Annotated in this window: 71 protein-coding genes, 1 rRNA gene, 1 pseudogene and 1 other annotated feature (1 of these 74 only partly in view); of the genes and pseudogenes, 1 reads left to right on the top strand and 72 read right to left on the bottom strand. The window is 43.7% G+C overall.

Features of this window, described 5'->3' with window-relative positions; all coding sequences use genetic code 11:
• Positions 1-294 carry the beginning of a KinB-signaling pathway activation protein gene (locus BM210_RS30835; protein ID WP_091176479.1) on the bottom strand. Its footprint begins 303 nt before the window's first position, so 294 of the gene's 597 nt are visible here — the first part of the coding sequence; its start codon is at positions 292-294; its stop codon lies beyond the left edge, outside the window.
• Positions 295-433: 139 nt separating this feature from the next.
• Here BM210_RS30835 and gerD point away from each other — a divergent pair, with 139 nt between their 5' ends.
• Complete coding sequence (gene gerD, locus BM210_RS30830) at positions 434-1,105, top strand: spore germination lipoprotein GerD (RefSeq protein WP_091176467.1); 672 nt, start codon at positions 434-436, stop codon at positions 1,103-1,105.
• A 72-nt stretch (positions 1,106-1,177) separates the two neighbouring features.
• Here the strand turns inward: gerD and BM210_RS30825 are convergent, their stop codons facing one another.
• The 71 genes and pseudogenes from BM210_RS30825 to rrf form a co-directional block, all read right to left on the bottom strand.
• On the bottom strand, positions 1,178-2,284 hold the full coding sequence (locus tag BM210_RS30825; RefSeq protein ID WP_091176465.1) for an Mrp/NBP35 family ATP-binding protein: 1,107 nt from the start codon (positions 2,282-2,284) through the stop codon (positions 1,178-1,180).
• A 55-nt stretch (positions 2,285-2,339) separates the two neighbouring features.
• Positions 2,340-3,092 (bottom strand): N-acetylmuramoyl-L-alanine amidase CwlD, encoded by a 753-nt coding sequence (gene cwlD / locus BM210_RS30820; RefSeq protein ID WP_091176464.1) that lies wholly within the window; start codon positions 3,090-3,092, stop codon positions 2,340-2,342.
• Between the two features lie 95 nt (positions 3,093-3,187).
• A pseudogene (locus tag BM210_RS30815) lies at positions 3,188-3,856 on the bottom strand (hypothetical protein).
• Between the two features lie 22 nt (positions 3,857-3,878).
• A complete protein-coding gene (locus BM210_RS30810; protein ID WP_091176462.1) occupies positions 3,879-4,571 on the bottom strand; it encodes a phosphoadenylyl-sulfate reductase in 693 nt (230 codons plus the stop codon).
• Positions 4,572-4,771: 200 nt separating this feature from the next.
• Positions 4,772-5,164: a 30S ribosomal protein S9 gene (gene rpsI, locus BM210_RS30805; RefSeq protein WP_076237405.1), complete on the bottom strand. Its 393-nt coding sequence runs from the start codon at positions 5,162-5,164 to the stop codon at positions 4,772-4,774.
• Between the two features lie 18 nt (positions 5,165-5,182).
• Positions 5,183-5,620: a 50S ribosomal protein L13 gene (gene rplM, locus BM210_RS30800; RefSeq protein WP_091176460.1), complete on the bottom strand. Its 438-nt coding sequence runs from the start codon at positions 5,618-5,620 to the stop codon at positions 5,183-5,185.
• A gap of 208 nt (positions 5,621-5,828) precedes the next feature.
• Positions 5,829-6,605: a tRNA pseudouridine(38-40) synthase TruA gene (truA, locus tag BM210_RS30795; RefSeq protein WP_091176458.1), complete on the bottom strand. Its 777-nt coding sequence runs from the start codon at positions 6,603-6,605 to the stop codon at positions 5,829-5,831.
• Positions 6,606-6,696: 91 nt separating this feature from the next.
• Positions 6,697-7,065 (bottom strand): 50S ribosomal protein L17, encoded by a 369-nt coding sequence (gene rplQ / locus BM210_RS30790; RefSeq protein WP_076237411.1) that lies wholly within the window; start codon positions 7,063-7,065, stop codon positions 6,697-6,699.
• 39 nt (positions 7,066-7,104) lie between these two features.
• Complete coding sequence (locus BM210_RS30785; protein WP_076237413.1) at positions 7,105-8,049, bottom strand: DNA-directed RNA polymerase subunit alpha; 945 nt, start codon at positions 8,047-8,049, stop codon at positions 7,105-7,107.
• A 123-nt stretch (positions 8,050-8,172) separates the two neighbouring features.
• Positions 8,173-8,568, bottom strand: coding sequence for a 30S ribosomal protein S11 (rpsK, locus tag BM210_RS30780; protein ID WP_076237415.1), 396 nt, complete (start codon positions 8,566-8,568; stop codon positions 8,173-8,175).
• Between the two features lie 21 nt (positions 8,569-8,589).
• Positions 8,590-8,958 (bottom strand): 30S ribosomal protein S13, encoded by a 369-nt coding sequence (gene rpsM, locus BM210_RS30775; RefSeq protein ID WP_091176457.1) that lies wholly within the window; start codon positions 8,956-8,958, stop codon positions 8,590-8,592.
• Between the two features lie 16 nt (positions 8,959-8,974).
• On the bottom strand, positions 8,975-9,088 hold the full coding sequence (gene rpmJ, locus BM210_RS30770) for a 50S ribosomal protein L36 (protein WP_003333770.1): 114 nt from the start codon (positions 9,086-9,088) through the stop codon (positions 8,975-8,977).
• A gap of 107 nt (positions 9,089-9,195) precedes the next feature.
• A complete protein-coding gene (gene infA / locus BM210_RS30765) occupies positions 9,196-9,414 on the bottom strand; it encodes a translation initiation factor IF-1 (protein WP_009676800.1) in 219 nt (72 codons plus the stop codon).
• Positions 9,415-9,416: 2 nt separating this feature from the next.
• Positions 9,417-9,725 (bottom strand): KOW domain-containing RNA-binding protein, encoded by a 309-nt coding sequence (locus BM210_RS30760; RefSeq protein ID WP_091176455.1) that lies wholly within the window; start codon positions 9,723-9,725, stop codon positions 9,417-9,419.
• Positions 9,726-9,741: 16 nt separating this feature from the next.
• Entirely contained in the window at positions 9,742-10,488 is a 747-nt protein-coding gene (gene map, locus BM210_RS30755; RefSeq protein ID WP_091176454.1) for a type I methionyl aminopeptidase, read from the bottom strand.
• The gene (locus BM210_RS30750; RefSeq protein ID WP_091176452.1) at positions 10,485-11,138 is read right to left on the bottom strand and encodes an adenylate kinase; all 654 of its coding nucleotides are present in this window, start codon (positions 11,136-11,138) and stop codon (positions 10,485-10,487) included. The genes map and BM210_RS30750 overlap by 4 nt, the downstream gene beginning before the upstream one ends.
• Positions 11,139-11,220: 82 nt before the next feature.
• Positions 11,221-12,522 carry a preprotein translocase subunit SecY gene (gene secY, locus BM210_RS30745; protein WP_091176450.1) on the bottom strand — a complete coding sequence of 434 codons (1,302 nt, stop codon included), beginning with the start codon at positions 12,520-12,522 and terminating at the stop codon, positions 11,221-11,223.
• Positions 12,522-12,962 carry a 50S ribosomal protein L15 gene (gene rplO / locus BM210_RS30740; RefSeq protein ID WP_076237431.1) on the bottom strand — a complete coding sequence of 147 codons (441 nt, stop codon included), beginning with the start codon at positions 12,960-12,962 and terminating at the stop codon, positions 12,522-12,524. The genes secY and rplO overlap by 1 nt, the downstream gene beginning before the upstream one ends.
• 38 nt (positions 12,963-13,000) lie before the next feature.
• On the bottom strand, positions 13,001-13,189 hold the full coding sequence (gene rpmD, locus BM210_RS30735) for a 50S ribosomal protein L30 (RefSeq protein WP_091176449.1): 189 nt from the start codon (positions 13,187-13,189) through the stop codon (positions 13,001-13,003).
• 10 nt (positions 13,190-13,199) lie between these two features.
• Positions 13,200-13,697: a 30S ribosomal protein S5 gene (gene rpsE, locus BM210_RS30730; protein ID WP_076237436.1), complete on the bottom strand. Its 498-nt coding sequence runs from the start codon at positions 13,695-13,697 to the stop codon at positions 13,200-13,202.
• A gap of 26 nt (positions 13,698-13,723) precedes the next feature.
• Positions 13,724-14,092, bottom strand: coding sequence for a 50S ribosomal protein L18 (rplR, locus tag BM210_RS30725; RefSeq protein ID WP_091176447.1), 369 nt, complete (start codon positions 14,090-14,092; stop codon positions 13,724-13,726).
• A gap of 54 nt (positions 14,093-14,146) precedes the next feature.
• The gene (rplF, locus tag BM210_RS30720; protein WP_091176446.1) at positions 14,147-14,689 is read right to left on the bottom strand and encodes a 50S ribosomal protein L6; all 543 of its coding nucleotides are present in this window, start codon (positions 14,687-14,689) and stop codon (positions 14,147-14,149) included.
• A 31-nt stretch (positions 14,690-14,720) separates the two neighbouring features.
• Entirely contained in the window at positions 14,721-15,119 is a 399-nt protein-coding gene (gene rpsH / locus BM210_RS30715) for a 30S ribosomal protein S8 (protein ID WP_076237442.1), read from the bottom strand.
• A gap of 32 nt (positions 15,120-15,151) precedes the next feature.
• Complete coding sequence (locus BM210_RS30710; protein WP_091176444.1) at positions 15,152-15,337, bottom strand: type Z 30S ribosomal protein S14; 186 nt, start codon at positions 15,335-15,337, stop codon at positions 15,152-15,154.
• A 29-nt stretch (positions 15,338-15,366) separates the two neighbouring features.
• Entirely contained in the window at positions 15,367-15,909 is a 543-nt protein-coding gene (gene rplE / locus BM210_RS30705; protein WP_076237448.1) for a 50S ribosomal protein L5, read from the bottom strand.
• 32 nt (positions 15,910-15,941) lie between these two features.
• Entirely contained in the window at positions 15,942-16,295 is a 354-nt protein-coding gene (rplX, locus tag BM210_RS30700; RefSeq protein WP_091176442.1) for a 50S ribosomal protein L24, read from the bottom strand.
• An 88-nt stretch (positions 16,296-16,383) separates the two neighbouring features.
• Entirely contained in the window at positions 16,384-16,752 is a 369-nt protein-coding gene (gene rplN, locus BM210_RS30695) for a 50S ribosomal protein L14 (protein WP_076237453.1), read from the bottom strand.
• A gap of 43 nt (positions 16,753-16,795) precedes the next feature.
• Positions 16,796-17,059, bottom strand: a complete 264-nt coding sequence (gene rpsQ / locus BM210_RS30690) for a 30S ribosomal protein S17 (RefSeq protein ID WP_091176440.1) — start codon at positions 17,057-17,059, stop codon at positions 16,796-16,798.
• 23 nt (positions 17,060-17,082) lie between these two features.
• Entirely contained in the window at positions 17,083-17,283 is a 201-nt protein-coding gene (gene rpmC, locus BM210_RS30685) for a 50S ribosomal protein L29 (RefSeq protein WP_076237459.1), read from the bottom strand.
• Positions 17,273-17,707, bottom strand: coding sequence for a 50S ribosomal protein L16 (gene rplP / locus BM210_RS30680; protein WP_091176438.1), 435 nt, complete (start codon positions 17,705-17,707; stop codon positions 17,273-17,275). Before rplP ends, rpmC begins: the two co-directional genes overlap by 11 nt.
• 2 nt (positions 17,708-17,709) lie before the next feature.
• Positions 17,710-18,375 (bottom strand): 30S ribosomal protein S3, encoded by a 666-nt coding sequence (rpsC, locus tag BM210_RS30675; RefSeq protein WP_091176436.1) that lies wholly within the window; start codon positions 18,373-18,375, stop codon positions 17,710-17,712.
• Between the two features lie 14 nt (positions 18,376-18,389).
• A complete protein-coding gene (rplV, locus tag BM210_RS30670; RefSeq protein ID WP_076237468.1) occupies positions 18,390-18,725 on the bottom strand; it encodes a 50S ribosomal protein L22 in 336 nt (111 codons plus the stop codon).
• A 45-nt stretch (positions 18,726-18,770) separates the two neighbouring features.
• Complete coding sequence (rpsS, locus tag BM210_RS30665; RefSeq protein ID WP_076237471.1) at positions 18,771-19,049, bottom strand: 30S ribosomal protein S19; 279 nt, start codon at positions 19,047-19,049, stop codon at positions 18,771-18,773.
• A 39-nt stretch (positions 19,050-19,088) separates the two neighbouring features.
• Positions 19,089-19,919 (bottom strand): 50S ribosomal protein L2, encoded by an 831-nt coding sequence (gene rplB, locus BM210_RS30660; RefSeq protein ID WP_076237473.1) that lies wholly within the window; start codon positions 19,917-19,919, stop codon positions 19,089-19,091.
• Positions 19,920-19,948: 29 nt separating this feature from the next.
• Complete coding sequence (rplW, locus tag BM210_RS30655) at positions 19,949-20,239, bottom strand: 50S ribosomal protein L23 (protein WP_091176435.1); 291 nt, start codon at positions 20,237-20,239, stop codon at positions 19,949-19,951.
• Entirely contained in the window at positions 20,239-20,862 is a 624-nt protein-coding gene (gene rplD / locus BM210_RS30650; RefSeq protein WP_091176433.1) for a 50S ribosomal protein L4, read from the bottom strand. The genes rplW and rplD overlap by 1 nt, the downstream gene beginning before the upstream one ends.
• A 22-nt stretch (positions 20,863-20,884) precedes the next feature.
• A complete protein-coding gene (gene rplC / locus BM210_RS30645; RefSeq protein ID WP_091176432.1) occupies positions 20,885-21,508 on the bottom strand; it encodes a 50S ribosomal protein L3 in 624 nt (207 codons plus the stop codon).
• Positions 21,509-21,559: 51 nt separating this feature from the next.
• The gene (rpsJ, locus tag BM210_RS30640) at positions 21,560-21,868 is read right to left on the bottom strand and encodes a 30S ribosomal protein S10 (RefSeq protein ID WP_076237484.1); all 309 of its coding nucleotides are present in this window, start codon (positions 21,866-21,868) and stop codon (positions 21,560-21,562) included.
• A 281-nt stretch (positions 21,869-22,149) separates the two neighbouring features.
• Positions 22,150-23,340 (bottom strand): elongation factor Tu, encoded by a 1,191-nt coding sequence (gene tuf, locus BM210_RS30635; protein ID WP_091176430.1) that lies wholly within the window; start codon positions 23,338-23,340, stop codon positions 22,150-22,152.
• Positions 23,341-23,376: 36 nt separating this feature from the next.
• Positions 23,377-25,452: an elongation factor G gene (gene fusA, locus BM210_RS30630; RefSeq protein WP_091176428.1), complete on the bottom strand. Its 2,076-nt coding sequence runs from the start codon at positions 25,450-25,452 to the stop codon at positions 23,377-23,379.
• Positions 25,453-25,489: 37 nt separating this feature from the next.
• The gene (gene rpsG / locus BM210_RS30625; protein WP_076237493.1) at positions 25,490-25,960 is read right to left on the bottom strand and encodes a 30S ribosomal protein S7; all 471 of its coding nucleotides are present in this window, start codon (positions 25,958-25,960) and stop codon (positions 25,490-25,492) included.
• 45 nt (positions 25,961-26,005) lie between these two features.
• Positions 26,006-26,428 (bottom strand): 30S ribosomal protein S12, encoded by a 423-nt coding sequence (rpsL, locus tag BM210_RS30620; protein ID WP_091176426.1) that lies wholly within the window; start codon positions 26,426-26,428, stop codon positions 26,006-26,008.
• A gap of 124 nt (positions 26,429-26,552) precedes the next feature.
• The gene (locus BM210_RS30615) at positions 26,553-26,804 is read right to left on the bottom strand and encodes a 50S ribosomal protein L7ae-like protein (RefSeq protein ID WP_091176425.1); all 252 of its coding nucleotides are present in this window, start codon (positions 26,802-26,804) and stop codon (positions 26,553-26,555) included.
• A 158-nt stretch (positions 26,805-26,962) separates the two neighbouring features.
• Positions 26,963-30,586: a DNA-directed RNA polymerase subunit beta' gene (rpoC, locus tag BM210_RS30610; RefSeq protein WP_091176423.1), complete on the bottom strand. Its 3,624-nt coding sequence runs from the start codon at positions 30,584-30,586 to the stop codon at positions 26,963-26,965.
• 77 nt (positions 30,587-30,663) lie between these two features.
• A complete protein-coding gene (gene rpoB / locus BM210_RS30605; protein WP_091176422.1) occupies positions 30,664-34,200 on the bottom strand; it encodes a DNA-directed RNA polymerase subunit beta in 3,537 nt (1,178 codons plus the stop codon).
• A gap of 326 nt (positions 34,201-34,526) precedes the next feature.
• Positions 34,527-35,123: a class I SAM-dependent methyltransferase gene (locus BM210_RS30600; protein WP_091176420.1), complete on the bottom strand. Its 597-nt coding sequence runs from the start codon at positions 35,121-35,123 to the stop codon at positions 34,527-34,529.
• Positions 35,124-35,437: 314 nt separating this feature from the next.
• A complete protein-coding gene (gene rplL, locus BM210_RS30595) occupies positions 35,438-35,800 on the bottom strand; it encodes a 50S ribosomal protein L7/L12 (RefSeq protein WP_091176418.1) in 363 nt (120 codons plus the stop codon).
• Between the two features lie 49 nt (positions 35,801-35,849).
• Complete coding sequence (rplJ, locus tag BM210_RS30590; RefSeq protein WP_091176477.1) at positions 35,850-36,347, bottom strand: 50S ribosomal protein L10; 498 nt, start codon at positions 36,345-36,347, stop codon at positions 35,850-35,852.
• Positions 36,348-36,464: 117 nt separating this feature from the next.
• Positions 36,465-36,623: a sequence feature (ribosomal protein L10 leader region), on the bottom strand.
• 45 nt (positions 36,624-36,668) lie between these two features.
• Positions 36,669-37,361, bottom strand: coding sequence for a 50S ribosomal protein L1 (rplA, locus tag BM210_RS30585; protein WP_091176416.1), 693 nt, complete (start codon positions 37,359-37,361; stop codon positions 36,669-36,671).
• A gap of 63 nt (positions 37,362-37,424) precedes the next feature.
• Positions 37,425-37,850 carry a 50S ribosomal protein L11 gene (rplK, locus tag BM210_RS30580; RefSeq protein WP_091176414.1) on the bottom strand — a complete coding sequence of 142 codons (426 nt, stop codon included), beginning with the start codon at positions 37,848-37,850 and terminating at the stop codon, positions 37,425-37,427.
• A 39-nt stretch (positions 37,851-37,889) separates the two neighbouring features.
• Complete coding sequence (gene nusG, locus BM210_RS30575) at positions 37,890-38,423, bottom strand: transcription termination/antitermination protein NusG (protein ID WP_091176476.1); 534 nt, start codon at positions 38,421-38,423, stop codon at positions 37,890-37,892.
• 29 nt (positions 38,424-38,452) lie between these two features.
• Positions 38,453-38,665, bottom strand: coding sequence for a preprotein translocase subunit SecE (secE, locus tag BM210_RS30570; protein WP_091176412.1), 213 nt, complete (start codon positions 38,663-38,665; stop codon positions 38,453-38,455).
• Positions 38,666-38,683: 18 nt separating this feature from the next.
• Positions 38,684-38,833, bottom strand: a complete 150-nt coding sequence (gene rpmG, locus BM210_RS30565) for a 50S ribosomal protein L33 (protein WP_028552031.1) — start codon at positions 38,831-38,833, stop codon at positions 38,684-38,686.
• A gap of 198 nt (positions 38,834-39,031) precedes the next feature.
• On the bottom strand, positions 39,032-39,679 hold the full coding sequence (sigH, locus tag BM210_RS30560) for an RNA polymerase sporulation sigma factor SigH (protein ID WP_076237524.1): 648 nt from the start codon (positions 39,677-39,679) through the stop codon (positions 39,032-39,034).
• Positions 39,680-39,805: 126 nt separating this feature from the next.
• Positions 39,806-40,333 (bottom strand): NYN domain-containing protein, encoded by a 528-nt coding sequence (locus tag BM210_RS30555; RefSeq protein ID WP_091176410.1) that lies wholly within the window; start codon positions 40,331-40,333, stop codon positions 39,806-39,808.
• Positions 40,334-41,080 carry a 23S rRNA (guanosine(2251)-2'-O)-methyltransferase RlmB gene (gene rlmB / locus BM210_RS30550; RefSeq protein ID WP_091176409.1) on the bottom strand — a complete coding sequence of 249 codons (747 nt, stop codon included), beginning with the start codon at positions 41,078-41,080 and terminating at the stop codon, positions 40,334-40,336.
• Between the two features lie 48 nt (positions 41,081-41,128).
• A complete protein-coding gene (locus BM210_RS30545; protein ID WP_091176407.1) occupies positions 41,129-41,569 on the bottom strand; it encodes a Mini-ribonuclease 3 in 441 nt (146 codons plus the stop codon).
• Positions 41,569-42,966, bottom strand: coding sequence for a cysteine--tRNA ligase (gene cysS / locus BM210_RS30540; protein ID WP_091176406.1), 1,398 nt, complete (start codon positions 42,964-42,966; stop codon positions 41,569-41,571). The genes BM210_RS30545 and cysS overlap by 1 nt, the downstream gene beginning before the upstream one ends.
• Complete coding sequence (gene cysE / locus BM210_RS30535) at positions 42,956-43,618, bottom strand: serine O-acetyltransferase (RefSeq protein ID WP_091176474.1); 663 nt, start codon at positions 43,616-43,618, stop codon at positions 42,956-42,958. Before cysE ends, cysS begins: the two co-directional genes overlap by 11 nt.
• Positions 43,619-44,008: 390 nt before the next feature.
• On the bottom strand, positions 44,009-45,466 hold the full coding sequence (gene gltX / locus BM210_RS30530) for a glutamate--tRNA ligase (protein WP_091176473.1): 1,458 nt from the start codon (positions 45,464-45,466) through the stop codon (positions 44,009-44,011).
• 51 nt (positions 45,467-45,517) lie between these two features.
• Complete coding sequence (ispF, locus tag BM210_RS30525) at positions 45,518-46,003, bottom strand: 2-C-methyl-D-erythritol 2,4-cyclodiphosphate synthase (protein WP_091176404.1); 486 nt, start codon at positions 46,001-46,003, stop codon at positions 45,518-45,520.
• The gene (gene ispD / locus BM210_RS30520) at positions 46,000-46,704 is read right to left on the bottom strand and encodes a 2-C-methyl-D-erythritol 4-phosphate cytidylyltransferase (protein ID WP_091176402.1); all 705 of its coding nucleotides are present in this window, start codon (positions 46,702-46,704) and stop codon (positions 46,000-46,002) included. The genes ispF and ispD overlap by 4 nt, the downstream gene beginning before the upstream one ends.
• Before the next feature lie 114 nt (positions 46,705-46,818).
• A complete protein-coding gene (locus BM210_RS30515) occupies positions 46,819-47,916 on the bottom strand; it encodes a PIN/TRAM domain-containing protein (protein ID WP_256224153.1) in 1,098 nt (365 codons plus the stop codon).
• Positions 47,917-48,068: 152 nt separating this feature from the next.
• Positions 48,069-48,803, bottom strand: a complete 735-nt coding sequence (pssA, locus tag BM210_RS30510) for a CDP-diacylglycerol--serine O-phosphatidyltransferase (RefSeq protein WP_091176399.1) — start codon at positions 48,801-48,803, stop codon at positions 48,069-48,071.
• Positions 48,804-48,877: 74 nt separating this feature from the next.
• Positions 48,878-49,957, bottom strand: coding sequence for a DNA integrity scanning diadenylate cyclase DisA (disA, locus tag BM210_RS30505; RefSeq protein WP_091176398.1), 1,080 nt, complete (start codon positions 49,955-49,957; stop codon positions 48,878-48,880).
• 32 nt (positions 49,958-49,989) lie between these two features.
• Positions 49,990-51,357 carry a DNA repair protein RadA gene (radA, locus tag BM210_RS30500; RefSeq protein WP_091176396.1) on the bottom strand — a complete coding sequence of 456 codons (1,368 nt, stop codon included), beginning with the start codon at positions 51,355-51,357 and terminating at the stop codon, positions 49,990-49,992.
• A gap of 177 nt (positions 51,358-51,534) precedes the next feature.
• A complete protein-coding gene (clpC, locus tag BM210_RS30495; protein WP_091176394.1) occupies positions 51,535-53,958 on the bottom strand; it encodes an ATP-dependent protease ATP-binding subunit ClpC in 2,424 nt (807 codons plus the stop codon).
• Between the two features lie 69 nt (positions 53,959-54,027).
• Entirely contained in the window at positions 54,028-55,089 is a 1,062-nt protein-coding gene (locus BM210_RS30490) for a protein-arginine kinase McsB (protein ID WP_091176392.1), read from the bottom strand.
• Between the two features lie 34 nt (positions 55,090-55,123).
• Positions 55,124-55,639 carry a protein-arginine kinase activator protein McsA gene (locus BM210_RS30485; protein WP_091176390.1) on the bottom strand — a complete coding sequence of 172 codons (516 nt, stop codon included), beginning with the start codon at positions 55,637-55,639 and terminating at the stop codon, positions 55,124-55,126.
• A gap of 12 nt (positions 55,640-55,651) precedes the next feature.
• Positions 55,652-56,113, bottom strand: a complete 462-nt coding sequence (locus BM210_RS30480; protein WP_091176389.1) for a CtsR family transcriptional regulator — start codon at positions 56,111-56,113, stop codon at positions 55,652-55,654.
• Positions 56,114-56,305: 192 nt separating this feature from the next.
• Positions 56,306-56,422, bottom strand: a 5S ribosomal RNA gene (rrf, locus tag BM210_RS30475).
• Between the last annotated feature and the right edge of the window lie 11 nt (positions 56,423-56,433).

The raw sequence follows: 56,433 nt of genomic DNA, 5'->3' as shown, positions 1-56,433 counted from the left end.
GACCAAAGCAATGAGGATGCAGATCAACTGCAGTGTATCTGTAATCCATTTAGCTCTTATCATACCCATAACTATGAAGCGAACAATCAAGTAAGAGAAAAAACCCATCTGGCTGAGCACGCTGATCATAGCCCCACCAAGCAGCATCGTAATCATGTTAAAGCCAATTTCATTGCCATTGAGCACACTTAACTTTTGATCGTTGGATTGAAGAATAAATCCGATAATTAAAGCTGCAACAGCTCCAATTACAAGTGTTGTCCAGAATAAATAAAACCATTTGCGTAATGTCACAGCTTTTACCCCCAGCATACATCTTTTCTGATGCTAATTGTACCAACCTTCTCAATAAAAAGCTAATGGGGAGGGGATTGCAAATAAGGCATTTTGGCGAATACTACACACAACAAACCATGAAAGGAGCCACGAAGTCATGAAATCTCAATGGTTGCGTAAGGCAGTTTTTCTCATTCTTATTGGGATGGTATTATCTTCTTGCGGCTCGGACAGCAGTTCCTCACAAGCGCAAAACGGTGGATATAAAGATACAAAAACGATGGTACTCGACATTTTAAAAACCGAAGATGGCCAAAAAGCAATACTTACCGCTTCACAAAAAGCAGCCGCACAGGATGGAGGCCAGTTAAAGCTGCTGTCTGCAGGCGATGCTCAGCACATACAGCTTGCCGTTAAAGATGTGCTAACCGATACGAGCAATAATAAATTTCTACAAACCGTCATAACGGATCCCAAATTTGCTGGTGAATTTGCTAAGGCGATCCAAAAGGAAATGAAGCAGCTGCAAAAGGATCTGATGAAAGACCCTGAATACCAGCAAGCACTGGTCGGTACCATGAAAAATCCTGATTTCGAAAAAATGCTATTGGATACGATGAAAAGCACACCTTATAGACAGCAAACCAAAACCGTCATTCAAGAATCCATGCAAAGCCCGCTGTTTCGTCTAGATTTAATGAACGTTATGAAAAAGGTGCTTGAAGAAGAATCACAACCTAAGCAGCAAAGTTCAGAATCTGGTTCAGGTTCAGGTGGTGAAGGTAAAAGCGGCGGTTCCCAGGAAACCAACGGTAATCAGAAGAAATAAAACGAGGATAGCGGCAATTCAAGCCAGCAAGCAGCAAAAAAGACCGTCCGATGGTTTGGACGGTCTGTTGTTTTATTTAGTCATAACCTTTTGTGCCAGTTCTGTATACAATTTACCGGTCTCGGATTCGGCTTTGTAAACCGATGGTGAATAATCAGGCTCTGCAGGATGATTATCAGGCGCACCCAAAGGGATTTGGGCCAGCAGCTCTGTGTGAAGCTCTTCAGCCAGCTTACCGCCACCGCCTCTACCAAATACATAAGCCTTTTCACCACTGGAATCATTGTAATGAGACATATTCTCCACAATTCCGATGATTTCGTGTTCCGTATGTATAGCCATAGCCCCAGCCCTAGCAGCTACAAACGCCGCAGTAGCATGCGGAGTCGTGACAATAATTTCTTTACTCTGCGGGATCATTTGGTGTACATCCAAGGCAACGTCACCTGTACCCGGCGGTAAATCCAACAGGACGTATTCGACATCTCCCCAATTTACTTCCTGGAAAAAGTTTCGCAGCATTTTGCCAAGCATCGGACCACGCCAAATGACTGGAGTATTATCTTCTACGAAAAAGCCCATTGAAATAACCTTAACGCCAAATCGCTCAATCGGTATGATTTTATTGTCAACAAGCTCAGGTTTATGGTAGATGCCCATCATATCCGGTACGCTGAAACCATAAATATCGGCGTCAATGAGACCTACTTTTTTGCCCAATCTTGCAAGCGCCGCAGCCAGGTTAACGGTAACCGTGGATTTCCCCACTCCCCCTTTACCACTTGCAACGGCAATGAACTGCACACCCTCTGCAGGATCTAGAATATTACGTGCAGGTGTGTTTGCCGCATCAGCAACAGGTTCTTTAGGCGTTTCTGCTTGCTTACTTGCCGAAGCAGCCCCCTGTACTTTACGTGAAGCTTCATTCCGATCAAATTCAGACAGCCCCCGAAACCGTAAATGCACCTCTTGAGCTCCTACCTTTTGAAAAGCAGCTGTAATTTGATTTTCTAAATTTATCCTGTAATCTTCATTTTCATTGGACAATAATACCGTAGCCGAAACACGTTCTTCTTTAATAACCATATCCCGAATAAAATGCAATTCTACCAAATCCAGCAAATATTCCTGATCATGAATCGAGCGGACCGCATCTAATAATTGTTCCTTCGTAACCATGGACTCACCCCAGCAATCTGTATTCAACCTCAAGTGTTATTATAACATAGTTTGTTTATAAACCCACTTTTTCACCTGAGTAATATCTAAGTACACCTTGATATATAGCCGCGGAGAGCTTTTTTTGATAATTGCGGCTTTTCAGCTTTTCAGCCTCTGCTGGATTCGACAGAAAGCCAACCTCAATCAAGGCGCTTGGCATTTGCAAAGTCTTTAACAAGAATACATTACCGACCGGCTTCGCGATACGATCTGTATTGTTCAGATTGGTTTTGAGTTCCTCCTGAATGAATGTCGCTAATACAATACTGTCTTTATGGTTAGGATAGTAGAACGTTTGTGCCCCTGACCATTTTACCGAAGGTATGCTGTTAACATGGACACTCAGGAATAGATCGGCTTTTTTTTGATTAATAAATTGCGCACGATTCATAAGGTCCTCTGTTTTTCTTTTACTATAGCCCTTGGTCGTAGAATCCGCTAAATCCTTATCGTCCTCACGTGTCATAACGACAATGGCTCCGGCCTCCTGCAAATAGTCACGGAGGTGCAGCGCAATATTCAGATTAATGTCCTTTTCTATGGTTCCATCCTTGCTTTCCGCTCCTCCATCAGGACCTCCATGACCTGGGTCAAGCGCAATGGTCTTTCCGGATAAGGGCATCGTCCAGTATGTCCAAGTTTTGGTTGCAGGCAATTCGTAAGTAAACATGATAAGCATCAGGGCGATGAGCAGGGCCGATAACGCAATCTTTAAACCGCTTTGCAGCGTCAGCCATATCACGATTCGTTTCCTTCTTCTCCACATCAAAAATCCACCTCAAGTCCCTATAGATTCTGTATCATCTATATGGGTTGATGTGGACAAATATACCTTAAGCCTGTATACGTTATTCTGTTTCATTACACTTGATATTTCGGCTCTTTCATACCCTCGATCAATACTTCTGCTACTTCTGGCCGTGTAAATTCAACCGGTGGACATTGTCCATCACGCAGCAATGCGCGAACTTTGGTTCCCGACAAATGCAGGTGCTCAGACGCGTCATGAGGACAAGTATTGCTTGATGCCTTAAATCTGTTTAATACCTGTACGGATCCACCTTGGTTAGTAGAAAGACGGGAAAACAATTTTTGGACGCCTGGATGGGCGGAATCACCTGTTTTAAACACTTTTACTGCTTCTTGCTTATGGTCCACGCTAAAGACACTTTGAACGTCCAGAATGCCATATACTACGTCATCCAATTCCCCAAACAGTGCGATTTGCTAACCGATTGAAAAACCTTCTCCAATATGAGCCTCAACCGGAAGAGTAAACGGAAATACTCCATACGGTACCATCAGCCAAGCGCATCCGATCAACATCAGAATGATAATCCTCTTCTCCCAAAAAGCCTGTCAGCAGCGAAAACGCCAAACACACCAATCAAATCCAGATCCGAGATAGCCCATGCACTGATTTTGAGTGGATACAAAGTTTTGGCAAGCTCCAGCAGACGCTCTCTTTCAGGTCCCTTCTACAATACGGTTGATCAGTGTGCCTCCATGAGACTGAATCGTTTCAGTCATTGGTTGTAAATCTCTTTTGTCTTTATTTATGGAGTCCACATTCGGTTTTTTCATTCCCAGCCCAACGTCCTGCACGAGGATCTTCGCCATCTGCTACCTGACGTGTGCAGTGCGTGCACCCAATGCTTGGATAATTTTTGTCATGTAATGGGTTATACAAAACATTATTTTTATGGATATAATTCCACACATCTTCACTTGTCCAACTAGCTAATGGGTTGAATTTCACCAAACCAAACTTCGTATCATATTCGACTTTTTTGGAATTAGCACGTGTAGGCGCTTGATCCCGACGAATCCCTGTAATCCACGCATCGTAATTTTTCAAAATATCCGTTAATGGATCAACTTTACGAATGTTGCAGCATTGATTTGGGCTGCTTTTCCAGAGCTCGTCACCGAACTGTGCAGCCTGTTCTTCTAGAGTTAGCTTGGGTAGCACTTGAACAAATTCCAACCCGTAGTGCTGCTGTAATTTATCACGTGTTTCGTAGGTTTCTTGAAAGTGAACATTTGTATCTAAATAAAATATGTCTGTTTTCGGACTCAGCTTCTGCAGCATATCAACTAACACTACATCCTCTGCGCCGAAACTACAGGCTAAAGTGATATTAGGAAACTTCTCAACAGCTAACTCGATCAATGTTTCAGCTGATTGATTCTCATAATGCTCTGCAGCTTCCTGGATCCATTGCTCTTTTTCAAATAAATTCATTTCAATTCCTCCCATAAAATTATTCCGAGTATATTAATGCGTTTTCTTAGTATAATTTCATTATAAAGAAACCATACTTTTTGTCAAATTAAATTTTTCTTTGGGTGAAATGTTTGAAAACATCTCCTACATCGATATGCAAAAGCATACAAAAAAAAGCCTTTCCACCATAACGGTAGAAAGACTTTTTTGATTGTATATTAACGCTTGGAGAACTGAGGAGCACGACGAGCGGCTTTCAATCCATATTTTTTACGCTCTTTCATACGTGGATCACGAGTTAGAAAACCCGCTTTTTTCAAAGATCCGCGCAATTCTGGATCTACCTTCAGCAATGCACGAGAAATACCATGACGGATTGCTCCTGCTTGTCCAGAGATACCTCCACCGTTAGCAATAACCAATACATCGTATTGACCCAAAGTTTCTGTAAGATTCAATGGTTGCTTAACGATAAGCTTCAATGTTTCTAAACCAAAATACTCATCCAATTCACGTTTGTTGATCACAATTCGGCCTTCGCCTGGTACTAGACGTACGCGAGCTACCGAATGCTTCCTACGACCTGTTCCATAGTATTGAACCTGTGCCACAAGATAGCCTCCTTTTAACTAACCGCGAAGTTCCCAGACTTCTGGTTGTTGTGCTTGGTGCGGGTGTTCGGATCCTGCATATACTTTAAGTTTTGTTTTCATTGCATCACCTAAACGGTTTTTCGGAAGCATTCCGAAAATAGCCAATTCAAGGACACGTTCTGGTTTGTTGGCAATCATGTCTTGAGCGGATGTTACTTTCAAACCGCCTGTGTACATGGAGTGACGGTAGTACATTTTGTTTTGCAATTTCTTACCTGTTAAATGGATCTTCTCTGCATTGATGACGATAACAAAATCTCCTGTATCCACATGAGGTGTGAATTGTGGTTTGTGTTTGCCGCGAATCAATGCTGCTACTTCGCTTGCAAGACGACCCAGAGTTTTATCTGTAGCGTCAACAATGTACCATTTGCGTTCTACTTCATTGGCCTTAGCCATGTATGTCGTGCGCATTCGTTGTTCCTCCTAAACATTTTGCATATCGGTGCTTGATTGATGACACAGTTTCGCTTTGATACCGAGACAACCTGTCATCTCATCATCCAATTTATCTGTATCATAACTAATTAATATGGTTTAAACGGCTCCTGCTTGATCCGGGGCCGTGGGTTAGCCGATCAAGAAACGCCAAGATGTATTATACTACGTACAATAGATTAAATCAAGATCTAATCTCATCATTTTCATATAAAACTTCCCAAAGCACCAAGCCATGAGGCATGGCGGTTGGCCCGGCCAAAGCACGGTCTCGCGAAGCCAATATCTCGCTCATCGCGTCAGCCGATCGTTTCCCTTCTCCGATCTGGATCAGCGTACCCACAATAATTCTAACCATATTGTATAAAAAACCATTTCCGGTCACATGAATATGAATACCATATGATTGCAAAATGGGATCCATCGGTTCACATTCCAATGTAAGGTTATAAATCGTCCGAATATTGGATTTCTTGGTAGAACGAATTGAGCAGAACGACGTAAAGTCATGCTCACCAATCAAACAGGCTAGACTTGATTGCATCGCTTCCGTATTCAAGCGTGTAGGATGGAAGTATTCCTGGTTACGACGAAATAAATCAGGGTGTTTGCCGCAACGGATCGTATATCGGTAGGTTTTGCGATCTGCACTACGTCTTGAATGGAAATTATCAGCGACCTGCTTTGCGTTACTGACAATAATGTCAGCAGGCAGAAGCGTATTTAAAGCCAAGCACCAACGAACGAGAGGAATCGGGGAAGAAGTGAAAAAGTTGATAACCTGACATCTGGCATGAACACCTGCATCAGTACGTCCAGAAGAGGTTATTTTGATCGTCTCACCCGTCAGAGAACGTATAGCACGCTCCAGAATGTCCTGAATCGTGTTGTTGCTTGGCTGTGTTTGAAAGCCGTGATAAGCCGTTCCGTCATAGCTTACGGTCATGCATATATTTCTCAAGGCTAACCTCCGTCTCATATCCATAAGCTGAGGCTACAAAAAAAAGGGCTTCAGCAGAATCATAAGATCCTGTCCACCCTTTCCAATCCCTTTATGCACGATCTACTAGCTCTAAGTATACCATTGGTGCTGCGTCGCCGCGGCGTGGTCCAAGCTTTAAGATACGTGTATAACCGCCTTGACGTTCCGCATAGCGAGGAGCCAGATCAGCAAACAGCTTTTGGATAGCATCCTGATTTTCATTCGCTGCTTCGCGGCGAACAAAGGAAGCCACCTGACGACGTGCGTGAAGATCTCCGCGTTTTGCCAAAGTGATTAATTTTTCTGCAATAGAACGTAATTCTTTTGCTTTAGCTTCTGTCGTTTGAATACGCTCATAAATGAACAGATCCGTTACTAGGTCACGAAATAATGCTTTACGTGAACTGGAATCACGACTTAACTTTTGATGTTGTGCCATTGTATGTGTAACCTCCTTATGCTTAATGATCGTTGACGTCTAGTCTTCCATTCGAAGACCAAGACCCAGCTCTTCGAGCTTCTCTTGAACTTCTTCAAGGGACTTGCGTCCAAGATTACGAACCTTCATCATATCTTCTTCGGTTTTCGTAATCAACTCTTGTACGGTATTAATACCCGCGCGCTTCAAACAGTTGTAAGAACGAACGGAAAGATCAAGCTCTTCGATAGTCATCTCAAGCACTTTCTCTTTTTTGTCCTCTTCTTTTTCAACCATGATCTCAGCATCCTTAGCTTCGTCAGTCAAGCCAACGAATAGCATCAAATGCTCAGTCAAAATTTTGGCGCCCAAGCTTACAGCTTCTTCAGGTCGAATACTTCCATCGGTCCACACTTCAAGAGTCAGTTTATCATAATTGGTAACCTGGCCTACGCGAGTATTTTCGATATTGTAATTGACACGAGTGATCGGAGTATAAATCGAATCAATCGGCACTAAACCGATAAGCTGTTCTTCTTTCTTGTTCTTATCCGCTTGTACATATCCACGTCCACGATTTGCATGAATTCGCATATGAAGACGGGAATCGGATGAAAGTGTAGCAATGTGTAAGTCCGGATTAAGGATTTCTACATCACTATCACCACGAATATCGCCAGCTACGACCGCTCCTTCGCCTTCAGCGTCAATTTCCAACACTTTATCCTCGTCGGAATGAATTTTAAGCGAAAGTCCTTTTAAGTTAAGGATGATCTCTGTGACATCCTCCTTAACACCAGGAACGGTTGAAAACTCGTGCAGCACTCCGTCGATTTGAACCGAGGTAACCGCCGCCCCCGGTAAGGAGGACAGCAAGATTCTGCGCAGCGAGTTTCCCAAAGTTGTTCCATAGCCTCTTTCCAAAGGCTCTACAACAAACTTACCGTAAGTGCCCTCTTCGCTTAGTGCTACGGTTTCTATTTTCGGCTTTTCGATTTCGATCAATGATAACCCTCCTTCAAAACGTCGTTTCCCTCTGGATAACTTAAGACGCATAAAACGTGCAGTATTCTTATCCACATAGTATTGTCAACTTTTGGATAAATATACCACTCTTCGTAATCTCAATTAGACACGACGACGTTTTGGAGGACGGCAACCGTTGTGAGGTACAGGAGTTACGTCTTTGATCAGGTTAACTTCCAGACCAGCTGCTTGAAGCGAACGAATTGCTGCTTCACGACCAGCTCCTGGACCTTTAACCATAACTTCAACGACTTTCATCCCATGCTCCATTGCCGCTTTAGCTGCGGTTTCTGCAGCCATTTGTGCAGCAAACGGTGTGCTTTTACGTGAACCTTTAAAGCCCATGTTACCAGCACTTGCCCAAGAGATTGCATTACCGTGAGGATCGGTAATAGTTACGATGGTATTGTTAAACGTTGAACGGATATGTGCTACTCCGGTATCAATGTTTTTCCGATCACGACGTTTCGTACGAACAACTTTTTTAGGTTTAGCCATTTTGAGTGTTAACCCCCTTTACTATTTTTTCTTATTAGCTACAGTACGACGAGGACCTTTACGTGTACGCGCATTTGTCTTAGTACGTTGACCACGAACAGGTAAGCCGCGACGGTGACGAACACCACGATAGCAACCAATTTCGATTAGACGTTTAATATTCAGGGCAATTTCACGACGAAGATCGCCTTCTACTTTGACAGTTTTGTCAATAGCATCACGAAGCTTGCTTACTTCATCTTCGGTCAGATCGCGAACGCGAGTTACTGCACTCACACCTGTTTCGGCCAAAATCTTTTGAGATGTTGTTTTACCGATACCAAAAATGTATGTCAGGGCAATCTCCACGCGCTTCTCACGAGGTAAGTCTACACCAGCAATACGTGCCATTTATACAAGCACCTCCTTAACCTTGTTTTTGTTTGTGCTTCGGATTTTCGCAAATAACCATTACATTGCCTTTGCGACGAATGACTTTGCATTTCTCACAAATCGGCTTAACCGACGGTCTAACTTTCATTTTTATTACCTCCTAAGAGTTTTCAAGAGAAAACGGTCTTCGTAAGCATGAGCCGAGATGGCTTTAGTGAGCTATCTGCGTAGGCATGGGTATATATGTTCATACATTTATTTAAAACGATAGGTTATACGGCCTCTAGTCAAATCATAAGGTGAAAGTTCCACCGTTACTTTATCTCCAGGCAAGATCCGGATAAAGTGCATTCTGATTTTACCGGATACGTGAGCAAGTATCTTATGACCGTTTTCCAGCTCCACTTTAAACATTGCATTCGGAAGAGGTTCAATCACTGTACCTTCAACTTCAATAACATCTTCTTTGGCCACAGTCATTCTCCTTTCTCTTGTGCTTCTGATTGAATTTGGTTCACAACCTTATTGATTACAAAGCGTAATTTACTATTAGTCACACGACCGCTATCGCTCATGCTTTCCACAACTTCGCTGCTAACTATAGGTAACAACTCGAGATGAAGTATATTTTTCTTCTTAGGCTGGTCGAATCTCCGTTTGTCGCCGTCTACAATCCACACGAATCGTTGGTCTTCGACATTTATGATGACAGCGTACTTCCCGGAATCGTTGCCGCGAATAATCCTAACTATTTGTCCAAGCTGTGGTTTGTTTACCGAATTCACAAGGCTCACCTACGCTTTAGGCTTTCGTAAAAATTTCGTAACCATCCGGCGTAATTGCAATGGTATGCTCAAAATGCGCGCACAGTGTGCCATCCACTGTAACAACCGTCCAATTGTCTTTCAGTGTCTTAACGTAACGTTCACCGACATTGACCATAGGCTCGATCGCTAATACCATTCCCGGCTTCAGTCGAGGTCCTCGTTCTGGTAAACCGTAATTTGGAATCTGCGGCTCTTCATGTAATTTGGAGCCAATTCCATGCCCAACATATTCTCGAACAATTGAAAAACCTTCGTTCTCGACGTACTTTTGAATAGCATGAGAAATTGTATACAACCGAGCATCCGGTTTAGCTTCCTCTAGTCCTTTGTATAAGCATTGCTCGGTAACCTCCAAAAGCTTCTTGGCAGTATCCGAAATGGTTCCAACACCATAAGTCCAAGCTGAGTCACCATGATATCCTTTATACTGAGCTCCGATATCAATACTGATGACATCACCATTCAATAACTTACGCGGTCCGGGTATACCATGTACCAATTCATCATTGACTGAAGCACAGATACTTCCAGGAAAACCGTTGTATCCTTTGAAAGATGGGATTGCTCCTTGACTGCGAATATATCCTTCTGCGATTTGATCGAGCTCCTTGGTTGTAATATCGGGCTGAACGGCCTTTTGTAATAAGCGATGCGTTTCGGCTACAATTCGACCTGCTTCTCTCATTAAGTCCAACTCAGCTGGAGATTTACAAATGATCATTTCGCTTGACCTCGCAATAGTAAGCTGATTTGTGCAGCAACCGTACCTATTTCTTGCTCACCGTTAACCTCACGCAAATTTCCTTTGTTACGATAATACGATAAAAGCGGTGCTGTTTTATTCAGATACTCGTCAAGCCGAGTTCCTACTTTTTCTTCGGTATCATCTGATCTTTGGTACAATTCGCCTGAGCATTTATCACATACATTCTCAGTATGTGGAGGGTTAAACAAGACATGATACGTAGCGCCACAAGATCTACAAATTCTGCGACCTGTTAACCGAGCCAAAAGCAGGCTGCGATCGACATGAAGGTTTATAACATGATCAATGCTTGATCCTAAAGATTCCATAATCTTATCAAGTGCTTCCGCTTGCTCAATTGTTCTTGGAAATCCGTCAAGCAAAAATCCTGACTTGCAATCAGGAAGCTGAAGCCGTTCTTTTACGATACCAATCGTAATTTCATCCGATACAAGCAAACCCTGATCCACATATTTTTTTGCTTCCAACCCAAGAGCCGTCCCCTGCTTCATAGCCAAACGAAAAGCATCGCCGGTTGAAATATGCGGGATTTGAAACTCATTGACGATTGATTCCGCCTGTGTACCTTTTCCTGCACCAGGAGGACCCATAAATATTACGTTCATAATGATTCCTCCCTATCACAGCAAATGATGCAACCAGAACAATAGGTGCCGATAGTGAAAGTTCACTATCAGAACCTATTTACTATTTATTGATAAAACCTTTGTAGTGACGTTTAATCAATTGACTTTCAACTTGCTTCATCGTTTCCAATCCTACACCGATAACAATCAGCAAGGAAGTTCCACCAATACGAACCGATGCCGGCAAACCGGCAATCTCACCCAATACCATTGGAACTATGGAGATTGCAGCCAAGAAAAGTGCACCTGACAAAGTAATGCGAGTCATTACTCTAGTTAGATATACAGAAGTTGTTTTCCCAGGACGAATTCCCGGTATGTAACCTCCGTTTTTCTTCATTTGGTCTGCCATCTGCTCAGGATTAATCTGAACAAACGTGTAGAAGAAGGTGAACCCAATGATCAATAGTACATACAGAACCATACCGAGTGGTTCCGTATAATTTAAATTCGTAATGATCCAATCTGCTACGACATTACCTCTCCAAAAACTAGCCAGTGTTGGAGGAAAGACAAGTAATGATAAAGCAAAAATGACTGGAATTACACCCGCTGCATTTACTTTTAAAGGGATGTGCGTCGATTGCCCACCATAAGTCTTACGACCTACGACCCGTTTTGCGTACTGCACCGGAATTTTACGAATGCCTTGTTGTATGAAGATAACCCCAGCGATCAACGCAATAATAACAACTACGATGAGCACTACTTTGATAATATTCAAGAACAGTGCATCTCCAGCATCGGCTAATTGAGTTTTGTAGATCTGTGAAATTCCAGTTGGAATTGCAGCCACAATCCCCGCGAAGATGATAATGGAAATACCATTTCCAATTCCATTTTCAGTGATTTGTTCCCCTAACCACATCAGAAATGCAGTTCCCGCTGTCAGAACGATTGCGATCAAAGCATACGTTGTGAATGTAGGATCCACAACTAACCCTGTGTAGATTCGGTTAAATCCGATCGCCAAACCAAATGCCTGGATAATCCCTAATCCAATTGTACCGTAACGGGTAATCTGCGCTAACTTCTTTCTGCCTACTTCACCTTCTTTTGCCCATTGAGCAAAACGTGGAATTACATCCATCGATAATAGCTGAACTATGATCGAGGCTGTAATATAAGGCATAATTCCCATCGCGAAGATCGAGAACTGGAACAATGCGCCACCGGAAAAAGTATTCATCAAACCAAACACACCACCTGTGTTGGCTTGATCCTGAAGTTTGATAATATCTGTGTTGATGTTAGGTACCGGAATAAAAGCACCAATTCTGTAGACGATCAAAACGATTAAGGTGAAGAAAATTCTTCTCCTCAGATCGTCTACTTTCAAAATATTGGATATGGTACGTAACATTAAATCACCTCGGTTTTACCGCCGGCAGCCTGAATTTTCTCTACCGCAGATTGAGAGAACTTGTTAGCTTTTACACTCAACTGAACAGTAAGATCGCCATTGCCCAAGATTTTGATTCCATCTCTTGCATTTTTGATAATACCGGACTCTTGAAGAATTTCTGGAGTCACTTCAGTACCAGCTGCAAATTTGTTAAGCTCAGTCAGATTTACAATAGCGAATTCCTTACGGAATCTGTTAGTAAATCCACGTTTAGGCAAGCGACGATATAGAGGATTTTGTCCCCCTTCAAAACCTGGACGAACACCACCGCCAGAGCGGGAATTTTGTCCTTTATGTCCACGAGTTGACGTTTTTCCCATACCACTACCGATACCACGACCCACACGCTTGCGGGCTTTACGTGCCCCGATAGCCGGAGTAAGCTCATGCAATTTCATCGTTTGCACCTCCTCTTAATACGTTTTGTAAAGCAAATTTATGCTTCCAGTTCAATAACTTCAACTAAATGACTTACTTGATTAACCATGCCGCGAATCGCTACATTGTCTTGTTGTATAACAGTTGAATTCAGTTTACCCAGTCCGAGTGAAACTACGGTACGACGTTGCGTTTCTGGACGACCGATCAAGCTGCGTTTGAGGGTAATTTGCAATTGTTTAGCCATGATATCCCTCCTACCCTAAAATCTCTTCAACAGTTTTGCCACGCAGCTTTGCAACTTCTTCAGCACGCTTCAGACGCTGCAAGCCTTCAAGTGTAGCATTTACCATGTTGATTGAGTTAGAAGATCCTAAAGATTTGGTCAGAATATCGCCAACACCAGCAAGTTCCAGGACTGCACGAACTGGACCGCCCGCGATCACTCCAGTACCCTTGGAAGCAGGTTTCAATAGAACATTACCAGCTCCAAATTTACCAATAACCAAGTGAGGGATAGTGGTTCCAACGATAGGTACATGAATCAGGTTTTTCTTAGCATCTTCAATACCTTTGCGAATTGCATCTGGTACTTCGCCTGCTTTACCGATTCCTGCGCCTACCCAGCCGTTACCGTCGCCAACAACAACTAGTGCACTAAAGCTGAAGCGACGTCCGCCTTTAACTACCTTAGATACACGATTAATGTTAACAACTTTTTCTGTTAACTCTAAAGTATTGGGATCAATACGCAAGTGATTTTACCTCCTTATATGTTCGATTAAAATTCAAGACCCGCTTCACGAGCTGCATCGGCTAATGCCTTTACACGTCCGTGGTACAAATATCCACCGCGGTCAAATACGATTTTTTCTACTCCGCTTTGCTTAGCGCGCTCTGCAATTAATGCTCCGACCTTGCGAGCTGCTTCAGCATTACCACCATTGCCGATGTTTTCTTTCAACTCTTTATCTTGAGTGGAAGCAGATGCAATCGTTACACCTTTAACATCATCGATCAATTGTGCGTACATATGCTTGGATGAACGGAAGATGTTCAAGCGCGGACGTTCTGTCGTTCCTTGAATTTTCTTGCGGACACGTAAATGTCTTTTCAAACGAGCTTTATTCTTGTCGCTTTTGTTAATCATTCGAGGTTTACTCCTTTCAACTTAAATGAAGGATGATCCTGCATTTATGCAAGCTTATTTCTTCTTACCAGCTTTACCTTCTTTACGAAGAATACGTTCGCCTTCGTACTTAATACCTTTACCTTTATAAGGCTCAGGCTCACGAACAGAACGAATCTTTGCAGCAACTGCGCCAACCAATTCTTTATCGATACCCTTAACCGTAATTTTCGTGTTTGATGGAACATCAAACTCGATACCGTTCTCCGGCGTGATTTCAACTGGATGTGAATAACCAACGTTCAAAACCAGCTTATCCCCAGTTTTGTTAGCACGGTATCCAACTCCAACCAATTCAAGGTTCTTTGCAAAGCCTGCAGTTACGCCGTTAACCATGTTAGCAACAACGCTTCTTGTAGTACCGTGTAAAGAACGATGTAATTTATTATCAGAAGGACGTTCTACAGAAATTTCATTCTCTGCAACTACCAACTTCATATCTCTGTGTAATTCACGAGTTAAAGTACCTTTAGGGCCCTTCACCGTAATAACAGTGTTATCAAGAGTGATGTTTACTTCACTCGGAATTGTAATGGGCTTGCGACCAATACGTGACATGGTATGCACCTCCGTTCATTTAAATTCTTTATTACCAAACGTAGCAGATAACTTCTCCGCCAGCTTTAGTTTGACGAGCTTCTTTATCGGTCATAACGCCTTGAGAAGTGGAAATAATCGCAATTCCCAAACCGCCTAGTACGCGAGGAACCTCTTGACTTTTTGTGTAAACACGCAAGCCCGGTTTGCTAATTCTTTTAAGACCGGAAATAACACGTTCATTGTTAGGTCCGTATTTCAAGAATACGCGGATAATTCCTTGCTTGTTATCTTCGATATATTCAGCGTCGCGGATAAAACCTTCTTTTTTGAGGATCTCAGCAATTTCTCTTTTGACCGTCGAAGCAGGGATTTCAACCGTTTCATGACGCACTACGTTTGCATTACGAATACGTGTAAGCATATCTGCAATTGGATCTGACATCACCATTTATGTGAACCTCCTTCCCGAAACTTGGGTAATTACCAGCTTGCTTTTTTAACGCCAGGGATTTGCCCAGCGTGTGCTAATTCGCGGAAACAAATTCTGCAAATTTTAAACTTCCGAAGAACCGAATGCGGACGGCCACAGCGTTCGCAGCGTGTATAAGCCTGCACCTTAAATTTAGGAGCGCGCTGTTGCTTCACGATCATTGAAGTTTTTGCCACTTACTTTACACCTCCGGTTGTACCGTACCTTATTTGGTAAACGGCATTCCTAATTGGGTTAATAACTCACGGGACTCTTCGTCCGATTGTGCTGTAGTTACGATAACGATATCCATACCGCGTACTTTATCGACTTTATCGTACTCGATTTCAGGGAAAATCAACTGTTCTTTAAGACCCAATGTATAGTTACCGCGTCCGTCAAATGCTTTAGAAGAAACACCACGGAAGTCACGAACACGAGGAAGCGCAACATTGAACAATTTGTCCAAGAAATGATACATGCGCTCGCCGCGAAGCGTTACTTTTACACCGATTGGCATATTTTCACGCAATTTGAAGCCTGCGATTGATTTCTTAGCTTTAGTAACAACCGGCTTTTGACCAGCAATTAACTGAAGATCCTGAACAGCTACATCCAACACTTTGGAGTTCGAAACTGCTTCACCCACACCCATGTTAATGACGACTTTCTCAATCTTAGGCACCTGCATAACCGTTGTATAGCTGAATTTCTGCATCAAAGCAGGAGTTACTTCATTCAAAAAACGATCTTTTAACCTTGCTGCCATCTTTCATGTACCTCCTTTCCTAACTTTTACGATTAATCGATAACTTCACCGGATTTACGAGCTACACGCACTTTTGTACCGTTATCCAGAACTTTGTAACCTACACGGGTAGGTTGGCCGCTCTTAGGATCAATCAGCATCACGTTTGACACGTGAATAGGCGCTTCTTGCGAGATAATACCACCCTGCGGGTTAGCTTGAGAAGGTTTGCTATGCTTCTTGATCATATTTACACCTTCAACCAACACACGATTTTCACGAGGGTATGCTGCAATTACACGGCCTTTTTTACCTTTATCTTTGCCAGTAATTACGAACACTTTATCGTCTTTTTTAACATTTAATTTGTTATTATGAGACTCCAATTTCTTGGGTTGCTTTGGCATTGAGTTTCCACCTCCTGAGAGTGTTCGTAGAACACTAACTTCGTAAGCATAATTTCTTATATCGTACAGCTGCTAAGCAGCAGTTGAATTAGATAACTTCTGGTGCAAGAGAAACGATTTTCATGAAATCGCGATCGCGAAGTTCACGAGCAACTGGTCCAAAGATCCGAGTTCCACGAGGACTCTTGTCATCCTTAACGATTACTGCTGCATTTTCATCAAAAGTAATGTAAGAACCATCTTTACGGCGTGCACCACTCTTAGTACGAACGATTACCGCTTTGACAACATCACCCTTTTTGACAACGCCACCTGGTGTTGCTTCTTTCACCGAGCAGATAATCAAATCACCGATATGACCCACACGACGACCAGTACCACCAAGTACACGAATGCACATTAATTGCTTTGCGCCTGAATTGTCAGCCACTTTTAAACGAGATAGAGGTTGAATCATTGTTTAAACCCTCCTTCCGGAATTGATGCTTGGTATCATTTGTTTATGCTAAAACGCCTTTTTCTACAACTTCAACCAGTCTCCAACGCTTGTCTTTAGATAATGGCCGTGTTTCGGAAATTTTTACAACATCACCGATTTTAGCTTCATTATTCTCATCATGCGCTTTGAATTTCTTCGTATATTTAATTCTTTTGTGATAAAGATCGTGTTTTTTGTACGTTTCAACAGCAACAACGATGGTTTTTTCCATTTTGTCACTCACGACTTTACCGACTTGAGTTTTACGATCGTTACGTTCACTCATTGAAGATCCTCCTCTCTCACTCATTAACTAATGATCCCCAGTTCTCTTTCACGCAAAACAGTCTTTGCACGAGCAATCTCTTTGCGGACTTCCCGGATCTGTACTGGGTTTTCCAGTTGACCGGTAGCTAGTTGAAAACGGAGGCTAAAGAGTCTTTCTTTAAAGCCGGCAATTTTTTGTTCAATTTCAGCAGTGGTTAGGTTGCGAAATTCACTAGCCTTCATTTGCTTCACCACCTACATCTTCTCTTTTAACAAACTTGGTTTTGATCGGAAGCTTGTGGGAAGCCAGACGTAATGCTTCACGAGCAATTTCCTCACTAACACCGGCAAGTTCAAACATAATCTTACCTGGTTTTACAACACAAACCCATTTCTCTACGCTACCTTTACCGCTACCCATCCGTACTTCAAGCGGTTTTTGTGTTGCCGGTTTCGAAGGGAAAATTTTGATCCAAACTTTACCACCCCGTTTGATGTAACGAGTCATAGCGATACGAGCAGCCTCGATTTGACGGTTGGTAACCCATGCAGGCTCCATAGCTTGCAATCCGAATTCACCGAAACTTACTTCTGTTCCGCCTTTAGCGCGTCCACGCATTTTGCCACGAAACTCTTTACGGTGTTTTACACGTTTAGGAACTAACATTCTTAGTTGCCTCCTTCCGTAACAGCCTTTTTCTTAGCCGGTGGAAGAACTTCGCCGCGATAGATCCATACTTTTACACCGATACGACCATAAGTTGTTGCAGCTTCCGCTGTTCCATAATCAATATCCGCACGCAATGTATGAAGAGGCACTGTACCTTCACTGTAGCCTTCATTTCTAGCGATTTCTGCTCCGCCCAAACGACCACTTACTGCTGTTTTAATTCCTTTTGCTCCGGCTCTCATCGATCTTTGGATCGATTGCTTCATAGCACGACGGAAAGAAACGCGACGTTCCAATTGTTGTGCAATGCTTTCAGCAACCAAAATTGCATCCAATTCAGGATTTTTGATTTCAGAGATGTTGATGTGAATCTTTTTGCCGTTCGACAGATTAGCAATGTAGTTACGAATAACTTCGATTTCTGCTCCGCCTTTACCGATAACCATACCAGGCTTAGCTGTTTGAATGGTAACATTCACACGGTTAGCAGCACGTTCGATTTCGATATGTGAAACAGCTGAATCTTTCAGCTTTTGCTTTAAGTACTCGCGGATTTTTACATCTTCGATAAGAAGATCGCCAAAATCTTTGCCTGCGAACCATTTCGATTCCCAATCGCGAATAATCCCAACTCTAAGTCCTACTGGGTTTACTTTTTGACCCACACGTTATCCCTCCCTTATTTTTCGGATACCACTATTGTAATGTGGCTGGTACGTTTATTAATACGGCTAGCACGTCCCATTGCACGTGGGCGGAACCGTTTCATTGTTGGTCCTTGGTTAACAAATGTTTGTGATACAACCAAGTTGTTCGGATCCATGGAGTAGTTATGCTCAGCATTGGCAATGGCAGAGTTCAAAACTTTCTCAACGATCGGTGAAGCGGATCTTGGCGTATGACGCAGAATCGCAATTGCTTCTCCTACTTGCTTGCCGCGGATCAAATCAACAACCAGCTGCGCTTTACGGGGAGCAATACGAACGAATCTTGCAATACTTTTTGCTTCTGACATGTGTTGTGCCTCCTCTCATTTACTGCTTACTACACAAGCAAAGCCTTAGCGCTTGCTCGTTTTTTTGTCATCATCATGACCTTTGTAAGTACGAGTTGGAGCAAACTCACCAAGTTTGTGACCAACCATATCTTCTGTAACGTAAACCGGTACATGCTTTTTGCCATCGTATACCGCAAAAGTAAATCCGATGAATTGCGGGAAAATAGTCGAACGACGCGACCAAGTTTTAATAACTTGTTTCTTTTGAGTGTCGCCTTGCGCTTCAACTTTCTTCATAAGATAGCCGTCAACGAAAGGACCTTTTTTCAAACTGCGACCCATATTTCGTTCCTCCTTTCTTCAACCCTTGCTAGAATCCGATTATTTAGTGCGACGACGAACAATATATTTATCAGATGCTTTGCCTTTTTTACGAGTTTTGTAACCAAGAGTCGGTTTGCCCCATGGAGACATTGGAGATTTACGACCGATAGGAGCACGGCCTTCACCACCACCGTGTGGGTGATCGTTAGGGTTCATAACAACACCGCGGACTTCAGGTCTTTGACCCAACCAGCGCGAGCGTCCAGCTTTACCGACTTTAATCAATTCGTAATCTTCGTTACCAACAGAACCGATAGTTGCGCGGCAAACTTTCAGAACTTTTCTAACTTCGCCGGAAGTAAGACGAATCGTTACATAAGTTTCTTCTTTACCAAGCAATTGAGCTTCAGTACCAGCAGCGCGAACCAATTGAGCACCTTTACCAGGCTTCAATTCGATGTTGTGGATAACTGTACCTACAGGAATATTTTCAAGCGGTAAAGCATTACCGATTTTAATATCCGCTTTAGGTCCGGACTCGATTTTATCATCGACTTTCAAGTTCTTAGGAGCGATGATATAACGTTTTTCACCGTCAGCATAATGAATCAAAGCAATGTTAGCCGAACGATTTGGATCGTATTCTATTGTAGCAACGCGACCTGGTATTCCATCTTTATTCCGCTTGAAGTCGATAATCCGGTATTTACGTTTGTGTCCACCACCTTGGTGACGAACCGTAATTTTACCTTGGTTATTACGTCCCGCGTGCTTGAACAACGGAGCCAATAACGATTTCTCCGGTGTTGACGTTGTGATTTCTTCAAATGTAGAAACCGACATGTGACGTCTTGCAGGTGACGTTGGTTTATATTTTTTAATTGGCACTTGGATTCCTCCTTACTTGAAAAAGTTAATTACACACTCTCAAAAAATTCAAGCTCTTTGCTGTCAGCGCTCAACGAAACAATCGCTTTTTTCCATTCCGATGTATAACCGGCATGACGACCATAGCGTTTTGGCTTAGCTGGCATTCTCAAAGTGTTAACTTTCGTTACTTTTACTTTGAAAATTTGCTCAATAGCCAGTTTGATTTCCGTTTTGTTTGCACGGAGCTCAACTTCAAACACATATTTCTTCTCAGCCATCATATCACTTGTACGCTCAGTGATTACAGGACGTTTAATAATATCGCGAGGATCTTTCATTATGCAAAAACCTCCTCTACCTTCTGTACCGCATCCTTAGTAATGATCAGCTTGTCGTAAACCATAACATCAAGCACGCTAATTCCGTCAGCAACTACAAATTTCACGCCTGGGATATTACGAGCGGACAATGCCACGTTTTCTTCATAACCAGCTGTTACTACTAAAGCTTTGCGATCCACTTTCAAATTGTTAAGAATCGCTGCAAATTCCTTGGTTTTCGGCTGATTCAACAACAGTTGATCCAGAACGATAATTTCGTTACCGATTACCTTGGAAGACAATGCAGACTTGATTGCGATACGACGAACTTTTTTAGGAAGCTTGTACGCGTAGCTGCGTGGAGTCGGTCCAAAAACGATACCGCCGCCCTTCCATTGAGGGGAACGAATACTACCTTGACGCGCACGACCTGTACCTTTTTGTTTCCAAGGTTTACGACCGCCACCGCGAACTTCGGAGCGACCCTTAACTTTGTGTGTACCTTGGCGTAACGAAGCACGTTGCATTAACACAGCTTCATTCAAAATATGGGAATGGGGTTCAATACCGAATACGGAATCCGCCAGTTCTACTTCTCCCACTTGTGCACCACTTACATTATACAATGCTACTTTTGGCATCTGTTAATCCTCCTTCCTTGCTTTACTTAACTGTTGATTTAACACTCACGTAGCTATTTTTAGGACCGGGAATGGAACCTCTTACCAAGATCACATTACGTTCCGTATCGACTTTGATAACTTCAAGACGTTGAATCGTAACTGTTTCCGCACCCATATGTCCAGGAAGCTTTTTGCCTTTTGGAACACGGTTGGATTGGATGGAACCCATGGAACCTGGACCACGATGGTAACGCGAGCCGTGAGCCATTGGACCAACAGATTGATTATGTCTTTTGATAGAACCCTGGAACCCTTTACCTTTGGAAGTACCGGTTACATCAACGAATTCGCCTTCTGTGAACAAGTCAGCTTTAATTTCTTGGCCAACTTCGTATTCAGAGATCTGAATACCACGAATTTCTTTAATGTAGCGCTTAGGTGTTGCACCAGCTTTTTTAGCATGGCCCAACTCAGGTTTGATAGCTCTACTTTCTTTCTTGTCATCAAAACCGATTTGAATAGCTTCGTATCCGTCATTCTCAGCATCCTTTTTTTGCAACACCGTGCAAGGACCTGCAAGAATTACCGTTACCGGAATTACCAAACCTTCAGGAGTAAACACTTGGGTCATTCCAAGCTTTTTTCCTAAGATACCTTTAGTCATCGTTGACACCTCTTTTCCTCTTTTACATTCAATTATTTATACACATGTGGATTACAATTTAATTTCGATATCCACACCGGACGGTAGATCCAAACGCATTAACGCATCTACTGTTTGTGGTGTCGGATTTACAATATCGATCAAACGCTTATGTGTGCGTTGTTCAAATTGCTCACGCGAGTCTTTGTATTTGTGTACCGCACGAAGAACAGTGATGATTGTTTTCTCCGTAGGTAGTGGAATTGGACCAGATACGCTTGCACCTGAACGCTTTGCCGTTTCCACAATTTTTTCAGCAGATTGATCTAGAATTCTGTGATCATATGCCTTCAAACGAATACGAATTTTTTGCTTTGCCATAGTATTCCCTCCTTCTATCGCCCAATTTAGTATCGGACATACTCAGTGAAAATCTCCTGACGCCTTCCCCATGGCAAAGGGGCCGGGTGTGTCAGCAACCTCTCACATCATCGCAACGTCTCAGACCAACGTTCACTATTATATAAAAAATCAAAACAAAAAGCAAGGATATTTTCATTCTTTTTTTCATATAAGTATGAATTCAAAATTTGGAGTGAAAATTGCAAAAATAAAAGCCCTCCATCCAATATTTGCGATGGAAGGCTTTTGATGTAATGAACTTATTTGCTGATTGATGCTACTGCGCCAGCGCCAACAGTACGTCCGCCTTCACGAATCGCGAAGCGAGTACCTTCTTCAATAGCGATAGGAGCGATCAGTTCAACTGTAACGGTGATGTTATCACCAGGCATAACCATTTCAGTACCTTCTGGCAATGAAATGATACCTGTTACGTCAGTTGTACGGAAGTAGAACTGTGGACGGTAGCCTGTGAAAAAGGGCTTATGACGGCCACCTTCTTCTTTAGTAAGAACGTAGATTTGAGCGGAAAATGCAGTGTGTGCTTTAACGGAACCTGGTTTCGCCAAAACTTGACCACGCTCGATGTCTTTACGGTCTACACCACGAAGCAATGCGCCAATGTTGTCGCCCGCTTGTGCGGAATCCAACAATTTACGGAACATTTCAACGCCTGTTACGATACATTTGCGAGTTTCTTCTTGAAGACCAAGAATTTCAACTTCTTCTTGAATTTTGATCGTTCCACGCTCTACACGACCTGTAGCAACAGTACCACGACCTGTGATTGAGAATACATCCTCAACAGGCATCAAGAAAGGCTTGTCAGTTTGACGCTCAGGAGTTGGGATATAAGTATCAACTTGTTCAAACAATTCGATAATTTTATCAGCCCAAGCACCATCTGGGTTTTGCAATGCTTCACGAGCAGCACCACGGATGATTGGAGTGTCGTCACCTGGGAACTCATATTCGTTCAGCAAATCGCGAACTTCCATTTCTACCAATTCAAGCAATTCTTCGTCTTCAACCATATCACATTTGTTCAAGAATACAACAATGTAAGGTACGCCTACTTGACGGGACAGAAGGATGTGCTCACGCGTTTGTGGCATAGGGCCATCAGCTGCGGATACAACCAGAATAGCTCCGTCCATTTGTGCTGCGCCTGTGATCATGTTCTTAACATAGTCAGCATGTCCTGGGCAGTCTACGTGTGCGTAGTGACGGTTAGGAGTTTCATATTCAACGTGAGCTGTGGAGATCGTGATACCGCGCTCGCGCTCTTCTGGAGCTTTGTCGATTTGGTCGAACGCTACTGCTGCTCCACCGTATCTTTTGGACAAAACAGTTGTGATAGCTGCAGTCAAAGTAGTTTTACCGTGGTCAACGTGACCGATGGTTCCGATGTTAACATGCGGTTTATTACGTTCAAATTTCGCTTTTGCCATGGCTTGGATTGCCTCCTCGAATAACTTATATTTTTATTACGCGCCTTTATGCTTTGCAACAATTTCTTCTGCAATGGACTTAGGCACTTCTTCATAATGAGATAATTCCATCGAGTATACGCCGCGTCCTTGAGTACGCGAACGCAATGTTGTGGAGTAACCGAACATTTCGGAGAGTGGCACTTTAGCACGGATAATTTGAGCGCCAAAGCGGGAATCCATTCCTTCGATACGACCACGACGGGAGTTCAAATCACCCATAACATCGCCCATATATTCTTCTGGAACGGTAACTTCAACTTTCATGATTGGCTCAAGCAGAACTGGACGACACTTTTCAGCTGCTGCTTTCAATGCCATAGATCCTGCAATTTTGAACGCCATTTCGTTGGAGTCAACATCATGGTAAGATCCGTCAACAACAGTTGCTTTAATATCAACCAACGGGAATCCTGCCATAACGCCATTCTTCATCGACTCTTCGATACCAGCTTGAATTGGAGCGATGTATTCTCTAGGAATCGAACCACCCACAACCTTGCTTTCGAACAAGAATCCAGCACCGGCTTCTTGTGGCGAGAAGATAACCCAACAATGTCCATATTGACCGCGGCCACCGGACTGACGAACAAATTTACCTTCGACTCTAGCTTCTTGACGGAATGTTTCACGGTAAGCAACTTGTGGTTTACCCACGTTAGTTTCAACCTTGAATTCACGCAACATACGATCAACGAGGACTTCAAGGTGAAGCTCACCCATACCTGCGATAATCGTTTGTCCAGTTTCTTCATCTGTGTGTGCACGGAAAGTCGGATCTTCTTCGGACAGCTTGGATAAAGCAATACCCATTCTGTCTTGGTCAGCCTTCGTTTTCGGTTCAACAGCAAGTTGAATTACTGGTTCTGGGAAGTTCATCTTTTCAAGGATTACCGGATTTTTCTCATCACAAAGGGTGTCACCTGTTGTTGTATCCTTCAAGCCTACAGCAGCCGCAATATCACCCGCATATACAATGCTGATCTCTTGACGCGTGTTTGCATGCATTTGAAGAATCCGTCCAACTCTTTCGCGTTTACCTTTAGTAGCGTTAAGAACATAAGAACCTGAATTTAACACACCAGAGTATACACGGAAGAAAGTAAGCTTTCCTACATAAGGATCCGTCATAATTTTAAAGGCAAGAGCGGAGAAAGGCTGATCATCCGAAGATTTACGAACCACTTCTGTACCGTCATCCAGTACACCTTTAATGTCAGGCACGTCAAGAGGTGATGGAAGGTAAGCTACAACCGCATCCAACATCAATTGAACACCTTTATTTCTATATGAAGAACCACAAATAACAGGGAAGATTTTTACTTGGCAAACACCAATACGAAGCGCTTTTTTGATTTCCTCAACTGTGATTTCTTCACCTTCAAGGTATTTCATTGTCAGCTCTTCATCAAGCTCTGCTACTTTTTCAATCAGATCAAGTCTTAGTGCATCCACTTGATCTTTGAATTCATCGGGAATATCAACAATCTCGATGTTTTCACCTTTATCATCTTTGAAAATGTGTGCTTTCTGTTCAACTAGATCAATGATTCCGTCAAAATCGCTCTCAGAACCAATTGGCAATTGAATAGCAACTGCATTAGCGCCTAATTTCTCACGCATTTGCTGGATTGCTCCAAGAAAGTCAGCACCGATAATATCCATTTTGTTTACATAGGCAATCCGTGGAACATTATAACGGTCAGCTTGACGCCAAACCGTTTCCGACTGAGGCTCAACGCCTTCTTTGGCGCTGAATACTCCAACTGCCCCGTCCAATACACGAAGGGAACGTTCTACTTCAACCGTGAAGTCAACGTGTCCCGGGGTATCGATGATATTGATGCGGTGACCCTTCCAAGCAGCAGTAGTAGCAGCGGAAGTAATGGTAATTCCGCGCTCCTGCTCTTGCTCCATCCAGTCCATCGTAGCAGCGCCATCATGCACTTCTCCGATTTTGTGAGTACGGCCTGTAAAGAATAAGATCCGCTCGGTTGTGGTCGTTTTACCTGCATCGATATGCGCCATAATCCCAATATTACGTGTATCTTTCAAGGAGAACTCTCTAGCCATCAGGATGTCTCCTTTCAAATTATAAGGAATTTAGATTCTACCAACGATAATGAGCGAAAGCTTTGTTAGCTTCAGCCATTTTGTGTGTATCTTCACGTTTCTTAACGGAAGAACCTGTATTGTTGCTGGCATCAATAATTTCTTGTGCCAATCTTTCTTCCATTGTTTTCTCACCACGAAGGCGAGAATAATTCACCAACCAACGAAGTCCCAAAGTGGTACGACGATCAGGTCTAACTTCGATTGGCACTTGATAGTTTGCTCCGCCTACACGACGAGCTTTAACCTCAAGAACAGGCATAATATTTTTAATGGCTTGTTCGAAAACTTCCATTGGCTCTTTACCTGTACGATCTTGAATCATTTTGAATGCATTGTACAAGATGGTTTGAGCAACACCTCTTTTGCCATCGAGCATAATGCGATTGATTAGACGAGTAACAAGTTTGCTGCTATAAATTGGATCTGGTAATACGTCTCTGCGAGTAACTGGACCTTTACGAGGCATAGTTATCCCCCTTTCTGAAAAAATCATTCATATTTTATTGCTAGATTACTTCTTAGCTGCTTTAGGACGCTTCGTACCATATTTGGAACGAGCTTGTTTACGGTTGTTCACACCGGATGTATCCAATGCGCCGCGAACGATGTGATAACGTACCCCTGGAAGATCCTTAATTCTACCTCCACGAATCAATACAACACTGTGCTCTTGCAAGTTGTGTCCAATACCCGGAATATAGGCAGTAACTTCAACACGATTTGTCAAACGCACACGAGCATATTTACGAAGAGCTGAGTTAGGTTTCTTAGGCGTCATTGTACCTACACGCGTACATACACCACGCTTTTGAGGAGCGCTAATGTCGGTAGCTTCTCTTTTCAAGGCATTAAATCCTCTTTGAAGAGCTGGTGATTTGGATTTTTCTACTTTTGCTTTACGTCCTTTACGAACGAGTTGGTTAATTGTTGGCATATCGCCACCTCCTTCCAATCTTAATCATTCTCTTTCAAGCCCACAGATCCAGGCGAATCATAAATGAACAAACGAAAAGCTTTTGCCGCCAACATTTCTGTTATTGAACAAAAACGGATTTGCTTTATTCATTCACTATTGCTGCCACAGCAGCTCCAACATCAATACCGCACGCCTTACCCAATAACTTCATGGAATCAACGTAGGTCACTGGAACACCCTCTTTCTTACAAAGGGCTACCATCTTTATCGTTATTCGCGGATCTGCATCTTTGGCTACAAAAACTTCGGATGATTTATTCATCTCGACCGCTCTTGCAGTTTGTTTCATGCCAATACTAATGCTAGCAGCCTGTTTTACTTTTTCATAAGACATATAAAATATCCTCCAAAGGACAGGAAACACTTCACAAAATGGCACACTTCGATATAATAGCACTCGGAAAGTGCTGTTGTCAAGAAAATTACTTGCCCTCACAAAGAATTTACACAATTTCTCAGCAAGGGCAAGCATCTCATCCTTGTATAAACAAATTAGTCAGCCGAAACGACTTCTAATTCTAGAGATTTGTTGTTGTCGGACTCCACTTCATTCGGATTGGTGATCCGGATGTCACGGTATCTATGCATACCTGTTCCCGCAGGAATCAGCTTACCAATGATAACATTTTCCTTAAGACCCAACAATTTATCAACCTTGCCTTTAATAGCGGCGTCAGTCAATACCCGTGTAGTCTCTTGGAAGGAAGCTGCGGAGAGGAAGGAATCCGTCTCAAGCGAAGCTTTCGTAATACCGAGAAGAACCGGTTTGGCAACCGCTGGCTCTTGTCCGGAGTACAATGCAACCTTATTGGCTTCTTCGTATTCATGGATATCCACAAATGCGCCTGGAAGCAACGTTGTGTCACCAGAATCAACGATACGTATTTTACGAAGCATCTGGCGAACCATAACCTCGATATGCTTATCGTTAATTTCTACACCCTGGTTCCGATATACACGTTGAACCTCTTGAAGAATGTAGTTTTGTACACCACGGATGCCCTTGATGCGGAGCATTTCCTTAGGATCGATCGATCCTTCAGTCAACTCATCGCCCGCCTCAACCTGTTGGTTAAGCGATACACGAATACGTGAACCATAAGGAACTGCATAAGTTTTGGATTCAGCTTCACCTAGAACTTCGATTTCACGACGATCCTTGGCTTCACGAATTTCCTTGACTACCCCATCAATTTCCGAAATGATCGCTTGACCTTTCGGATTTCTGGCTTCAAACAATTCCTGAATACGCGGCAAACCTTGAGTAATATCATCTCCCGCAACACCACCGGTATGGAACGTACGCATAGTCAGCTGCGTTCCTGGTTCTCCGATAGATTGCGCAGCAATAATACCAACAGCTTCACCAATCTCTACAAATTGTCCAGTTGCCAAGTTACGACCGTAGCATTTTTTGCAAACACCATGATGGGAACGACAGCTTAGAACGGACCGGATCTGCAGTTTTTCAATGCCGGCTGCAATGATAGTATCCGCGATGTTCGCTTCTATCAATTCATTGCGTCCCACAATCACTTCACCAGTTTTTGGATCACGAATCACTTCAAATGCATAGCGGCCTTCAATCCGGTCATACAGATCCTCGATAACCTCTTTGCCATCTTGAATCTTGTTAACCGTAAAGCCTTTATCTGTACCACAGTCCTCATCGCGAACGATAACATCTTGTGCTACGTCTACCAGACGACGAGTCAGGTAACCGGAGTCAGCGGTACGAAGTGCTGTATCGGCCAAACCTTTACGCGCACCATGCGTTGAAATAAAGTATTCCAAAACCGTTAAGCCTTCACGGAAGTTCGACTTAATTGGTAACTCGATGATTTTACCCGACGGATTGGCCATCAGACCACGCATACCGCCAAGCTGTGTGATTTGTGATTTGTTACCCCGTGCTTTGGATTCAACCATCATATTGATGGAGTTGTATTTATCTAGGGATTTCATCAGGATATCCGTGATTTCATCCTTCGCTTTACTCCAAATCGTAATAACACGATCATAACGTTCTTCATCTGTTATCAAACCACGACGATATTGGTTCGTTACCATATTGACTTTATCATCGGACTCTTTAAGAATGGCATCTTTTTCAAGCGGTACCGTAACATCCGCAACTGCGATTGTAATACCGGATTTCGTTGAATAAGTAAAACCAAGTTCTTTGATTTTGTCCAAAATAACCGAAGTTTTAGTTGTATGGTATTTCCGGAAGCACTCCGCAATAATTAAGCCCAAATACTCTTTACCTACTGCTTTGCACTCAGGAAGCTCCTGCATGATTTTACGAATATCAGCGCCCTTTTCGAACACGAAATATTGATCGGATGCACCATTCAACAAATTCGATTTCGTAGGTTCATTGATATAAGGCAAGTCTGCCGGATAAATTTCATTAAAGATAACCTTACCGATCGTTGTAATCAACATTGCTTCTTGCTGTTCCGGTGTAAAGCTTGTTTTGTTCAAGGCTTTAGCAGGAATAGCAATACGCGCATGCAGTGCAGCTGCTCCACGTTGGTACAAGGAAACAGCCTCATGTACGGTGCGAACAATGGTCAAGGCACCTAGTGCTTCCTTATTATCGGTTGTCAGATAGAAGCTTCCCAAGATCATATCCTGTGAAGGCGTAACTACCGGCTTACCGTCTTTTGGATTCAAAATGTTACCGGCTGCCAACATCAGCAAGCGTGCTTCCGCTTGTGCTTCTGCAGACAGTGGAACGTGAACGGCCATTTGGTCACCGTCAAAGTCGGCATTATAAGCTGTACATACCAATGGATGAAGCTTAATTGCACGGCCTTCTACGAGAATCGGTTCAAATGCCTGAATACCAAGTCTATGAAGTGTAGGTGCACGGTTCAACAGAACCGGATGCTCCTTGATTACTTCTTCCAGTACGTCCCAAACCTCAGGACTTACGCGCTCAACTTTACGTTTCGCACTCTTGATATTGTGGGCAAGCCCCTTATTCACAAGTTCTTTCATGACAAAAGGTTTAAACAATTCGAGCGCCATTTCCTTCGGAAGACCGCACTGGTACATTTTCAAGCTTGGACCTACGACGATAACCGAACGACCTGAATAGTCAACACGTTTACCGAGTAGATTTTGACGAAAACGTCCTTGTTTTCCTTTTAGCATGTGACTTAATGATTTTAACGGACGGTTACCCGGACCCGTTACAGGACGGCCGCGGCGGCCATTATCGATGAGAGCATCGACAGCTTCCTGCAGCATCCGTTTTTCATTTTGTACGATAATGTCCGGAGCGCCCAGATCCAACAGCCTTTTCAAGCGGTTGTTCCGATTGATAACACGACGATACAAATCGTTCAAGTCTGAGGTGGCAAACCGTCCTCCATCCAATTGAACCATTGGACGAAGCTCTGGTGGTATAACAGGAAGGACATCAAGAACCATCCATCCTGGTAAATTTTTCGAATTACGGAATGCTTCCATAACTTCAAGACGTTTAATTGCCCGATTACGGCGCTGACCTTGAGCAGTTTTCAGCTCTTCCTTCAACGTTTCCACTTCTCGTTCAATTTCGATGTCCTGCAGCAATTTCTTTACAGCTTCTGCTCCCATACCTGCTTGGAATGCATAACCGTATTTTTCACGATAGCTGCGATATTCCTTCTCGGACAAGAGCTGCTTTTTCTCAAGTGGTGTATCTCCAGGATCTGTAACCACATAGGATGCAAAATAGATAATTTCCTCAAGTGAACGAGGAGACATATCTAGCGCCAAGCCCATACGGCTTGGAATTCCTTTGAAATACCAAATGTGAGAAACCGGAGCTGCGAGCTCAATGTGACCCATACGCTCACGACGAACCTTTTGACGGGTTACTTCCACTCCACAACGATCGCAAACGACGCCTTTATAACGAACACGCTTGTATTTACCGCAATGACATTCCCAGTCTTTTGTAGGGCCAAAAATCTTTTCGCAAAACAGACCTTCCTTCTCAGGCTTTAAGGTTCTGTAATTGATTGTTTCTGGCTTCTTCACTTCTCCGCGGGACCACGAACGGATCTTTTCTGGAGAAGCTAATCCAATTTTCATAAATTCGAAGTTGTTAACATCCATCAAGGAGCCACCCTCCTTATGTTTTATGGGAAACCTTTAAATGCAAGTATAGACCTGTGAACATACGATGGGACTGGGTGTTATTCAACACCCAGCTCTGAACCTTCCAGATTGAGATTTAGCTTATCGCTGCTAACCTCATCATCATCGTCTGTTTCCCTCATTTCGATCTCTTTTTCATCGCCAGATAGAATTTTGACATCCATACCCAAGCTCTGCAGCTCTTTAATCAATACTTTGAAGGATTCAGGAACGCCCGGCTCTGGAACATTCTCGCCTTTAACGATCGATTCGTATGTTTTCACACGTCCGACAACATCATCGGATTTAACAGTCAAAATTTCCTGCAATGTGTAAGCTGCTCCATAGGCTTCCAACGCCCAAACTTCCATCTCCCCGAAACGCTGTCCACCAAATTGAGCTTTACCACCCAACGGTTGTTGTGTAACGAGTGAGTAAGGACCTGTAGAACGGGCATGGATTTTATCGTCAACCATGTGCGCCAGCTTGATCATGTACATGACACCAACCGTAACTTCACGCTCAAACGGGTCGCCTGTACGGCCATCATACAAAATGGTTTTACCATTACGCTGCATGCCTGCTTCAACCATCGTATCGAACACGTCATACTCACGCGCACCGTCAAATACCGGTGTTGCTGTATGGATACCGAGATACTTGGCCGCCATACCTAAATGGACTTCCAGCACCTGACCGATATTCATCCGTGAAGGAACACCCAGAGGGTTCAATACAACTTGCACAGGCGTACCATCCGGCATAAATGGCATATCTTCTTCCGGCAAAATACGCGCGATAACACCCTTGTTACCATGACGTCCAGCCATTTTATCGCCTTCGGAGATTTTCCGTTTTTGTGCGATATAAACACGTACCAGTTGATTTACACCTGGAGGCAGCTCATCACCGTTTTCACGGGTAAATACTTTAACGTCAACAACAATACCGTCAGTACCATGCGGCACACGAAGGGAAGTATCGCGAACCTCACGGGCTTTTTCACCAAAAATCGCATGCAGCAAACGTTCTTCTGCAGTAAGCTCAGTTACACCCTTTGGTGTTACTTTACCTACAAGAATGTCGCCGGCACCAATTTCAGCACCTACACGGATAATGCCGCGCTCGTCCAAGTTCTTCAGAGCATCTTCGCCTACGTTAGGAATGTCGCGAGTAATTTCCTCAGGTCCCAGCTTCGTATCGCGGGCTTCTGATTCATATTCCTCAATGTGGATAGAAGTGTAAACATCCTCTTTAACCAGCTTTTCGCTAAGCAGGATTGCATCCTCATAGTTGTAGCCTTCCCACGTCATAAAGGCAACGACAACGTTACGACCTAACGCCAGCTCGCCCATTTCTGTAGAAGGACCATCCGCTAAAATATCTCCGACCCGAACTTGCTCGCCTTTATGACAAATCGGACGTTGATTGATGCAGGTTCCTTGGTTGGAACGCATAAATTTATGCAGCTTATGCTTCACCAGATCCCCGTTAACCAGCTTGCCATCTACCATAGCTTGGCGGCGGACCCATATTTCGTTAGCAGAAACACGTTCTACAACACCATCTATTTTGGACACAATACATACACCGGAGTCTTTAGCCGACTTATGCTCCATTCCTGTACCCACCAAAGGTGACTTCGGAATAAGCAAAGGTACAGCTTGACGTTGCATGTTGGATCCCATCAATGCACGGTTGGAGTCATCGTTTTCCAAAAACGGAATCAATGCCGTTGCCACAGATACAACCTGTTTAGGCGATACATCCATGTAATCGACACGATCTCTAGGAAGAATCAAGTTATCATCTTTATAACGAACAATAACCATGTCACTCTTCAAATGACCTTCTTCACTCAGTTCCGAGTTTGCTTGGGCAACTACGTAATTATCTTCTTCATCGGCTGTCAGGTAAGCAATTTGCTCGGTAACGATTCCAGTCTTTGGATCTACCCAACGGTATGGAGCCTCGATGAAGCCATACTCATTGATTCTCGCAAAGGATGACAAGGAATTGATCAACCCGATGTTCGGACCTTCCGGTGTTTCAATTGGACACATACGGCCATAGTGGGAGTGATGCACGTCACGTACTTCAAAGCCCGCGCGTTCCCGAGTCAAACCGCCGGGTCCCAAAGCAGACAGACGACGTTTGTGAGTCAGTTCAGCCAATGGATTCGTTTGATCCATAAATTGAGACAGCTGGGAGCTACCAAAAAACTCTTTAATTGAGGCGATTACAGGACGAATATTGATTAACGCCTGTGGTGTGATGACATTGGCATCCTGAATGGACATCCGTTCGCGAACAACACGCTCCATACGGGACAAACCGATACGGAACTGGTTTTGAAGCAGCTCGCCGACGGAACGCAATCTACGATTACCCAAGTGATCGATATCATCTGTACTGCCAATACCATGAAGAAGATCAATAAAGTAATTAATCGACGAAATGATATCTGCAGGCATAATATTTTTAACTGTTTTATCAATTTTACCGTTGGCAATGACCTTAACAATCTTGCCGTCTTCAATCGGTGAATACACATTAATACACTGAAGTGGAATACGTTCCATTTCAGCAATACCATTAGAGGCTGTATATTCTTTGAAACCTACGCTATTTTCGAGGAAAGGCAGAACTTCATCCAACAGTCTGCGATCCAGCAGTTGTCCTGCTTCTGCGATGATTTCTCCTGTTTCCGGATCAACTAAGGTTTCAGCCAATCGTTGATTAAACAAACGGTTTTTGATGTGCAGCTTTTTGTTGATTTTATAACGTCCTACATTAGCCAGATCATAACGCTTTGGATCAAAGAAACGAGCAACCAGCAAGCTTCTCGCATTATCCAATGTAGGTGGTTCACCTGGACGCAAGCGTTCATATATTTCAATTAACGCTTTATCCGTTGAATCCGTATTATCCTTATCAAGCGTGTTACGAAGATATTCATCGTCGCCCAATAGTTCCAGTATTTCTGCGTCGGTACCAAAGCCCAATGCGCGAAGTAATACAGTAACAGGAATTTTACGGGTACGATCAATTCTTACATAAATAATGTCTTTTGCGTCAGTTTCCAACTCCAACCACGCACCGCGGTTAGGAATTACAGTTGCTGTATACGTTTTTTTACCGTTCTTATCTATCTTCGTACTGAAGTAGACGCTCGGAGAACGAACTAGCTGACTGACGATAACCCTTTCAGCGCCATTGATAATAAAGGTTCCTGTTTCCGTCATCAGAGGGAAGTCTCCCATAAATACTTCCTGCTCTTTAACTTCTCCAGTTTCTTTATTGATCAAGCGCACCTTCACACGAAGTGGAGCTGCGTAAGTGACGTCCCGTTCCTTGGACTCATCGACTGAATACTTAGGTTCGCCTAAGTTATAATCGATAAATTCAAGAATCAAATTTCCCGTAAAATCTTGAATTGGGGAAATATCCTGAAACATTTCACGCAATCCTTCTTCCAAAAACCAATCGTACGATTTTTGTTGGATTTCAATAAGGTTAGGAACTTCCAATACCTCATGAATCCGAGCGTATGACCTGCGTTTACGTCGACCTAATTGAATAAGATGACCCGCCAAGTTTGATTCACCCCTCATGTCTACTCAATAGAACAAAATAAAAGCCTCTCCTGAAGCCTTCTCGAGTAAATACTGCCCGAAGTGTCACTTCTTACAGAAGCTTTCCATGCATAAAATTCATTTAACCGATAATTCCCTTGCCTTTTGCTATGGTGCACCTAAAATTTACACATTATACGTATAAAGTGGCAATTTTATTCACCAGAGCTTAAAAAACGCTTGACATTTTAGCTAACTAAAGACAAAAACCCCATCTTCAATGCTGACATTTTATTATGATAACATAAAGGAAATGTCAAGTCAATATATTTCACAAAAGCGTTTAGTTACTTTTGCGCTTTAAAGATTCGGTAGCCTTTATCCTTGCCAATCTCCTGTACTTGTGCAAACAGGCTTTCCAGCTTAGCAAAAGCTGAAGGCGCCCCTTGTTTTTTTTGAATCACAATCCAAAGACTGCCTCCGTCTCTCAACACTTGATGCGCTTGCTCAAAAATGCGATGAACGGTTTCCTTGCCTGCCCGAATAGGCGGATTTGTAATGACCACATCAAAGGTACGAGTAATCACTGCATCCAGCTTATCGCTCTGCAAAATTTCGACATTCGTCACCCGGTTACGTTCAGCATTCATTCGTGCAAGCTCTAAAGCTCTTTCATTAATATCGACCATTGTCACTTTTCCGTGCACGGCCAGTCCTGCTGCAGCGATCCCCATAGGACCATAGCCACAGCCTACATCAAGAACTTCACTATGTTCGGAGAATTTCAAGGCTTCGATCAATACCTTAGAGCCGTAATCCACACCTTTTTTCGAAAAAACGCCTGCATCCGTCATAAACGTGTAAGTACGACCACATAATGACTCCTGGATTTGATGGAGATCATGTGCCGCTGTGGGCTTTTGTGAATAGTAATGCTCAGACATAACTTCACCTCTATGGAATCAGTTATATAAGAAAAGCTTCTTATTCGAAGCTTACTCGATGAAGATACATTCGTTTTATAGCGGTAGTTTTTCTTGAAATATCAAAATGTTCAGCTTCGCTGAAAACTTATAAATTCTGATATTATAAGAAAAACTTCTTATTCGAAGCTTACTCGATGAAGATACATTCGTGTTATAGCGGTAGCTTTTCTTGAAATATCAAAACATCCAGTTTCACTAAACACTTAGAAATTTCATCAATATAAACAGGAAAACCCCTTGAAGAAAGCTTCAAGGGGTTTAAAGGCTAAAAATTACTTAACTTCTACAGCTGCACCAGCTGCTTCAAGTTTCGCTTTAACAGCTTCTGCTTCTTCTTTGCCAACTTTTTCTTTGATTGGTTTTGGTGCGCCATCAACAACGTCTTTAGCTTCTTTCAAGCCAAGACCTGTGATTTCACGAACGATTTTGATAACATTGATTTTGGAAGCGCCAGCGCTTGTCAAAATTACGTCGAATTCTGTTTGTTCTGCTACTTCAGCAACTGCTGCGCCGCCACCTGCTGCAACTGGAGCTGCTGCAGTAACGCCGAATTCTTCCTCGATCGCTTTTACAAGATCGTTCAATTCCAAAATAGTCATTGCTTTAATTTCTTCTAAGATTGTTTCCTTACTCATTTGTGTATACCTCCGTTAATTGTTTTATGAATGATTTATTATTCTTAAATTAAGCTTCTTGTTTTTCTGCAACAGCTTTAACTGCAAGAGCGAAGTTGCGAACAGGAGCTTGTAGAACGCTAAGCAACATGGAAAGCATACCTTCTCTGGAAGGTAGATCAGCCAATGCTTTGATTTGATCATAACCAACAACTTTACCTTCAACAACGCCTGCTTTAACGCTAAGCTTGTCGTTCTTCTTAGCAAAATCCGTTAAGATTTTGGCTGGAGAAACGATGTCATCTTTGCTGAATGCAATTGCCGTAGGACCGGTCAAAAATTCATCCAGTGCAGTTAGGTCAGCACTTGCAGTTGCGCGTCTAGCCAAAGAGTTTTTCAATACTTGAAATTCAATACCAGCCTCACGCAATTGTTTGCGAAGTTCGGTAACTTGAGATACGTTCAATCCACGGTAATCCGTTACGATTGTGCAAGAGCTGCCTTTTAATTTGTCAGCTACTACATTCACTTTCTCGGCTTTTAATTCAATTGTTTTCGTGTTTGCCATTTTTGCACCTCCTAAGAGCATCTGTAAAGATGCTTTCTTCGTAAGCATAATCTTAACTTTCGTAAGAAAGTTTTCTTCATAAGCATAAATAAAACTCATCACGTAAACGAAGGCACCTGTAAAAAATAAAGATGCCTCCGCAGACGCTGCGAAGGCATGATGATTCACGTTATCTTTGGTCGAACAAAGAAACCCGATTCTATATCATAACACCTCGGCAGGACATTAAGCTCTGATACGAGCACCTGCTGTCTACGGTAAGTCATATTCAATTATCAGCTAGAATAGGTTATCATGACATTTACAAAATGTCAATCCAACTTATCTATATGTTTGTGTGTTTACGCGAGCAGCTGGACCCATTGTTGAGGAAACTGCGATGTTTTTAAGGTAAATACCTTTAGCAGCAGCAGGTTTCGCTCTAACTAAAGCGTCGATTAATGCACGGAAGTTTTCAGCAAGCTTCTCGTCATCAAAGGATACTTTACCAATTGGAGCATGGATTTGTCCGGCTTTATCCAAACGGTATTCGATTTTACCTGCTTTAATCTCCTGAACTGCTTTCGCTACATCAAATGTAACGGTACCAGCTTTAGGGTTAGGCATCAAACCTTTACCACCCAAGATACGACCCAACTTACCCACTTCACTCATCATGTCGGGAGTAGCTACGCAAACATCAAAATCAAACCAACCTTGTTGGATTTTGTTAATCATGTCTTGATCGCCTACGAAGTCAGCACCAGCCGCTTCCGCTTCTCTTACTTTATCACCTTTAGCGAATACAAGAACACGTTTGGTTTTACCAGTGCCGTGAGGAAGTACAACAACGCCACGAACAGCTTGGTCTTGCTTTCTTGGGTCTACACCCAGACGAACTGCAACTTCAACAGTTTCATCAAACTTAGCTGATGCTGCTTTTTTTACAAGCTCAATCGCTTCTTTAGCTTCATACAAAGCTTCTGCATCAAACAGTTTAACTGCTTCTGCATATTTTTTACTAACTTTAGCCATTTGGTTATCCTCCTATGTGGTATTAGCGGAATATCCTCCCACTGTGCATGGAACTAGTGTTTACTAGTCTTTAATAGAAACGCCCATGCTGCGTGCTGTACCTTCAACCATACGCATTGCAGCTTCAACAGATGCAGCGTTAAGGTCAGGCATTTTTTGTTCAGCAATTTCACGGATTGTCGCACTTGTTACAGTAGCAACTTTCTTCTTGTTCGGTTCACCGGAGCCTTTAGGAATTCCAGCAGCAACGCGCAGCAATACAGCAGCCGGTGGCGTTTTGCAAATGAAAGTAAAGGAACGATCCTCGAAAACTGTGATTTCAACAGGAATAATCAAACCCGCTTGATCGGCAGTACGAGCGTTAAACTCCTTACAAAAAGCCATGATGTTAACACCTGCTTGACCCAAAGCTGGACCGATTGGTGGAGCCGGGTTCGCTTTAGCGGCACTAACCTGCAATTTAACAATTTTAATAACCTTTTTTGCCATTGTGTTACACCTCCTTGCGCTAGTATACGATATTCCCCTTTAGATTTTCTCTACCTGATGGTAGTCAAGCTCCAAAGGTGTTTCTCTTCCGAACATGTTAACATGAACCTTCAGCTTGCTTTTGTCGATCAGAATTTCTTCAATGGAACCAACAAAATTAGCAAAAGGACCCTCTTTGACACGAACGGTTTCTTTCAATTCGAAGTCAATCTTAGGCTTAGGCTCTTCCATGCCCATATGCTTAAGAATAGCCTCCACTTCTTCAGGAAGCAAAGCCGTCGGTTTCGAACCTGATCCTGTGGATCCGACAAAGCCCGTGACACCCGGCGTATTACGCACGACATACCACGAATCATCCGTCTGAACCATTTCAACCAGCACGTAACCCGGGTATACTTTACGCATAACCGTTTTCTTCTTGCCATCCTTGTTCACGATCTCTTCTTCCATCGGAACCAAAACGCGGAAAATTTTGTCCGTCATATCCATGGACTCTACGCGTTTCTCCAAGTTTGCCTTGACCTTGTTTTCATACCCGGAATAGGTATGTACAACGTACCATCTTTTTTCCATTTCCATAATTGCCACCTATAACTCCCGCTTTATTTGAAAATAAGGCGTAGCAGCTCAGAAATACCCAAATCCAGCACATAGAAATAAACAGTGACAAATGCAACTGTAAACAGTACAACCAGCGTATAGCTGATCAACTCTTTACGACTTGGCCATTTCACTTTTTTCAATTCGGCCCAACTGTCCGCAAAAAAAGAAAATGTGTTACCGAAGCCTCGCTTCATTCTAACCAGAAATGACAAAACTACACCTCCAAGAAACTACCTAGTTTCGCGATGAGCAGTATGTTCATTGCAAAACTTACAAAACTTCTTCAACTCCATGCGGTCCGGGTTGTTGCGCTTATTTTTGTTGGACGTATAGTTCCTTTGCTTGCAGTTCGTGCACGCTAACGTAATAATTACCCGCATGATGTACACCTCCTACGGTCCCAGCCTCATATTTGAATCCTTAAAAAGAGCAAAAAAAGCCTACCAGTTTTAAGGCTACCTGATTACTTTAGCATAGCGCTATTTTCATGTCAAGGAAAACCTATTTACCAGTATATACGAAGAATCCGCAAACTAAACTAGCAAAAAAAATAAAGCACCGTATTATCAACAGGCGCTTTACCTTGCATCTCTTACTTCCAAATACCGTTCTAGCTTTCGTTTGACACGCTGCAAGGCGTTATCAATCGACTTCACATGACGATCCAGATCTACGGCAATTTCTTGATAGGAACGACCGTCTAAATATAGCATAAGCACTCTACGTTCCAGATCGCTTAATATTTCACCCATTTTATCTTCCAACCCGCTGAATTCTTCTTGGTTAATAATCAATTCCTCAGGATCTGTGACACGCGATCCGCAGATGACATCAAGCAGGGTTCGATCGGAGTCTTCATCATAAATCGGTTTATCCAGCGAAACATACGAGTTAAGAGGAATATGCTTCTGGCGGGTTGCGGTTTTGATCGCCGTAATAATTTGACGGGTGATGCAAAGTTCAGCAAAGGCTTTAAAGGAAGCAAGCTTGTCTCCACGAAAGTCACGTATGGATTTATATAAACCTATCATACCTTCTTGCACGATATCTTCCCTGTCAGCACCTATTAAAAAATAGGAGCGTGCTTTGGCGCGAACGAAGTTTTTATACTTGTTAATCAAGTACTCCAATGCGTCGCTATCCCCTTCACGGACCGCTTCGACAATGTCTTCATCTGCCTTGAGGTCGTATTCGCACATTCTCAATTCTTTGAGGTCGACACTCAAAATAATCCCTCCGGCCTAGGCAAGACTCATAATCTACTTGATCCTAAAAGATAGGATAAGTATACATTATGTAATCTATTATCGTCAACCGAATTCACGATAGATGGGGCTTTATTCCATTTATCATCAACGGCCTCTACGCCATTTTTCAAAGAGATCTTTCATCTCGCTGCTTAGTTTGCTGTCAAAAGTATTTCGCCTTCGCGTCGTGTCCTCTTGGATTTTGTTATGAATCTCCCGCTTGGCATGTCTGACCTTCACCAGAAGCTCACTGGCCGGAATACGGAATGCGCCTTTTCCAAAAATTACATTCTGCTCGGTCATATCGGAGGTTGCCACATAGATCTGCTTGCGCCGTCCAACATGCTCAATAACCAAACGCTCAATCAGCTCGTCTGCTGTTTCCTTTTCCTTCGTATAATAAATTCGCAGCTTGCTGTGCTCATACTTGCCACCCAGGCCGGGCACATAGTAGGCATCGAAAACCAGCAGTACTTTAATACCGGAAAAGGATTGATATTCAGCGAGCTGCTCGATCAAACGGTCACGTGCATCCTCCAAGCTAATATCCTTTAGCTTCTGCAGTTCTGGCCAATCTCCAATAATGTTGTATCCATCAACAATGAGGAACTCCTTAAAAGCCGGAGCTACCATCTATTTCACAGCAATCCGCTGACGGACTACCTCGTACATAAAGACAGATGCTGCCACTGAGGCATTCAACGAATTGACATGGCCGAACATGGGAAGCTTGAGCAGAAAATCACATTTTTCCTTAATCAGTCTGCCAACGCCTTTATTCTCATTACCGATCACGATAGCGAGCGGAATCGTCAGGTTCGTCTGATAAATAGGCTGCTTGGCGGCAACATCCGTACCTGCTACCCATACACCACGTTCCTTTAATTGCTCGATGGTTTGCGCTATATTCGTAACCCGCGCTACTCGAACATATTCAACAGCGCCTGCCGAGGTTTTGGATACAGCGGCGGTCAAGCCAACCGCTCTACGCTTGGGAATAATAACTCCATGAACACCCGTACAGTCAGCGGATCGAAGAATCGAGCCCAAATTATGCGGGTCTTCAATCTCATCCAAAATGAGGATAAACGGCTCTTCATTCCGGCTTTTGGCAAAAGCTAAAATATCTTCAATCTCCACATAAGCATAAGCGGCAACCTGGGCAACAACTCCTTGATGCGGCACCTCTTCAACCATCTGATCAAGCTTGCGCTTATCCACAAACTGGACGATTATTCCCTTTTGCTTAGCCTCAGTTATAATCGGTTGGGTTACTTGCTTTTGAGCGCTCTCGGCGACCCATATTTTATTAATTGTTCTTCCTGAACGCAATGCCTCCAGCACTGAATGCTTGCCGGCAATATATTCTTCTTCCTCCATGCTCGTTCTCTCCTTTATGCAAAAGCTGGCTCTAAACGAATACCATCTTCATTTTGCGTCATGCTGATTGGGTTCAAGCGTTTGCATCATGATGTATTGAAGCCTTTCCAACTGCTTCGTGTAATATAGATAGCCCAGCAAGCATTCAAATGCCGTACTGTGGCGATATTCCAGGATGTCCGCATTTTTCGCCGATGTTCCTGACTTGGCATTGCGTCCACGCTTGACTATATCCGCTTCCTCTTCAGTCAGGATAGGCATGAGACGCTGCAGCGATTTGGCTTGGGATCTTGCCGAAACATATTGTGTCGAAAGCTTATGCAGGTGATTGGGCCGTTGATTGGCCATCGAAATGACGTATTGACGAATAAATACCTCATAGATCGCATCCCCGATATAGGCCAATACAATCGGACCCAACAGCTTCGGTTCTTTGGCGGGCGGGAAACAAAATAAGTCGGTCTCCATCAAAAAGGGCTCTTGGCTCATTATTTCCTCCGCCAACGAATACCTTGTGCCGTATCCTCCAATGTAATCCCCTTCTCCGTCAACAAATCGCGGATTTCATCCGCACGCGCCCAGTTCTTCGACTTGCGGGCTTCGGTACGATCAACAATCAATTGCTCAATTTCCTGATCCAGCAGCTGCTCGGCAGGTTGAGCTAGTATACCCAAAACCTGATCCATCGTTTCGAAACGTTCCAACAAAAGCTGTAGCGAACTGCGTGTCACCTCTGGCTGCTGTACGTACGGATTCGCTGCGCTAACCAGCTCAAACACAGCCGTGATCGCATCCGGTGTATTAAAATCATCATTCATTTTCAATTCAAATTGCCGCTGGACTTCATTGACCGCGTGTGCGATTTCTTCGGCAACCTCTCCATCACCAGCTGTAGTCAGCCGATGTTTAATATTCGCCAGACAGTTCTCGATTCGCGCCAAGCCATTATTGGCTTGCTCAATCGTCTCTTCACTAAAGTTCAACGGGTTGCGATAATGAACCGACAGCATGAAATAACGCAAGGTTTGCGGGCTGATCGTTTTTAGCAGCTGGTTGACATTCACACCATTACCGAGTGATTTGGACATTTTTTCATTATCAATATTTATATACCCATTATGCATCCAGTAATTGGCCATAGGGTGTCCGGTCAAGCACTCCGATTGAGCAATTTCACATTCATGATGCGGGAACTGCAGGTCTTGGCCTCCCCCGTGGATGTCGATCGTATCTCCCAAATATTTGCGTACCATCGCGGAGCACTCGATATGCCAGCCGGGCCGTCCTTGACCCCATGGGCTGTCCCAGGAGATCTCTCCGGTTTTGGCAGCTTTCCAGAGTACAAAATCCTGTGGATTTTCTTTGCGGTCATCGACCTCTACGCGGATGCCGAATTGCAATTCGTCCACATTTTGGTGTGACAGCTTGCCGTATTCTGTGAACTGCGTTGTACGAAAATACACATCACCGCCGCGCTCATAAGCGAAGTTTTTTTCAAAAAGACCTTCAATAAACGTGATGATGTCGTCAATATTTTCTGTTACGCGTGGATTTAATGTCGCTTTGCGAATGCCTAAGCCTTCTGTATCCTCGTAAAACTTTTGAATAAACATATCTGCCACTTCAGGAACGCTTAATTCCATTTGTGCCGCTTTTTTAATCAGCTTATCATCTACATCAGTAAAGTTGACGACGTAGTTGACTTCGTAGTTGATGGATTCCAAATATCTGCGAACAACATCGAAAAACACCATCGGACGCGCATTTCCAATATGGATGTAATCATACACCGTTGGACCACATACATACATCTTCACTTTTCCAGACTCCAAGGGCTGGAATTCATCCTTCGCTCTCGTCAATGTATTATAAATTTTAAGCACCATGATCCTGGCTACCTCCGCTTGTCTGTTTAATTGCTTTTACTTCCAATTTCAGTTCGTCAATCTGCTGCTGCAGTTGTCGAAACATATCAATTACGGGATCAGGCAGATTATTATGATCCAACCGTCCCACACGCACTCCATCCTGCTTCACAATACGCCCAGGTATACCCACTACCGTGCTGTTAGGAGGTACCGTGCTCAATACAACCGCATTGGCGCCGATACGCGAATTGTCGCCGACTAGGAACGACCCTATCACCTTGGCTCCGGAAGATATAACTACATTACTGCCGATCGTCGGGTGGCGTTTGCCTATCTCCTTGCCTGTGCCTCCGAGAGTAACACCTTGGTATAGGACTACATCATCACCAATCTCACAAGTCTCACCAATAATGACTCCCATCCCGTGGTCGATAAAAAAGCGACGGCCAATAACCGCTCCCGGATGAATTTCAATTCCGGTCATGAAACGGCTCCATTGCGAGATAACTCTGGCTAAGGTATACCAATGATTTTTATAAAGGCTGTGGGCTACACGATGCGCCCATAATGCGTGCAGACCCGAATAAGTAAAGACCACTTCAAACCAGCTGCGAGCCGCCGGATCATTCTCGAATATCGTTGTGATATCTTCCTTCATGAACTTAAACATGACGTTCCACCTGCTTTCTTCCTTCTTGCCGTAGGCTGACCAACAAGCTGTAAACATAGAAAAGCCCCCACAGCCATAAAGGCTGCAGAGGCGAAAAAGTCGCGGTTCCACTCTGCTTGGACAGCACTTTCCTGTCCATCTCATTGTTCGTAACGTGAACAAATACGGTATGACTACCCTGACATCAGTAACGGACGTTATAGGTCAGCTATCTGAAGCAGCTCGTCAATACGGCTCCCAGGTGCATTTCCAATGATAGGATATGGACAGCTTTCAGCTCGGGCTGTATCGCCGCGGTTGTCCTCTCTGTAAAACCCTAACTCAATTGTACTCTCCTGATCTACGCCACGATTGTTATATGGTGATAAGTATAACGAAAAAGCATTCGGTTTACAATAATTTGTTCAACCGAGCAGCAACCTTATTTTTTCCCAGCAAAAATACAGTCATATTGAGGTCAGGTCCATGTGTTTGGCCTGTTAAGGCAACACGAATCGACATGAATAGCGGCTTACCCTTATAACCCGTAGCCTTCTGCACGGCTTTCAGCATCCCTGGTATAAGCTCAGCTTCAAAAGCTTCGGCACGTTCCACTTCGTCCAGGAACCCGCGAATGACAATAGGCGCGTATTCTTCAGCCAAGATGGTCTTTGCTTCTTCATCTTCATAGGAAACGTCTTCCTGGAAAAAGATTTGGCTAAGCTGGACGATCTCTCCAGCATACTGCATCCGGTCTTGATTCAAGCCTACTAGCTTTTTAATCCAATCTTCCTGCTCCGTGCTCAATGTCTGCGGAATAAGTCCGGCAGTTTGCAAATGCGGCAGCGATAGCTCCACCACACGGGACAGCTCCGTCTTTTTCATATAATGGTTGTTCATCCAGTTCAGCTTATCCATATCGAATACCGCAGGGCTTTTCGACACACGGCTTAGATCGAATTGGGCAATAATTTCTTCCTTGGTAAATATCTCTTCTTCGCCTACAGGCGACCAGCCAAGCAAAGTGATGAAGTTCAGCACAGCTTCAGGCAAATAACCGAGATCTCGGTATTGACCGATAAACTGGACAATCGACTCATCCCGTTTGCTCATTTTCTTGCGATCCGGATTCAAAATAATCGATAGATGGGCAAATTCCGGTATAGGTAATCCCAATGCTTCATACATCAGAATCTGTCTTGGCGTGTTCGACAAATGCTCCTCGCCGCGAATAACCAGGTTAATTTTCATCAAATGATCGTCCAAAATAACAGCAAAATTGTAAGTTGGAATTCCATCCGCACGTACAATGATGAAATCGCCAATACCATCGGATTCAAACTCTACATGCTCACGGATTCGATCATCAAAGGCGATCAAACGGCCCTCAGGCACACGGAACCGTATCGACGGCTTACGACCCTCTGCATCATAGGCTGCAATTTGTTCCGCAGTTAAATAACGGCCCTTACCTGAGTAACGAGGCATTTCCCCTCTTGCTTCCTGCTCGGCACGTTCCTGCTCCAGCTCCTCCTCGGAACAATAACAGGGATAAGCATGACCACCTGCAAGCAGTTGCTCAACGAAGGGCTTATACAAATCCAGACGCTCCATTTGTCGGTAAGGTCCGTATTCGCCTCCGATATCGAGACTCTCATCCCAATCGAGCCCAAGCCACTTTAATCCATCGAGCTGATTGCTGACGCCTGACTCAATATGACGGCTTTGATCTGTATCCTCGAAGCGGATAATAAATTGGCCGCCTTCTTTACGAGCCATCAAATAGTTGAATAACGCTGTTCGTGCACCGCCAATATGCAATTGACCGGTCGGGCTGGGCGCATATCTTACACGCAAATGATCTGACATCATAATGGCTCCTCTCCTGTATAAAAACCGTTAGCCAAATAATAATAGTTGTTATGATAGCACATTTCTTATTAGACAAACAACCGATTGTGAAGCGATTCCTTCACCACGCCCTGTAAAACCCAACTGCTCGGTAGTAGTAGCTTTCACATTAACCTGTGAAGGCTCCGCTTCCAGCGCTTGAGCTATACGTTCCACCATCGCAGGAATATATGGCGCCATTTTGGGCTTCTGGGCAATAATCGTTGAATCAATATTTCCCAGCTTATAGCCCGCTTCTTTGGCTAGCTTCCATACCTGCAACAACAGCTGATAGCTATCCGCATCCTTGAACGCCTCATCCGTATCTGGAAAATGCTTGCCGATATCTCCCATGCCCAGCGCTCCAAGAATCGCATCGCTAATCGTATGCAGCAGTACATCCGCATCCGAATGACCAAGCAGCCCCTTCTCATAAGGGATTTCAACTCCGCCAATTATGCATTTACGCCCTTCCACCAGCTGGTGCACATCAAAACCTTGTCCTACTCGAATCATGATTCCTTCTCTCCCCTAACATGATGGATAATCCAATTCGCCCAAGGCAGATCCTCGGGCGTTGTAATTTTAATATTGTAATAGTCCGCTTCTACAACCTGAACGCTTATTCCTAATTGTTCGACAAGCATCGCGTCATCCGTACCTATAAAGCCTGCTTGCTGAGCCTGCTCATAGGCCTTTAGCAGCAACGAAAAGCGAAAAGCCTGTGGGGTTTGAATAGCCCACAAGCTTCGACGATCAGGCGTGGATTGAATCTTTCCCGTCGTGTCAACTACTTTGATCGTATCCTTAACGGGAACTGCCAGAACAGCCGCTCCCGTTTCCATTGCTTTATGCCAGCAAGCGATAATATGCTCTTTGGCCGTAAAAGGTCGAACACCATCATGTACCAGTACCCACTCTGTTTCCGAACCCAGCGTCTGTAAGCCTTTATAAACCGAGTCCTGCCGCTCTTGACCACCTGCGACAACTGAGTGTACCTTAGACAGCCCATACTGCTCGATATAGCCCTTGCAGCGCTCTACATCATCCATACCGGTTACGAGTACGATAGAGTCAACCTGTTCCATCTGTTGAAAAAGACTCAATGTATGTACAAGAATCGGCTTCTCTTTTAAAATTAGATACTGTTTGCTTTCCTCGGTTCGCATTCGCGATCCTTTGCCCGCAGCCACAACAACAACCGCAAGTTGACTCATATGATCTTTCACCTGCCGTCTGCATCCTAGCGCCTTCACATTCCTAAGCTGCTGAAATCATTTTGTTCCCAGCAATGGTTGGGAAGGTACTGCGCTCTCCCTATCATAAACGTTTCAGAGAGCTTTTTCCAATAATTTCGGTTTGGCAAAAATCATTCGACCTGCTGAGGTCTGCAGGACACTGGTCACCATCACTTCCAGGGTCGTGCCGATAAACTCCCGTCCACCTTCAACAACGATCATGGTTCCATCATCCAAATAGGCTACCCCTTGACCATGCTCCTTGCCGTCCTTAATAACCTGAACCAAAATCTCTTCGCCTGGAAGCACCACCGGCTTGACTGCGTTCGCCAAATCATTAATGTTCAATACCGATACGCCTTGAAGCTCACATACTTTATTCAAATTAAAATCGTTTGTAATCACTTTGCCCTGCAGCACCTTGGCTAGCTTGACTAGCTTGCTGTCCACCTCGGAAATTTCTTCGAAATCGCCTTCATAGATCAGCACCTTCACATCAAGTTCCTTTTGGATTTTATTTAAAATATCCAGCCCTCGGCGACCACGGTTTCTTTTAAGCAAATCAGAAGAATCCGCGATATGCTGCAGTTCCTCCAACACAAACTCAGGAATAACCAGCGTCCCCTCAATAAATCCGGTTTTGCAAATGTCGGCAATGCGGCCGTCGATAATGACACTGGTATCCAAAATTTTATGTTCCTCAAAGCCTTTCACTTCGCCTGCTGCTGCGCGCTCCCGAGAAGAACGGCTTTTGGTCAGCAAACTGATGAATTCCTCCCGTTTGGCATAGCCCAGACGAAATCCTACAAAGCCGAGCATCGCCGTTAATATCGTGTGCAGGAAGGGAGATAATAAGCCAGCTTGCTCGAAAGGCGTTAATAGGTTGACCGTCATCAGTAGGCCTACTCCAAGACCAAGAATCCCTGATATCAAATCAGCTATAGGGATATGGCCAATCCACTTTTCTGCGCGCTGCAAAAGCTTCAATCCATAATCCGCTACCCATGCGCCTACCCAATAAAAAATCAAAAACCCAATAACCATCATCCAATACCCTTGTCCTGTTACTTCCTTGATACCCAGAACGGTTTCCAGCATACCAAAAAATGGTTTACCAACGATAGCACTCCACTCAAAACTCAATAGACCTCCAATAACAGCAAAAACACATTGAAACCATTTTTTCATCAATAGGGTCACCTCCATGCTCCTTTTCATACGTACAGGTTCGTTAACATTATGAACCAAAAGCCTGTCGCCTAATCCTCGAATTGGTAAAAAAAACAAAAAAAGCATTTAATTTCCGACTTCGGAAAATAAATGCTTTTCATTTTCATCTTATTTTAAATGGATGGGCTTTCCGGCTTTACATCATCACCGGATTTACGTGTTCTTTTACGCTTTGTAAACAGTCGTTCAACGTTTTTTTTTAAGCCGTACAGCGCATACAGAAGCAGCGGTACAAATATCATTTTAGATAAGGTGCCTGGATATTGAATTGCTACAACAACCGCAATGATTACAACAACCGGAGTTATCCAGATTGCCTTCTTGGGGATACCCATTTTTTTGAAATTTGGGTATTTCACTGTGCTTACCATCAAGTAAGATAACAGTAACGTACTCAGCACGAGCACAAACGTATTTAATTCATTGTGAAACAGAGCCAATGTACACAGAACACCACCTGCAGCAGGAATCGGCAAGCCGATAAAATAACCAGGAGTGCCCGCAATCACATTAAAACGTGCCAAACGAAGTGCGCCGCATATCGGAAAAGCTGCAGTTGCAATCCAGGCAGTCGCGGCATTCAGCTCTGTAAAAGCCACCACATACATAATAAAAGCCGGTGCTACACCAAATGAAATGACATCGGATAAGGAATCCAATTCTTTGCCAAACTCACTTTGTACATTCAAAGCCCGTGCAACTCGTCCATCCAAACCATCCAGAAGCATGGCGATAATAACCATAATAGCAGCCAGATCCGGTTGTTTATTGAAAACGAGAATAATCGCGATAATTCCCAAAAATAAATTTCCTATTGTGAAAATATTGGGAAGAGATTTTGTCAGCATGTTTTGTCCACCTCTGGTTTTACTTTACCCTAATACTTCTTACTATATTAAGGCACTCATTGAGTGTTTGCAAGCTAAATGTGTCTGTCAATGAATACTTGATCCTTGATTCTTTTCAAACCTTCTTTAATTGTCCTCGCTCGAACCTCTCCAATTCCTTCCACCTCATCCAATTCGCCGATAGTAGCCATCATCAAATGAGGGAGGCGTCCAAACCGCTCCACCACATTTTGAATGATCGTAGAAGGCATCCGTGGAATCTTATGCAGTACCCGATAGCCCCTGGGGGAAACGGTCTCTTCAGCACTGTTGCTCGCAGTCGGATAGCCGAGCAGTCGGGCCACGTGATAATGATCAAGCATCTCTTCAGATGCTAACCGTTTTAGACTGTTGGTCAAATCCTTGATTTTGTCCTCGTTCAGGTCCTTCACATAATCTTTTAGCAGCAAATACGCTTCGTGTTCAATCGTACCTACCAATTCTTCCAGCTGCATGCTGATCAGTCTTCCTTCTGTACCAAGCTCCACAATGTATCGTTTGATTTCTGCCTTGATGCGAAGCACCATTTCAACCCGCTGAATGACATTGGTCACATCATGCAGCGCAACCAACTCTTCAAATTCAGATGCGCCGAGGTTGGTCAAAGCTTGGTCAAGCACCGATTTATATTTTTCCAGCGTTTGAATGGCTTGATTAGCTTTGGTCAGAATAACGCCAATATCCTTCAAAGAATAGCGCAGGTTACCTTGATACAGGGTAATGACATTTCGTCTCTGTGATATGGATACCACAAGCTTGGAGGTTTGTTTAGCTACGCGTTCTGCCGTACGATGCCGTATTCCCGTTTCCGAAGAAGAGATCGTGGAGTCCGGTATCAGCTGCGTATTAGCATACAAAATCATGTTGACATCTTCGCTAAGAATGATCGCCCCGTCCATCTTGGCCAGCTCATATAAATAATTGGGAGAAAAATCACAGTTAATTGAAAACCCGCCGTCAACCAGCTCCATCACTTCAGGACTGTATCCGACAACAATCAAGGCTCCTGTTTTGGCGCTCAGGACATTGTCTAATCCGGCTCTAAAAGCAGTTCCTGGGGCGACTAATTGTAAAAGCTGGTTCATTACATCTCTTTTTACTTCTTCCTTGCTCATGTTGTTCCTCCCTGCCGGCCCTGTTTTCACAACTACCCAAGTGCTGCTTTTAATGCTTCTGAAACTGTATTTACGCCTATGATTTCGATGCCTGAAGGTGGGGTCCAGCCTTTCAGGCTTTTCTCTGGGACAATCACTCTGCGAAAGCCAAGCTTTTCGGCTTCTCTAACACGTTGATCAACACGAGAAACTCCACGCACTTCCCCTGTCAGCCCCACTTCGCCAAATACGACATCAAAGGGCTGTGTAGGCTGGTCTCTGAGACTGGAGGCGATACTGACAGCTATGGCCAAATCTACAGCTGGTTCATCCAGCTTAATCCCGCCTGCAACATTGACATAGGCATCCTGATTTTGCAAAAACATGCCCATACGTTTCTCCAATACTGCAATAATTAAAGCGAGACGGTTATGATCAATGCCAGTAGCCATTCGCCGCGGTGATGGAAAATTCGTTGATGATACGAGAGCCTGCAGCTCAACGAGTACCGGTCTCGTTCCCTCCATGCTGGCAACAACCGTTGAACCGGCAACTCCAAGGGGCCTTTCCGATAAAAACAGCTCTGACGGATTGCTCACTTCGACCAGTCCGGTCTCCCGCATCTCAAAAATTCCGATTTCGTTCGTTGACCCAAAACGGTTTTTCACCGCACGGAGAAGCCGATAGGAGTGGTGCCGTTCTCCTTCAAAATAAAGCACACAATCGACCATGTGCTCAAGCATTCGCGGGCCGGCTATAGCACCTTCCTTAGTAACATGACCAACGAGAACCGTAGCAATACCTTTAATTTTGGAAATTCGCATAAAATGACCTGTGCATTCTCTAACCTGGGAGACACTGCCGGGAGCCGAGGTTACTGCCGGATGATAAACGGTCTGAATGGAATCAATGACGAGAAAATCGGGTTGAACCTCGGCAATGGCTTCCTCTATTTGCTCCAGGTTGGTTTCACAAAGTACATATAGCATTTCCGAGGACGCATTCAACCGATCGGCCCGAAGCTTTGTTTGGCGTATCGATTCTTCTCCGGAAACATACAGAACCTTTTTTCCCACTTGCGTCAGATCATGCGAGGTCTGCAGCAGCAGCGTTGATTTACCGATCCCAGGATCGCCACCAACCAGCAGCAGGGAACCGGGTACCAAGCCTCCTCCCAATACACGGTTCAACTCTTTATTACCCGTTAGGATGCGTTGTTCCTCGCCACTTTTTATATTTATGATGGAAACTGCCTTTTCTTTCGTATGGAGTAAAGAAGAATGTGTCATCTGTGTTTTGGATATGGTTTCTATTTCTTCTACAAACGTATTCCATGCTTGACAACCTGGACACTTGCCTAACCATTTTGGTGAATCATATCCACATTCCTGGCAGCAGAATTTTGTTTTTTGCTTAGCCATCTGTAATCTCCCTGCTGATTTCAATTGTTAGCTTTATTATAATCGTATCCATCAAAGTTTACCATTTTGCACAAGTAATGAAAACCCTTACCAGAATAAACAACAATAAAAGCACCTTTCCTCCGATGTAGAGAAGGAAAGATGCCATTGTTTTTTTATATAAAAGTGTCTGTCCTCTTATGAATGAGCTACTGTCAGCTCTCCATCTTTTTCGTCGATCACCAACGAATTGCCCTTGACTATGGTGCCGCGTAGCAGCTCCTCGGAAAGACGGTCTTCGATATGTTTTTGGATCGCTCTGCGAAGCGGTCTTGCTCCATATGTCGGATCGTATCCTTCTTTGGCCAGAAATGCCTTGGCTTTGTCGGTGAGGATGAAATCAACATCCTGCTCCTTAAGACGTTTGCTCAGATCAGCAGCCATCAACGTAACAATTTGACCGATATGCTGCTCATCCAACGAATGGAATACGATGGTTTCATCGATTCTGTTCAGGAATTCAGGACGGAAGCTTTTCTTCAACTCGCCCATTACCTTATCCTTCATATTGCTATAATCTTTACCTGAATCCTGATTAGCTGTAAACCCAAGTGAAGTATTTTTCTTGATCACATCAGCCCCAACGTTAGAGGTCATAATAATCAATGTATTACGGAAATCGACAGTACGGCCCTTCGAATCCGTTAAACGTCCGTCCTCCAGCACTTGAAGTAAAATGTTGAATACTTCCGGATGCGCTTTTTCAATCTCATCCAGCAGGACTACGGAATATGGCTTACGGCGCACCTTCTCGGTAAGCTGGCCACCTTCTTCATAGCCTACATAACCTGGAGGCGCTCCTACCAGTCGTGAGGTCGAATGCTTCTCCATATACTCGGACATATCAATACGAATGACCGCATTCTCATCGCCAAATAATGATTCTGCTAACGCACGAGCCAACTCGGTTTTACCAACACCTGTAGGTCCCAAGAAGATAAATGATCCAATCGGCCGCTTAGGATCCTTAAGGCCTGCTCTCGCACGACGTATAGCGCGGCTGACAGCTTTTACAGCCTCTTCTTGACCGATGACACGATCATGAAGAATGGATTCCATTTTAAGCAGACGTTCCGTTTCTTCTTCAGCTAGCTTGATGACTGGAATTCCCGTCCAGCTTGCTACAACCTGTGCAATATCTTCAGGAGTTACCTCGGAATCGGTACTTCCTTGTTTTTCTTTCCATTCATTCTTTGTGGAATCCAGTTCCTCACGCATTTTTTGTTCTGTATCACGCAGTGAAGCTGCCTTTTCAAATTCCTGGCTCTGAACTGCAGCGTCTTTCTCTTTACGCACATCCTCGAGCTTGCTCTCCAGCTTTTTCAAATCTGGCGGTACAGTGTATGAGCGAAGTCTCACTCTGGATCCTGCTTCATCCATCAAGTCAATTGCTTTGTCGGGCAAGAAGCGGTCAGGGATATAACGATCCGATAATTGAACAGCTTGCACAATTGCTTCATCCGTTATTTTCACGCGGTGATGAGCTTCATAACGGTCACGTAAGCCGAACAAAATTTGAATCGCTTCTTCGGGTGAAGGTTGATCCACCGTGATTGGCTGGAACCGTCTTTCCAAAGCGGCATCCTTCTCAATGTACTTACGGTATTCATCCAGCGTAGTTGCACCGATGCACTGCAGCTCTCCACGGGCCAAAGCCGGTTTCAAAATGTTGGAAGCATCAATAGCACCTTCAGCGCCGCCAGCACCAATCAAGGTATGCAGCTCGTCAATGAACAATACGATATTGCCCGCCTGACGAATTTCATCCATGATTTTTTTAAGGCGATCTTCAAATTCTCCACGGTATTTAGTACCTGCTACTACAGATCCCATATCCAGTGTCATAACACGTTTATCACGAAGTGTTTCTGGAATTTCGTTGTTAATAATTTTTTGAGCCAAGCCTTCAGCTATCGCTGTTTTCCCGACTCCGGGCTCACCTATAAGAACAGGATTGTTTTTGGTTCTACGGCTCAATACCTGAATAACACGTTCTATTTCTTTACTTCTTCCAATAACCGGATCCAGATGCCCTTCCTTGGCATACGCGGTCAAATCGCGGGCTAAACCGTCCAACGTAGGTGTGTTCACATTCACCGTGTTGGCGTGGCTTGTCGTTACGGTTTCGCTGCTGCCCAGTAATTGCAGAACTTGCTGACGGGCTTTATTTAAGCTGACACCCAAATTATTCAATACTCGCGCGGCTACACCTTCTCCTTCGCGAATAAGACCAAGCAGAATATGTTCTGTGCCTACATAAGTATGGCCCAGCTTGCGAGCTTCATCCATCGACAGCTCTATGACCTTCTTCGCACGAGGTGTGTATGCAATGTTGGTCGGCTGTTCTTGACCTCGGCCAATCAACGCTTCCACTTCGTCTTGAATCTTCTCCAAGCCGAGTCCCAAAGCGATCAGAGCTTTGGCCGCAATGCCATCGCCTTCACGGATAAGTCCAAGCAAAATATGCTCTGTACCGATATTATTATGGCCCAAACGAACAGCTTCCTCTTGAGCTAAAGACAGTACTTTCTGCGCACGTTCCGTAAATCTTCCAAACATCATATATAACACACCTTTCTGTTATAAAATTATCGAAGTCACTAACACCTTTGCATAAGCCACATTGCAGCGCTACTCGGGTGTAAGCTTCTCACGAATGAGTTGTGCTCTCCGTATATCTCTTTCTTCGGAGTTCAGCTTTTCTCCTGCATGCTGCTGTAAAAAGCCTGGCTGCGTCATCACCATAAGCTCGTTCATGACCTGCATGGCGACATTTTTGATAATGCCAAGATCAATACCAAGCCGAACATCCGAAAGTCGCTGAGCAGCTTCCTTGGAATCCATGATGGCTGCATAAGACATAATGCCAAAGGATCGACTCACACGGTCTACCAGCTTCGCTTTCATTTCTAGCTGAAGCTTCTCTCTTGCCCCGCGCTCATGCTCGATAAGTTGGGTTACTACCCCACATAAATTATCGATGATCTCCTTCTCTGACTGTCCTAAAGTAATCTGATTGGAAATTTGGAATAAATTACCCAAAGCCTCGCTGCCTTCACCATAAAGACCGCGAACTGCCAAGCCAACCTGTGTAATGGCCGATAAAATCCGGTTAATTTGCTGGGTGATGACCAAAGCAGGTAAGTGAATCATGACTGACGCTCTTATCCCGGTACCGACATTTGTCGGACAACTGGTCAAGTACCCGCGTTTTTCATCAAAAGCATAATTCAGCTGTTCTTCAAACACATCGTCCAGCTGATTCGCCAAATCCCATGCTTCTTGAATCTGAAACCCCGAACACAAGCATTGTATTCGCAAATGATCTTCTTCATTCAGCATGATGCTAATGGATTCGTTGTCACTTAGAATGACGGCACCGTTTCGCGATTCATTAGCTAGTGCGGGACTAATCAGATGTTTTTCAACCAGTACTCGTTTCTCAAGCTCATCCAGTTCGTCCAAGTTCATAATGGAGAATTCACTAATGGTTCTCAATTCCTCATTCTGCAAAAGGCCTGTCAGCAAGTCCAATACTTCCTTGGATTGCTCACTTGTCGATAACATGGGGAAAGGATGAGACTGCAGGTTTCTTGCAATTCGTACCCTACTGCTAATTACGATGTCTGAATCGGGGCTTTCACCCTTCATCCAATCGCTTAAAGCCTGTTCTGTAAAACGATTTGTTACCATAAGCTTGCCTCCTGCCTGCTCAAAAGAACTAAACTTATCCTTCTAGTACTTTTTTCTCCAAGTTGCGAATCTCGTCCCGAAGTTGTGCTGCCTGTTCAAACTCTTCATTTTCAATTCGAGTCAAAAGTTCTTTTTTCAGGCATTCAATTTCCCGCTTATGCTTTATTAACCCACCTGAACGTTTAGGAACCTTTCCAGTATGAACAGTGCTGCCGTGAACTCTTTTGAACAAAGGGTCTAACTTCTCATCAAAGTATTTATAACAAGAGCTGCAGCCAAATCTGCCTACTTTGCTGAACTGGCTATACGTTAGTCCACAATTCTCACAGCGGCTGGGCTGGGCTTTGGGGGTTAGCCCTTGACTGGCAGGATCGAAATCCAGTAAGCCGGAGAGCAAGTTATGAATAGAAAACCCATTCGGTGTCCCAGGGATCAGCTCTCCCTTGTCTCTTGCGCAAGATTCACAAATGTGAAACTCGGTTTTTTCCCCATTCAAAATTTTTGTAAAATGAAGTGTTGCCTGCTTCTTGCCGCACTCCTGACAAATCATTGGAATCCCTCCTTATTTGCTCAACAAGGATATTAACATGGCTTTTAAAATCTTGGCTCGAATCTCATCGCGAAGCGGTAACTTTAGCAGGAGAACGTCTCTTGAGATCGCTGCTCTCATCATGGCTGCCTCTCTGGTGGTAATATATCCGCTTTCCTCCAACTGATAAAGCAATCCTTCTGAGGTCCCTTGATCGATCTGAGAGCATATTGTTTTGAAAATAAGATCAAGAACAGACCCATGAGCATTCAGTTCGATTTTTTGAATACGGATATAGCCGCCGCCGCCGCGCTTGCTTTCAACAATATAACCCTTTTCTAAAGTAAAACGGGTACTAATGACATAATTAATTTGAGAAGGAACACATTCAAATTGGTCTGCCAAATCGTTACGTTGAATATCTACTACGCCTTCATCGCTTAGCTGCAAAATACTTTTCAGGTATTGCTCGATGACTTCCGAGACATTACGCATCAATTCGACCTCCTTACGAGAAGTAAATTGACTTTGACTTTCTTTGACTTTAACTTTATTATAGCAGTTTTCAGATAATTTGCAACTGGGAGCTGCATCATTTTATTTTCCGCTTTTCGGGGCGTTTTATTCTATAAGTTTAAAACAAAAAACAGCCTTTTCGGATTTTCATCCAAAAAGGCTGTTTATGTTGCTTGGCGACGTCCTACTCTCCCAGAACCCTGCGGTTCAAGTACCATTGGCGCTGAAGGGCTTAACGGTCGTGTTCGAGATGGGAACGCGTGGTTCCCCTTCGCCATCATCACCAAACTAAAAGCTTT

The organism is Paenibacillus sp. 1_12 (genome assembly GCF_900114475.1).
Classification (GTDB): Bacteria; Bacillota; Bacilli; order Paenibacillales; family NBRC-103111; genus Paenibacillus_S.
The sequence above is the reverse complement of the archived record's forward strand: the minus strand, read 5'-3'. Positions and strand labels throughout refer to the sequence as shown.

What these genes read in the sequence shown, in the direction of transcription:
- rpsQ (WP_091176440.1), bottom strand. Translation starts at nt 17,059, where the DNA reads ATGAGTGAACGTAACGATCGTAAAACTCAAGTCGGTAAAGTCGTGAGT.
- rpsM (WP_091176457.1), bottom strand. Translation starts at nt 8,958, where the DNA reads ATGGCACGTATTGCTGGTGTAGACTTACCTCGTGAGAAGCGCGTGGAG.
- rplW (WP_091176435.1), bottom strand. Translation starts at nt 20,239, where the DNA reads ATGAAAGATCCTCGCGATATTATTAAACGTCCTGTAATCACTGAGCGT.
- rplA (WP_091176416.1), bottom strand. Translation starts at nt 37,361, where the DNA reads ATGGCTAAAGTTAGTAAAAAATATGCAGAAGCAGTTAAACTGTTTGAT.
- rplQ (WP_076237411.1), bottom strand. Translation starts at nt 7,065, where the DNA reads ATGGCACAACATCAAAAGTTAAGTCGTGATTCCAGTTCACGTAAAGCA.
- BM210_RS30490 (WP_091176392.1), bottom strand. Translation starts at nt 55,089, where the DNA reads ATGGTAACAAATCGTTTTACAGAACAGGCTTTAAGCGATTGGATGAAG.
- rpsJ (WP_076237484.1), bottom strand. Translation starts at nt 21,868, where the DNA reads ATGGCAAAGCAAAAAATTCGTATTCGTTTGAAGGCATATGATCACAGA.
- BM210_RS30555 (WP_091176410.1), bottom strand. Translation starts at nt 40,333, where the DNA reads ATGGTAGCTCCGGCTTTTAAGGAGTTCCTCATTGTTGATGGATACAAC.
- BM210_RS30750 (WP_091176452.1), bottom strand. Translation starts at nt 11,138, where the DNA reads ATGAACGTAATATTTATGGGTCCTCCTGGTGCAGGAAAAGGTACACAG.
- gerD (WP_091176467.1), top strand. Translation starts at nt 434, where the DNA reads ATGAAATCTCAATGGTTGCGTAAGGCAGTTTTTCTCATTCTTATTGGG.
- rplR (WP_091176447.1), bottom strand. Translation starts at nt 14,092, where the DNA reads ATGATTAACAAAAGCGACAAGAATAAAGCTCGTTTGAAAAGACATTTA.
- rplF (WP_091176446.1), bottom strand. Translation starts at nt 14,689, where the DNA reads ATGTCACGTATTGGTCGCAAGCCCATTACAATTCCGAGTGAAGTAAAC.
- ispF (WP_091176404.1), bottom strand. Translation starts at nt 46,003, where the DNA reads ATGATTCGAGTAGGACAAGGTTTTGATGTGCACCAGCTGGTGGAAGGG.
- rlmB (WP_091176409.1), bottom strand. Translation starts at nt 41,080, where the DNA reads ATGGAGGAAGAAGAATATATTGCCGGCAAGCATTCAGTGCTGGAGGCA.
- rpsS (WP_076237471.1), bottom strand. Translation starts at nt 19,049, where the DNA reads ATGGGTCGCAGTTTGAAAAAAGGTCCTTTCGTTGACGGCTATCTTATG.
- rpmC (WP_076237459.1), bottom strand. Translation starts at nt 17,283, where the DNA reads ATGAAGGCTAGTGAATTTCGCAACCTAACCACTGCTGAAATTGAACAA.
- rplL (WP_091176418.1), bottom strand. Translation starts at nt 35,800, where the DNA reads ATGAGTAAGGAAACAATCTTAGAAGAAATTAAAGCAATGACTATTTTG.
- rplD (WP_091176433.1), bottom strand. Translation starts at nt 20,862, where the DNA reads ATGCCAAAAGTAGCATTGTATAATGTAAGTGGTGCACAAGTGGGAGAA.
- rplK (WP_091176414.1), bottom strand. Translation starts at nt 37,850, where the DNA reads ATGGCAAAAAAGGTTATTAAAATTGTTAAATTGCAGGTTAGTGCCGCT.
- rpsH (WP_076237442.1), bottom strand. Translation starts at nt 15,119, where the DNA reads ATGGTGATGTCAGATCCAATTGCAGATATGCTTACACGTATTCGTAAT.
- rpsK (WP_076237415.1), bottom strand. Translation starts at nt 8,568, where the DNA reads ATGGCTAAACCTAAAAAAGTTGTTCGTACGAAACGTCGTGATCGGAAA.
- secY (WP_091176450.1), bottom strand. Translation starts at nt 12,522, where the DNA reads ATGTTACGTACCATATCCAATATTTTGAAAGTAGACGATCTGAGGAGA.
- rplP (WP_091176438.1), bottom strand. Translation starts at nt 17,707, where the DNA reads ATGTTAGTTCCTAAACGTGTAAAACACCGTAAAGAGTTTCGTGGCAAA.
- rplN (WP_076237453.1), bottom strand. Translation starts at nt 16,752, where the DNA reads ATGATTCAACCTCTATCTCGTTTAAAAGTGGCTGACAATTCAGGCGCA.
- BM210_RS30480 (WP_091176389.1), bottom strand. Translation starts at nt 56,113, where the DNA reads ATGCGTAATGTCTCGGAAGTCATCGAGCAATACCTGAAAAGTATTTTG.
- ispD (WP_091176402.1), bottom strand. Translation starts at nt 46,704, where the DNA reads ATGAGTCAACTTGCGGTTGTTGTTGTGGCTGCGGGCAAAGGATCGCGA.
- rpsG (WP_076237493.1), bottom strand. Translation starts at nt 25,960, where the DNA reads ATGCCTCGTAAAGGTCCAGTTACTCGCAGAGACGTATTACCAGATCCA.
- rpmG (WP_028552031.1), bottom strand. Translation starts at nt 38,833, where the DNA reads ATGCGGGTAATTATTACGTTAGCGTGCACGAACTGCAAGCAAAGGAAC.
- rplJ (WP_091176477.1), bottom strand. Translation starts at nt 36,347, where the DNA reads ATGGCAAACACGAAAACAATTGAATTAAAAGCCGAGAAAGTGAATGTA.
- radA (WP_091176396.1), bottom strand. Translation starts at nt 51,357, where the DNA reads ATGGCTAAGCAAAAAACAAAATTCTGCTGCCAGGAATGTGGATATGAT.
- rplE (WP_076237448.1), bottom strand. Translation starts at nt 15,909, where the DNA reads ATGGCAGCAAGGTTAAAAGATCGTTTTTTGAATGAAGTAACTCCTGCT.
- nusG (WP_091176476.1), bottom strand. Translation starts at nt 38,423, where the DNA reads ATGGAAAAAAGATGGTACGTTGTACATACCTATTCCGGGTATGAAAAC.
- tuf (WP_091176430.1), bottom strand. Translation starts at nt 23,340, where the DNA reads ATGGCAAAAGCGAAATTTGAACGTAATAAACCGCATGTTAACATCGGA.
- cysE (WP_091176474.1), bottom strand. Translation starts at nt 43,618, where the DNA reads ATGTTTAAGTTCATGAAGGAAGATATCACAACGATATTCGAGAATGAT.
- BM210_RS30600 (WP_091176420.1), bottom strand. Translation starts at nt 35,123, where the DNA reads ATGTCTGAGCATTACTATTCACAAAAGCCCACAGCGGCACATGATCTC.
- rpmD (WP_091176449.1), bottom strand. Translation starts at nt 13,189, where the DNA reads ATGGCTAAACAATTGCAAATTACCCTCAAACGCAGCTTGATCGGTCGT.
- rpmJ (WP_003333770.1), bottom strand. Translation starts at nt 9,088, where the DNA reads ATGAAAGTTAGACCGTCGGTTAAGCCGATTTGTGAGAAATGCAAAGTC.
- gltX (WP_091176473.1), bottom strand. Translation starts at nt 45,466, where the DNA reads ATGTCAGATCATTTGCGTGTAAGATATGCGCCCAGCCCGACCGGTCAA.
- rplX (WP_091176442.1), bottom strand. Translation starts at nt 16,295, where the DNA reads ATGCCAAAGCAACCCAAGAAATTGGAGTCTCATAATAACAAATTAAAT.
- cysS (WP_091176406.1), bottom strand. Translation starts at nt 42,966, where the DNA reads ATGGTGCTTAAAATTTATAATACATTGACGAGAGCGAAGGATGAATTC.
- rplC (WP_091176432.1), bottom strand. Translation starts at nt 21,508, where the DNA reads ATGACTAAAGGTATCTTAGGAAAAAAGCTTGGAATGACCCAAGTGTTT.
- pssA (WP_091176399.1), bottom strand. Translation starts at nt 48,803, where the DNA reads ATGCTGACAAAATCTCTTCCCAATATTTTCACAATAGGAAATTTATTT.
- fusA (WP_091176428.1), bottom strand. Translation starts at nt 25,452, where the DNA reads ATGGCTAGAGAGTTCTCCTTGAAAGATACACGTAATATTGGGATTATG.
- map (WP_091176454.1), bottom strand. Translation starts at nt 10,488, where the DNA reads ATGATCATTTGTAAATCTCCAGCTGAGTTGGACTTAATGAGAGAAGCA.
- cwlD (WP_091176464.1), bottom strand. Translation starts at nt 3,092, where the DNA reads ATGTGGAGAAGAAGGAAACGAATCGTGATATGGCTGACGCTGCAAAGC.
- BM210_RS30810 (WP_091176462.1), bottom strand. Translation starts at nt 4,571, where the DNA reads ATGAATTTATTTGAAAAAGAGCAATGGATCCAGGAAGCTGCAGAGCAT.
- BM210_RS30545 (WP_091176407.1), bottom strand. Translation starts at nt 41,569, where the DNA reads ATGAGCCAAGAGCCCTTTTTGATGGAGACCGACTTATTTTGTTTCCCG.
- rplO (WP_076237431.1), bottom strand. Translation starts at nt 12,962, where the DNA reads ATGAAATTGCATGAGCTTACTCCGGCTATCGGGGCACGTAAAGCCCGC.
- rplM (WP_091176460.1), bottom strand. Translation starts at nt 5,620, where the DNA reads ATGCGCACGACATACATGGCTAAGGCCAATGAAGTAGAACGCAAATGG.
- BM210_RS30615 (WP_091176425.1), bottom strand. Translation starts at nt 26,804, where the DNA reads ATGTCTTATGAAAAAGTAAAACAGGCTGCTAGCATTAGTATTGGCATG.
- rplV (WP_076237468.1), bottom strand. Translation starts at nt 18,725, where the DNA reads ATGTCAGAAGCAAAAAGTATTGCAAGATTCGTTCGTATTGCTCCCCGT.
- BM210_RS30485 (WP_091176390.1), bottom strand. Translation starts at nt 55,639, where the DNA reads ATGATTTGTCAGGAGTGCGGCAAGAAGCAGGCAACACTTCATTTTACA.
- clpC (WP_091176394.1), bottom strand. Translation starts at nt 53,958, where the DNA reads ATGATGTTTGGAAGATTTACGGAACGTGCGCAGAAAGTACTGTCTTTA.
- disA (WP_091176398.1), bottom strand. Translation starts at nt 49,957, where the DNA reads ATGAGCAAGGAAGAAGTAAAAAGAGATGTAATGAACCAGCTTTTACAA.
- rpsL (WP_091176426.1), bottom strand. Translation starts at nt 26,428, where the DNA reads ATGCCAACAATTAACCAACTCGTTCGTAAAGGACGTAAAGCAAAAGTA.
- BM210_RS30825 (WP_091176465.1), bottom strand. Translation starts at nt 2,284, where the DNA reads ATGGTTACGAAGGAACAATTATTAGATGCGGTCCGCTCGATTCATGAT.